This is a genomic window from Campylobacter sp. CNRCH_2013_0898h (assembly GCF_025772965.1).
In the GTDB taxonomy this organism is placed as follows: Bacteria; Campylobacterota; Campylobacteria; order Campylobacterales; family Campylobacteraceae; genus Campylobacter_D; species Campylobacter_D lari_D.
Window position 1 is genome coordinate 1 of record NZ_JAKMTD010000006.1, and the last position, 57,671, is coordinate 57,671.

At 28.7% G+C, this 57,671-nt stretch carries 56 protein-coding genes and 1 pseudogene; 26 read left to right on the forward strand and 31 right to left on the reverse strand.

What is annotated here, in order from left to right; translation table 11 throughout:
- The 8 genes from L8X50_RS04465 to mqnE all read right to left on the reverse strand — a co-directional run.
- A partial coding sequence (locus L8X50_RS04465) for a cache domain-containing protein (RefSeq protein WP_263660493.1) occupies positions 1–1,026 on the reverse strand: 1,026 nt, incomplete at its 3' end.
- Positions 1,027–1,105: 79 nt separating this feature from the next.
- A complete protein-coding gene (locus L8X50_RS04470) occupies positions 1,106–1,846 on the reverse strand; it encodes a Tfp pilus assembly protein FimT/FimU (RefSeq protein ID WP_220566288.1) in 741 nt (246 codons plus the stop codon).
- Complete coding sequence (locus L8X50_RS04475) at positions 1,843–3,000, reverse strand: hypothetical protein (protein WP_263660494.1); 1,158 nt, start codon at positions 2,998–3,000, stop codon at positions 1,843–1,845. Before L8X50_RS04475 ends, L8X50_RS04470 begins: the two co-directional genes overlap by 4 nt.
- Before the next feature lie 6 nt (positions 3,001–3,006).
- Positions 3,007–3,540, reverse strand: coding sequence for a hypothetical protein (locus L8X50_RS04480; protein ID WP_263660495.1), 534 nt, complete (start codon positions 3,538–3,540; stop codon positions 3,007–3,009).
- 1 nt (position 3,541) lies between these two features.
- Positions 3,542–5,935 carry a molybdopterin guanine dinucleotide-containing S/N-oxide reductase gene (locus tag L8X50_RS04485; RefSeq protein WP_133319346.1) on the reverse strand — a complete coding sequence of 798 codons (2,394 nt, stop codon included), beginning with the start codon at positions 5,933–5,935 and terminating at the stop codon, positions 3,542–3,544.
- A 61-nt stretch (positions 5,936–5,996) separates the two neighbouring features.
- Positions 5,997–6,437 carry a phosphoribosyltransferase gene (locus tag L8X50_RS04490; RefSeq protein WP_133319347.1) on the reverse strand — a complete coding sequence of 147 codons (441 nt, stop codon included), beginning with the start codon at positions 6,435–6,437 and terminating at the stop codon, positions 5,997–5,999.
- A 9-nt stretch (positions 6,438–6,446) separates the two neighbouring features.
- A complete protein-coding gene (locus L8X50_RS04495; RefSeq protein WP_263660496.1) occupies positions 6,447–7,763 on the reverse strand; it encodes an NCS2 family permease in 1,317 nt (438 codons plus the stop codon).
- An 8-nt stretch (positions 7,764–7,771) separates the two neighbouring features.
- Positions 7,772–8,836, reverse strand: a complete 1,065-nt coding sequence (gene mqnE / locus L8X50_RS04500; protein WP_133319349.1) for an aminofutalosine synthase MqnE — start codon at positions 8,834–8,836, stop codon at positions 7,772–7,774.
- 120 nt (positions 8,837–8,956) lie between these two features.
- On the opposite strand from mqnE, the gene L8X50_RS04505 reads away from it, so the two are divergent.
- From L8X50_RS04505 to L8X50_RS04525, 5 genes are all read left to right on the forward strand, one after another.
- Positions 8,957–11,311, forward strand: a complete 2,355-nt coding sequence (locus tag L8X50_RS04505; RefSeq protein WP_263660497.1) for a nucleotidyltransferase — start codon at positions 8,957–8,959, stop codon at positions 11,309–11,311.
- A gap of 3 nt (positions 11,312–11,314) precedes the next feature.
- A complete protein-coding gene (gene glmS / locus L8X50_RS04510; RefSeq protein ID WP_263660498.1) occupies positions 11,315–13,114 on the forward strand; it encodes a glutamine--fructose-6-phosphate transaminase (isomerizing) in 1,800 nt (599 codons plus the stop codon).
- Between the two features lie 128 nt (positions 13,115–13,242).
- The gene (gene fumC / locus L8X50_RS04515) at positions 13,243–14,634 is read left to right on the forward strand and encodes a class II fumarate hydratase (protein ID WP_263660499.1); all 1,392 of its coding nucleotides are present in this window, start codon (positions 13,243–13,245) and stop codon (positions 14,632–14,634) included.
- A gap of 41 nt (positions 14,635–14,675) precedes the next feature.
- Complete coding sequence (locus L8X50_RS04520) at positions 14,676–15,050, forward strand: HIT family protein (RefSeq protein ID WP_263660500.1); 375 nt, start codon at positions 14,676–14,678, stop codon at positions 15,048–15,050.
- A gap of 236 nt (positions 15,051–15,286) precedes the next feature.
- Positions 15,287–15,661 carry a DUF1090 domain-containing protein gene (locus L8X50_RS04525; RefSeq protein WP_263660501.1) on the forward strand — a complete coding sequence of 125 codons (375 nt, stop codon included), beginning with the start codon at positions 15,287–15,289 and terminating at the stop codon, positions 15,659–15,661.
- Position 15,662: 1 nt separating this feature from the next.
- On the opposite strand, the gene L8X50_RS04530 is transcribed toward L8X50_RS04525, so the two are convergent.
- The 3 genes from L8X50_RS04530 to nadD are packed head-to-tail and all read right to left on the reverse strand — an operon-like array spanning position 15,663 to position 18,936.
- A complete protein-coding gene (locus L8X50_RS04530) occupies positions 15,663–18,038 on the reverse strand; it encodes a tetratricopeptide repeat protein (RefSeq protein WP_263660502.1) in 2,376 nt (791 codons plus the stop codon).
- Between the two features lie 9 nt (positions 18,039–18,047).
- A complete protein-coding gene (rsfS, locus tag L8X50_RS04535) occupies positions 18,048–18,377 on the reverse strand; it encodes a ribosome silencing factor (RefSeq protein WP_133319354.1) in 330 nt (109 codons plus the stop codon).
- Between the two features lie 13 nt (positions 18,378–18,390).
- Positions 18,391–18,936 (reverse strand): nicotinate (nicotinamide) nucleotide adenylyltransferase, encoded by a 546-nt coding sequence (gene nadD, locus L8X50_RS04540; RefSeq protein ID WP_263660503.1) that lies wholly within the window; start codon positions 18,934–18,936, stop codon positions 18,391–18,393.
- A gap of 59 nt (positions 18,937–18,995) precedes the next feature.
- On the opposite strand from nadD, the gene gap reads away from it, so the two are divergent.
- The 10 genes and pseudogenes from gap (at position 18,996) to L8X50_RS08335 (ending at position 28,121) form a co-directional block, all read left to right on the forward strand.
- Positions 18,996–19,991 carry a type I glyceraldehyde-3-phosphate dehydrogenase gene (gap, locus tag L8X50_RS04545; protein ID WP_220566300.1) on the forward strand — a complete coding sequence of 332 codons (996 nt, stop codon included), beginning with the start codon at positions 18,996–18,998 and terminating at the stop codon, positions 19,989–19,991.
- A 1-nt stretch (position 19,992) separates the two neighbouring features.
- On the forward strand, positions 19,993–21,195 hold the full coding sequence (locus L8X50_RS04550; protein WP_263660504.1) for a phosphoglycerate kinase: 1,203 nt from the start codon (positions 19,993–19,995) through the stop codon (positions 21,193–21,195).
- Positions 21,192–21,872 (forward strand): triose-phosphate isomerase, encoded by a 681-nt coding sequence (locus L8X50_RS04555; RefSeq protein ID WP_263660505.1) that lies wholly within the window; start codon positions 21,192–21,194, stop codon positions 21,870–21,872. Before L8X50_RS04550 ends, L8X50_RS04555 begins: the two co-directional genes overlap by 4 nt.
- Positions 21,873–21,875: 3 nt before the next feature.
- The gene (locus L8X50_RS04560) at positions 21,876–23,510 is read left to right on the forward strand and encodes a hydrogenase small subunit (protein WP_263660506.1); all 1,635 of its coding nucleotides are present in this window, start codon (positions 21,876–21,878) and stop codon (positions 23,508–23,510) included.
- Positions 23,511–23,635: 125 nt separating this feature from the next.
- On the forward strand, positions 23,636–24,184 hold the full coding sequence (locus tag L8X50_RS04565; protein WP_133319360.1) for an ATP-binding protein: 549 nt from the start codon (positions 23,636–23,638) through the stop codon (positions 24,182–24,184).
- Positions 24,185–24,196: 12 nt separating this feature from the next.
- Positions 24,197–24,889, forward strand: a complete 693-nt coding sequence (locus tag L8X50_RS04570; protein WP_133319361.1) for a dUTP diphosphatase — start codon at positions 24,197–24,199, stop codon at positions 24,887–24,889.
- A complete protein-coding gene (locus tag L8X50_RS04575; RefSeq protein ID WP_133319362.1) occupies positions 24,886–25,596 on the forward strand; it encodes an EI24 domain-containing protein in 711 nt (236 codons plus the stop codon). The genes L8X50_RS04570 and L8X50_RS04575 overlap by 4 nt, the downstream gene beginning before the upstream one ends.
- Entirely contained in the window at positions 25,589–25,993 is a 405-nt protein-coding gene (locus tag L8X50_RS04580; protein ID WP_263660507.1) for a hypothetical protein, read from the forward strand. Before L8X50_RS04575 ends, L8X50_RS04580 begins: the two co-directional genes overlap by 8 nt.
- 130 nt (positions 25,994–26,123) lie before the next feature.
- Positions 26,124–26,795: pseudogene (locus tag L8X50_RS08330) on the forward strand (cache domain-containing protein); the annotation flags it as partial.
- 801 nt (positions 26,796–27,596) lie between these two features.
- Positions 27,597–28,121 carry a methyl-accepting chemotaxis protein gene (locus tag L8X50_RS08335; RefSeq protein WP_393921402.1) on the forward strand — a complete coding sequence of 175 codons (525 nt, stop codon included), beginning with the start codon at positions 27,597–27,599 and terminating at the stop codon, positions 28,119–28,121.
- A gap of 23 nt (positions 28,122–28,144) precedes the next feature.
- Here the strand turns inward: L8X50_RS08335 and fldA are convergent, their stop codons facing one another.
- The 5 genes from fldA to L8X50_RS04610 all read right to left on the reverse strand — a co-directional run bounded on the left by fldA (position 28,145) and on the right by L8X50_RS04610 (position 31,658).
- On the reverse strand, positions 28,145–28,636 hold the full coding sequence (gene fldA, locus L8X50_RS04590) for a flavodoxin FldA (RefSeq protein WP_133319365.1): 492 nt from the start codon (positions 28,634–28,636) through the stop codon (positions 28,145–28,147).
- Positions 28,637–29,329, reverse strand: coding sequence for a hypothetical protein (locus L8X50_RS04595; RefSeq protein ID WP_133319366.1), 693 nt, complete (start codon positions 29,327–29,329; stop codon positions 28,637–28,639).
- A 1-nt stretch (position 29,330) separates the two neighbouring features.
- Entirely contained in the window at positions 29,331–29,648 is a 318-nt protein-coding gene (locus L8X50_RS04600; protein WP_039666680.1) for a DUF2325 domain-containing protein, read from the reverse strand.
- Between the two features lie 86 nt (positions 29,649–29,734).
- Complete coding sequence (gene truD, locus L8X50_RS04605; protein ID WP_263660558.1) at positions 29,735–30,868, reverse strand: tRNA pseudouridine(13) synthase TruD; 1,134 nt, start codon at positions 30,866–30,868, stop codon at positions 29,735–29,737.
- The gene (locus L8X50_RS04610) at positions 30,837–31,658 is read right to left on the reverse strand and encodes a thiamine-phosphate kinase (protein ID WP_263660509.1); all 822 of its coding nucleotides are present in this window, start codon (positions 31,656–31,658) and stop codon (positions 30,837–30,839) included. The genes truD and L8X50_RS04610 overlap by 32 nt, the downstream gene beginning before the upstream one ends.
- A 97-nt stretch (positions 31,659–31,755) precedes the next feature.
- Between L8X50_RS04610 and L8X50_RS04615 the strand changes: the two genes are divergently transcribed.
- Genes L8X50_RS04615 through L8X50_RS04665 form a run of 11 tightly spaced genes read left to right on the forward strand, consistent with a single transcriptional unit; the run spans position 31,756 to position 39,676 of the window.
- A complete protein-coding gene (locus L8X50_RS04615) occupies positions 31,756–32,394 on the forward strand; it encodes a DUF5644 domain-containing protein (RefSeq protein ID WP_133319369.1) in 639 nt (212 codons plus the stop codon).
- A 9-nt stretch (positions 32,395–32,403) separates the two neighbouring features.
- Positions 32,404–33,108 carry a hypothetical protein gene (locus L8X50_RS04620; protein WP_220566453.1) on the forward strand — a complete coding sequence of 235 codons (705 nt, stop codon included), beginning with the start codon at positions 32,404–32,406 and terminating at the stop codon, positions 33,106–33,108.
- Positions 33,092–33,487 (forward strand): ornithine carbamoyltransferase, encoded by a 396-nt coding sequence (locus L8X50_RS04625; RefSeq protein ID WP_133319371.1) that lies wholly within the window; start codon positions 33,092–33,094, stop codon positions 33,485–33,487. The genes L8X50_RS04620 and L8X50_RS04625 overlap by 17 nt, the downstream gene beginning before the upstream one ends.
- Entirely contained in the window at positions 33,480–34,136 is a 657-nt protein-coding gene (locus tag L8X50_RS04630) for an RsmD family RNA methyltransferase (RefSeq protein WP_133319372.1), read from the forward strand. The genes L8X50_RS04625 and L8X50_RS04630 overlap by 8 nt, the downstream gene beginning before the upstream one ends.
- A 58-nt stretch (positions 34,137–34,194) precedes the next feature.
- Positions 34,195–35,241: a flagellar basal body P-ring protein FlgI gene (locus L8X50_RS04635; RefSeq protein ID WP_263660510.1), complete on the forward strand. Its 1,047-nt coding sequence runs from the start codon at positions 34,195–34,197 to the stop codon at positions 35,239–35,241.
- Positions 35,241–35,606 (forward strand): rod-binding protein, encoded by a 366-nt coding sequence (locus tag L8X50_RS04640; protein ID WP_207921002.1) that lies wholly within the window; start codon positions 35,241–35,243, stop codon positions 35,604–35,606. The genes L8X50_RS04635 and L8X50_RS04640 overlap by 1 nt, the downstream gene beginning before the upstream one ends.
- A gap of 60 nt (positions 35,607–35,666) precedes the next feature.
- Complete coding sequence (locus tag L8X50_RS04645; RefSeq protein WP_133319374.1) at positions 35,667–35,873, forward strand: flagellar biosynthesis anti-sigma factor FlgM; 207 nt, start codon at positions 35,667–35,669, stop codon at positions 35,871–35,873.
- 42 nt (positions 35,874–35,915) lie between these two features.
- On the forward strand, positions 35,916–36,350 hold the full coding sequence (gene flgN / locus L8X50_RS04650) for a flagellar export chaperone FlgN (RefSeq protein ID WP_133319375.1): 435 nt from the start codon (positions 35,916–35,918) through the stop codon (positions 36,348–36,350).
- 10 nt (positions 36,351–36,360) lie between these two features.
- A complete protein-coding gene (gene flgK / locus L8X50_RS04655) occupies positions 36,361–38,190 on the forward strand; it encodes a flagellar hook-associated protein FlgK (protein ID WP_263660511.1) in 1,830 nt (609 codons plus the stop codon).
- Positions 38,190–38,939: a TIGR02757 family protein gene (locus L8X50_RS04660; RefSeq protein ID WP_263660512.1), complete on the forward strand. Its 750-nt coding sequence runs from the start codon at positions 38,190–38,192 to the stop codon at positions 38,937–38,939. The genes flgK and L8X50_RS04660 overlap by 1 nt, the downstream gene beginning before the upstream one ends.
- Entirely contained in the window at positions 38,924–39,676 is a 753-nt protein-coding gene (locus L8X50_RS04665) for a TSUP family transporter (RefSeq protein ID WP_263660513.1), read from the forward strand. The genes L8X50_RS04660 and L8X50_RS04665 overlap by 16 nt, the downstream gene beginning before the upstream one ends.
- Here the strand turns inward: L8X50_RS04665 and L8X50_RS04670 are convergent.
- From L8X50_RS04670 to L8X50_RS04740, 15 genes are all read right to left on the reverse strand, one after another.
- Positions 39,673–40,833 carry a type II secretion system F family protein gene (locus L8X50_RS04670; RefSeq protein WP_263660514.1) on the reverse strand — a complete coding sequence of 387 codons (1,161 nt, stop codon included), beginning with the start codon at positions 40,831–40,833 and terminating at the stop codon, positions 39,673–39,675. The two genes, L8X50_RS04665 and L8X50_RS04670, sit on opposite strands and share 4 nt — an antisense overlap.
- A complete protein-coding gene (locus L8X50_RS04675) occupies positions 40,830–42,347 on the reverse strand; it encodes a GspE/PulE family protein (RefSeq protein ID WP_263660515.1) in 1,518 nt (505 codons plus the stop codon). The genes L8X50_RS04670 and L8X50_RS04675 overlap by 4 nt, the downstream gene beginning before the upstream one ends.
- Entirely contained in the window at positions 42,340–42,669 is a 330-nt protein-coding gene (locus tag L8X50_RS04680) for a CDC27 family protein (protein ID WP_263660516.1), read from the reverse strand. The genes L8X50_RS04675 and L8X50_RS04680 overlap by 8 nt, the downstream gene beginning before the upstream one ends.
- On the reverse strand, positions 42,650–44,041 hold the full coding sequence (mshL, locus tag L8X50_RS04685) for a pilus (MSHA type) biogenesis protein MshL (RefSeq protein ID WP_263660517.1): 1,392 nt from the start codon (positions 44,039–44,041) through the stop codon (positions 42,650–42,652). The genes L8X50_RS04680 and mshL overlap by 20 nt, the downstream gene beginning before the upstream one ends.
- Positions 44,013–44,336 (reverse strand): hypothetical protein, encoded by a 324-nt coding sequence (locus L8X50_RS04690; RefSeq protein ID WP_263660518.1) that lies wholly within the window; start codon positions 44,334–44,336, stop codon positions 44,013–44,015. Before L8X50_RS04690 ends, mshL begins: the two co-directional genes overlap by 29 nt.
- Positions 44,337–44,338: 2 nt before the next feature.
- Positions 44,339–47,893 carry a pyruvate:ferredoxin (flavodoxin) oxidoreductase gene (gene nifJ / locus L8X50_RS04695; RefSeq protein WP_263660519.1) on the reverse strand — a complete coding sequence of 1,185 codons (3,555 nt, stop codon included), beginning with the start codon at positions 47,891–47,893 and terminating at the stop codon, positions 44,339–44,341.
- Between the two features lie 117 nt (positions 47,894–48,010).
- Positions 48,011–48,655: an HAD family hydrolase gene (locus L8X50_RS04700; protein WP_263660520.1), complete on the reverse strand. Its 645-nt coding sequence runs from the start codon at positions 48,653–48,655 to the stop codon at positions 48,011–48,013.
- A gap of 3 nt (positions 48,656–48,658) precedes the next feature.
- Positions 48,659–49,645, reverse strand: coding sequence for an OmpA family protein (locus tag L8X50_RS04705; protein WP_263660521.1), 987 nt, complete (start codon positions 49,643–49,645; stop codon positions 48,659–48,661).
- Positions 49,646–49,887: 242 nt separating this feature from the next.
- Positions 49,888–50,277 carry a 30S ribosomal protein S9 gene (rpsI, locus tag L8X50_RS04710; protein WP_039617655.1) on the reverse strand — a complete coding sequence of 130 codons (390 nt, stop codon included), beginning with the start codon at positions 50,275–50,277 and terminating at the stop codon, positions 49,888–49,890.
- 2 nt (positions 50,278–50,279) lie between these two features.
- Positions 50,280–50,705, reverse strand: a complete 426-nt coding sequence (gene rplM, locus L8X50_RS04715; protein ID WP_039617653.1) for a 50S ribosomal protein L13 — start codon at positions 50,703–50,705, stop codon at positions 50,280–50,282.
- Positions 50,706–50,791: 86 nt separating this feature from the next.
- Positions 50,792–51,445 carry a hypothetical protein gene (locus L8X50_RS04720; RefSeq protein ID WP_263660522.1) on the reverse strand — a complete coding sequence of 218 codons (654 nt, stop codon included), beginning with the start codon at positions 51,443–51,445 and terminating at the stop codon, positions 50,792–50,794.
- A complete protein-coding gene (locus L8X50_RS04725) occupies positions 51,438–54,182 on the reverse strand; it encodes a RecB-like helicase (protein ID WP_263660523.1) in 2,745 nt (914 codons plus the stop codon). The genes L8X50_RS04720 and L8X50_RS04725 overlap by 8 nt, the downstream gene beginning before the upstream one ends.
- Positions 54,179–56,566: a PD-(D/E)XK nuclease family protein gene (locus L8X50_RS04730; protein WP_263660524.1), complete on the reverse strand. Its 2,388-nt coding sequence runs from the start codon at positions 56,564–56,566 to the stop codon at positions 54,179–54,181. Before L8X50_RS04730 ends, L8X50_RS04725 begins: the two co-directional genes overlap by 4 nt.
- Positions 56,566–57,078 (reverse strand): FixH family protein, encoded by a 513-nt coding sequence (locus L8X50_RS04735; RefSeq protein ID WP_165955270.1) that lies wholly within the window; start codon positions 57,076–57,078, stop codon positions 56,566–56,568. The genes L8X50_RS04730 and L8X50_RS04735 overlap by 1 nt, the downstream gene beginning before the upstream one ends.
- A gap of 2 nt (positions 57,079–57,080) precedes the next feature.
- On the reverse strand, positions 57,081–57,656 hold the full coding sequence (locus tag L8X50_RS04740) for a hypothetical protein (RefSeq protein WP_261529512.1): 576 nt from the start codon (positions 57,654–57,656) through the stop codon (positions 57,081–57,083).
- Positions 57,657–57,671: the final 15 nt, after the last annotated feature.

The following is a 57,671-nucleotide window of genomic DNA, read 5'->3' on the forward strand; positions in this document are numbered from 1 at the left end:
GATACCTTTTTGGATTGCTTGTAAAGGGGATAGTAATTTTGAAGAAAAAAAGTAAATAGCAAAACATGAAATAAACAATATAATAATAGAAAAAATAATTTGCTTATATGCGTCTTTTAAAACCAACATTTCCAACTCATCTTGCTTTTGAGTTGCACAAGCAATATAGCTTACTTTAGCTTTTGAATTATCTATATTAGCGCAAATTCCAAATCTTTCTTCTTGTGTATCAACGCTTATATATTCAAATGTTTTATAATCTCCAAATTGCTGATGATATTTTTTTATCTCTTCCATACTTGGATGTTGAGTTAAGATTAGTGATTTATTATTTGATGCAAAAGGAATAGAGCTTGTTGTATCAAAAACAAAAACATTTCCTGGAAGTTTTTCAAAGGTCTTTTGCAAAGATGTTAGCAGTAAATCAACACCTAAAACACCTATCAACTTACCATTTTTCTTAATCGGGGTAGAATAAGTAAAACTAGGTAATTTTGTAACAGAATCTTCATAAACATCGCTTATAAACACTCCATCATTTGCAATAGCCCCTTTATACCAGTCTCTAGAAGTAGCATCGTAACTTGGATCATCATAAGAAGAAACTCCACCACCTCTTTTTCTAAAATTAGCCCCTTTTTTATCAGAAACAGTATCGCTTACAAGCATAGTTCCATCGGGAAAACCAACATAGACAGCTAAAGTATTTGATCCATCTTTAAAAATTTTTAAATCATCTCCTAGTATTTGCTCCATAGAATCAAAATTTAAAACTTGATTTTTTCCCAAAGAATCAATGTATTTTTTTATGGCAAGTAAAATATCTATATAACCATCAACATATCCTTCCACTTGAGTTTCTGTGATCAATAAATAATCTTCATTCGCTTGTTTACTGTTTGAAATTAAATTATTTCTACTAGAAACAAATGCCATTATAGTGATTATTGATAAAGCTAAAAAGACAATAACGCCAACAACAATGGACAATTTATTTTTCACACTCATTTGTGTATTTACATTCATATATCTCCTTTTTTGTATTTAAATTGAATTATTTTAGTAAATATATTTTATCAAAAAAAATAATAAATTTTAATAAAAATTATATATTATGACAAAATATTTGTTTATTATTTAAAATAATACTCTGCTGGTTTAGTGAAGAAAAATTAGGTATATAAGCATAACCGCTGATAGGATTTATAACTATACATATATGCTGATCTTGTTTATTAGATAATCTTATAATGCAGTTATTATTAAAAGATGAGAGCTTATCATAAGGACGCATAGCATTTTTCAAAGGTGTATATAAGCGACCATAATCATCAAAAATTAAACGCGTACTTCCCTTGCAAGCACCTTCAAACAAAACTTTTGAAATACCATATGTTTTTTCTATATTATATTTTAAATTCGCCTTAGAATCATTTTGATTTATTACTCCGCTTTGTCCTGAGTTCATCAATAAGTTTGGATTAATTAAATCAACAGCTATTTCTCTGTCTTTATTAATCATGTTTTTACCTATATTTGCATTACCATCACCATTTTTATCTAAAAAAATAGTATAAGTTTGTTCATTATTTGTAGCTGACTTTGAGCGTATGAAATATAATTGCCATTTGGCTTTAAACCACTCTCGTTTAGCAATATTAAATTCTTTTACTCTAAAATCATTTTGTATTAATGCTAAATGTCTTGTATATTTAATATCATTTAAAATTTGTTCAGCCCCTAAACGCAAATAGTCAGGTTTGTAATAAAAATACCCCATAGAAAACAATAAAGATAATATAATACAAACAAAAACTAGTTCTATTAAAGTAAAAGCTTGTTTCATTTTATATAATAATAAATTTTATGCTTACCTAAACTAACATATATCTTACTAGCTTTTTTACTAGAATGAAGTTCTAATTTACCTTTGGAAATACCATAAAATTTAAGTCTCAAAGCTAACTCTTTATCTTTAGTGAAAATATGTGTAAAATTTCGTTGTTTTAACTTTAAAGACAATTCTTTAGCAATATGATAATCATAAGCAAAATGTTTTTTTGGATCTTTTAATAAATAATAAAAACTTTGATTAAAAATAATACCAAGATAAAAAAATAGTAAAAAAACTAAAGAGCATTCTATAAAAATTTTATGTTTTAGGCGCAATTGTGGCATTCTTGAGCGATAAGAAGACATTAAATAACGAACTAATAATGGAGTACAAACTACACAAAAAGGTAAAAAGTCTTCTAAAAAAAGTCTTTGTCTTATAGAAAAAATCAAACAAAAAACGAAAGTAGTTGCACTAATAAACCATAAAAGCGGTTTATCATCTTGTAAAAGAATTCTATAAATAACATAAAAAAAATAAAGAAAAATTAAAGGTGAAAAGCAAGCTGCAAAAATACCTAAAGTATCTAAAAAATATCCTTTAGGTTTTCCACTTGCATCAAAACCATAAATACTCATTGCAATAGCAAATAAAATCAAAGAGCATGCAATAAGTAATTTATCTTTTTTATATATAGCAAAAAAGAAAAAAGATAAATATAAAATTACAAAATTTCCATCTACAAAAAGAACTAAAAAAAACAAAATATAAAATAAAAAAAATTTTTTATATTCAAACAACACCAAAATCAAAAGCGTAAAAAATATTACTACGCTAGATTCATTGATAAGCAAAGCACTGGCTACACTACCAGGAAGCAATATAAAAAGTACAACAGAAATAAAAGCATCAAAAGAAGTTTTGGTGTATCTTAAAGCCAAAATATACAACAAAATACAACTTAAAGAATGCAACAAAACAAATGGAAGTCTTAATCCAAAATCATTTTGTCCAAGAAGAGTAGTACCAAATCTAGCAATCATAGCAATTAAGCTATGATCGTAAAAATAAATTTGTGCTTCATTATAGCTGATAGATAAAGTGCTTACACCATATAATAAAGCACAAAAATCAAAAAATAAAACGGCTAATAAATACCTTTTCATTTTTGATTAGTCAAGTTTTACAGGCCCATTACTTGCGTGAGATTGTAAAAATCTTAAAATTCTATCTTTTTCTGCATCAGTGATTTTAGCAAAACCTTGCATAGCAGATAAATATGCATCCCATTCTTCCATTAAATGTTCTTTTGGTTTATGTGCTGCGTGACAACTTGTGCAAGTATCATAATAAGTTAATTCTATCTCATCCCAAGCAAGAATTTCTTGATCGGTCAAATCTTTACTTTTAACTAAAAATTCCATTTCATTGTTTGCATTTTTAGCATTTAAAGTAAGTAAAAGATAAATTCCATCTTTGGTATAAGCAAGGCTTTTTGGATTTGACTCCACAACCTCACCTTTGACTTTAATTAAAGAGTATTCGCCTTCTTCTTTTATAAGCTCCACTTTAGAGCCTTCATAAATTTGTCCTACTACTTTTTTACTAGCACTATCTAAAAGATCTACTTTTTCATTAAAAATAAACATATCTTTAGCAAACAAAGCGCTAGCTAAAAAAGTTAATGTCAATATAATTTTCTTCATTTTAAGCTCCTATGATTTCTGGTGGTGTAGTTGAATTATAAGGTTTTATAACTTCTTTTAGCTTTTTAATGCCCACTAAGCAAGTATTTACACTAGTTGCTTGAGCCATAGTTGAAGTTGGTCTTGAGCTTGTTAAAACATTTACATGGCCTGCATTACATCTTGGCTTGCTATCGCTTACATCTTCAGGGTCATACCAAGCACCCTCTTGGATACTAATAACCCCTTCCATGATATTATCTGTTACAAAAGCACCTGCTAAAAGTGATCCACGATCATTATATACTTCTACAACTTCTCCGTGGGTAATGCCAAGTTTTTTAGCATCATTTGTATTAATCATCACAGGCTCTCTACCTTGAATTTTATACAAATCTCTTACCCAAGTATTATCAAGTTGAGAATGCACTCTATATCTTGGATGTGGACTTACTAAATGGAAAGGATATTTTTTAACTAATTTTTCATTACCCAGCCACTCTGCAGGCTCAAACCATGTTGGATGTGCTTTAAAATCATCTAAATTGTATTTTTCAAATTTTGGAGAATAAATTTGGATTTTTCCACTTTCTGTTGCAAGTTTATTTGCCACAGGATCGGCTCTAAATTCAGAGTGTCTTACAAAATTATAAGCTTCTTTTGGTGGTTCAAAATGGATAAAACCTTGTTTCCAAAAGTCAGCAAATTCCATATAATAAGGACAATCACTTCTTCCATAAAAACCTTCAAGCCATTGTTGTTTTGTTTTATTACCTGTAAATTTTTTATGCTCTCTCTCGCCAATTCTTTTTGCTAATTCTTCGAAAATATCATAGTCATTTCTACTTTCAAAATAAGGCTCAATTACTTTTTTCATAGCATAAACATAATCTTGAGAATAAGAGCCACCAAAGCTAATGTCATCTCTTTCTAAAGTTGTAGTTGAAGGTAATACAATATCTGCCATTTTTGCCATAGGAGTCCACCAAGGCTCATGTACAATTAATGTATCAAGTGTTCTTAAAGCTTTGATAAGTTCATTTGTATTTGGATGATGGCCCAATACAGAAGCGCCCACTACATACATGAGTTTAATTTTAGGATAAGTGATTTCTTTACCTTTAAATTTAACTGTTTTACCTGGATTTAAAATAGCTTCTGAAACTCTACTTGCAGGAATATTAGTATCAAGATTATTTTTACCTTGTGGTAAACCTACTGGTAATCTTACACCTGAAAATGCTTGACCACCACCTGAATAATGCATAGAAAAACCAAATCCACCACCAGGTAAGCCTACTTGACCTATCATTGAAGCTAAAACCATTAAAGTCCAATCAGCTTGCTCACCATGGTGTGCTCTTTGCATAGCCCAGTTACCTGCTAAAAAGGTTCTATTTTTTACAAAAGTATCTGCCAATGCGGTAATAACTTTTTCTTCAACGCCGGTAATATTTGCAGCCCAAGCTGGAGTTTTATCAATACCATCAGTTTTTCCAAGCAGATAAGGTAAGAATTTGTCAAAACCATCAGTATATTTTTCAATGAATTTTTTATCATATTTTCCACTTTTATATAAATAATTCATCATACCAAGCATTAAAGCAACATCAGTATTTGGACGAATCTTAATCCACTGGGCATTTAAAATTTCTGCTGTTTGAGTATATTGAGGATCGATAGTTATAAATTTAATTTTTGATTTACTGTATTTTTTATAATAATCATCATTACCACGATTTGCAACTTTAAAATCAATTTGATTACATTTATAAAGATCAGCTCCCCATAAAACATAAACCTGAGTGTTTTCCAAAATAACTTCATGAGAAGTTTGTAAAGAATAAACTTCCAAATCTCCTACTATGCTAGCATTTACTTTACCAGCAGCACCATTACTATACTCACCATCAGTACCAATATGGCCACCTAAAGCGGTATTAAAAAATCTTCCTGCTACTGAGTTACAATTGTGCAATAAACCTACATGTCCCCATGCACCATAACTTGCATTAAATAAATTTTCAATAGGGGTTTCTTTTAATTTTTCCAATACAAGCTCTAAAGCTTTCTCCCAACTTACTCTTACAAAAGGTTCTTTACCTCTTAATTTAGGTCTTTTTTTACCTTCTAAAAAGCTTTTTCTAACACAAGGATACTTTACCCTAGTGTCTGAATAAGTTCTATCGATAATAGCATCAGTTATTACTGAAGGATGTTTATCAGATTTTTGTGGAGTAACTTTTACTATTTTTCCTTCTGAATTTACTTCAGCCCAAAAAGCACCAAAGTGAGTTGCATGAGGAATTTTTTTAGTATCGTAAAATTTTGTTTGTGCTGCCATTAAAGGATTAACGGAAGCAACTGCTGAAGTTGCAGCAAGACCTTTTAAGAATTTTCTTCTTGTTAAACTCATGTTTGTCCTTCCTTTTAGTTTAGTATTTAATTATATTGTATTATTTATAGCTAATAATAAACTAAATTTTAATACTCCAGAAAAAATCAATCCATTCCTTAGCTTCTTTAATATAAAATTCAGGGATTAATAATGCTGAAGTTTTGTAAAAAACACTTGCTACTTTAAGCTCTAAATGAGGAAACTTTTGACTTAAGACTCTCTTAATTTCTATCATAGTTTCACCACTATCTATGATATCATCTACCAAAAGAACTTTTTTATATGAGCTAAGATCAGGAATATTAAAAATTTTAATCGTATCTAATTTTTGAGTATCTTCATAATGGATAGAATTTAAAGAAAATAAATTTCTATTACCCATACCTTCTGCTAAAAAATGACCTAAAGTCATACCACCTCTTGCTATAGCAAGTAAAACATCGGGATTAAATTCCTCTTTTATTTTGCGTGTAAAAGGGATAATTTCTTTTTGAAATTCTTCATAAGCATAATAATACATAATCACTTCCTATAAAAATTGTAACAAAAATACCAATAATGAAATTGCACTTAAAATGACAATTCCAAGATTAATTTTATCAAATTCTTTTTGCATAATACGCATAAATAAATACGCAATAAAACCAAAAGCAAAACCTGTTGTAATAGAATAAGTCAGCGGCATCATAATAATAATAAAAAACGCACTCACAGCTATTGCTTTATCTTTAAAATTAATATTTGCAACTTCCATAAACATTAAAACTCCAACAAGAACCAATACAGGATAAATAGAATTTGCAGGAATAGCTTTAAATACCGGTAGTAAAAATAAAGTGAAAACAAAACATATAGCAGTAACTAAAGCTGTAAGACCTGTTCTACCGCCTACTTCAACTCCTGCTGAACTCTCCACAAATGCCGTTACAGTAGAGGTACCAACAACTGCTCCCATAGCTGAACTAACAGCATCTACTCCTAAAGTTTTTCCTAGTTTTTTATCACCTTGTTTTGGATCATCAAATATTTTTCCTCTTGAGCCTACGCCTGTGATTGTCCCTACGCTATCAAAAAGCTGAGTAACAAAAAAAGTAAGCACTATAGGAATCATACTAAGCTCTAAAGCTCCTTTAATATCAAGCTTACCAAATATTGCACTTAAGCCATTATCTCCGTTTATAACTGGCATCGACAAAAGTTGTTCTGGAAACCTAGCTCCATCAATACCAAAAATCCAAGCACACAAAGCACTTACAAAAACAGCTAAGATAAAAGCAGCTTTAATCCTCCAAGCCCAAAAAACAAAAACTAAAAACAAACCAAATAATCCAAAAAGTACTTTAGTGCTTGAAAAATCTCCCAAGCCTACTAAAGTTGCTTCGCTTTTGGTGATAATTCCCATTTGCACAAGTCCCATAAAAGCTATAAAAGTTCCAATACCCGCTGATATAGCTTTTCTTAGATCATTTGGTATGCTTTTTATAACCCAAATTCTAAAATTAGTAAAAGATAATAAAGTAAAAACAATACCTGATAAAAAAACAGCCCCCAAAGCACTTTGCCAAGGAATTTGATAAGTATTACACACGCTAAAAGTAAAATACGCATTTAATCCCATGCCTACACTCATAGCCACAGGAGTATTAGAAAAAAAAGCACTTAAAGTAGTAGCTATAATAGTTACCAAAGCGGTTGCTACGATTAAAGCTTCTAGTGGCATACCTGAATTGCTCATTATATTAGCATTAACCGGTATAATATAAATCATTGCTAAAAAGGTAGCAATACCTGCATAAATTTCAGTTTTTACATCGCTATTATGCTCTTTAAGTTTAAAAAAATCCATTTTAATCCTTAATAAATTTTTAGTTCATTATATAAACTATCTCGCTCTATTGCTATATAACCTGAACTTTGAATCATCTCTATGAAGGTTTTTAAACTTAAGCCATTTGAGCTTTTTGCTCCGCCTGCACTTTGTATGCTTTCTTTTTCTATGGTACCATCTAAATCATTTGCGCCAAAATCTTGAGCCACCATAGCTAAATTTATACCCATAGTTGCCCAATAAGCTTTGATATTTTTAATATTATCAAGCACTATTCTTGCTATAGCTAAAGTTTTTAAAATTTCCACCGAGCCAAGTGGCTTTTTACCTGTAATAAAACTATTATCTTGTTGCCAAACTAAAGGAATAAAAGCATTAAACCCGCTTGTTTGATCTTGGAGATTTCTTAATCTTATCATGTGATTAATTCTATTTTCTCTACTTTCTATATGCCCAAATAACATAGTAGCATTACTTTGTTTACCTTTTTCATGCCAAAGTTTGTGAATTTTTAGCCAATTTTCACTACTTACCTTACCATGACAAATTCTTTTTCTAACTTCTTCATCAAAAATTTCAGCTCCACCACCTGGCATAGAATCAACACCATACTCAAGCATTTTTTCTATTACTTCTTCATAACTCATATCAAAAGCTCTACTTAAAAAATCAACCTCAGCAGCAGTTAGAGCTTTAATGTGTAAAAATGGATATTTTTCTTTAATCATTTTAAAAATTTCTAAATACCACTGCCATGATGTATTTTTATTGTGCGCTGAAACAATATGAATTTCTTTCGTATCTCTTAAAACTGTCTCATCAACTATTTTCATTATCTCTTCATGTGTCATAGTGTAAGGATTAGGATTTTTCCTATGTGCTGAAAAAGCACAAAATTTACAAGTATCTGCACATATATTTGTAGGATTAATATGTCGATTGATATTAAAATAAACCTTTTTGCCATGCAAATTAGTACGAATTTTTTGTGCATATTTAGCTAGAGTAAAAAGCTCTAAATCCCAAAGTTTATTAGCCTCTTCTTCGTTTAATCTTTCTTGATTTTCTAATTTTTCTATAATTGTTTGCATATTCTTACCATATTTTTAATTTTAAACTACAATTATAATTTTAACTTACTTAAAATTTAATACAAAGTATTTTTTGGTATGATTTTAACAAAAATTTAAAGCAAGGAATAATTTTCAAAAATGGATATGCAAAAAATTCAAAAATTAAAAAATTCTTTAAAAGACTATGAAGCATATTGTTCTAGACTTTTTTTAAAGCAAGGTTCTTTTAGCTTTTACCATTCTAAAGAGATTGATCGTTTTATAGAAGATATTTATGAACTTGTTTTAAATGATTTTTTTGATGATTTTTTTCCACATAATGACAAAATTCCTTTTTGTATTATCGCCATTAAACAATATGCTAAAATGAATTTAAGCATAAAAGAAAATATTGATTTATTGCTTATTTATAAAGATATAAAAGCTTATAATATTAAGCCTTTAATGAAAGCATTTATTACTTTTTTAAACGATATTGGTTTAAGCATTAACTATCAAATTTGTGAAATAAATGGACTTTATAATATAGCTAAAAATGAGCTTAAACAAAATATTTTACAATATCGCTATATTAGTGGTTCTAAGATTTTATTTAAACAAATCAAAGAAAAAATTTCCCAAGCTCAAGATGAATTAAAAGAAGAATTTGCTCTAAAAATCTTGCAAGAATTTAACCCTTATTATCAACCTTTAATCAAGCAAGAATTTGATATTAATAAAAATTTTGGCGGTTTAGATGAGCAACTTAATATAGAAAATTTAAATATTTTATTTAAAGATTCTCCCAAAAATTACATGCTTAATTTTATCAATGAAAAAGAATTTAGCGAATTTAAGCTTGCGAGTGATTTTTTATTTTCACTTAAATGTGCAATGAATCTTTTAGAAGGTAAAAACACAAATTTATTTTTAATACAAAATTCACAAGAACTTGCTAACTTAATGCATAAAAAAGAAAAGAAAAATTTAGATCTTAAATCCATACTCATTCAAAAAGCAATGCAAAGTATGCAAATTTGTGGAATTTATACACATTTTTTAGCAAGATGCATCCAGGAAAAACATTATAAAGAAAATAAACTTTATGAAATACAAGATAACTTTTTTACTCATTCAGATGAAAATGAAAATTTAAATTCAATACTCAATCGACTTTTAAAACTAGAAGATGAGGATTTTATTTTTGATATTAAACTAATTTTTGCATTAAAAAGAGCAAAAAATAATGATGAAAATTTGGAGTTATTTAAAGGTATATTAGAAAAAAAACATTCTTTTAGTATTTTAAAACTACTAAACAATGCAAACATTTTAAAAGATTTTTGCAAACCATTAATTCAAAGTAAATTTTTACTCGAAGAAGAAGGTGTTTATAGCGCATTAGATAGAGCATTACTTTGCTTAAAATACTTTGAAGAAAAAGATTGCAAATTTGATAAAAAAACACTTCTAATAATAAAGCTTACCATACTTTTAAGTGCTATTCATGAAGAAAATGAAATTTCTTTAGCTAATATTTACAGAGCTTATGTTGGAAAATTCCAAGTTGATAATGAACTTTTAGATTTTGGCTTAAGATTATTTAAAAATTTCAATGCTTTTAAAGATATTATAGAAAAAGAAGATATTTATAATTCTACTATTGTATTAAATTTTATTTCCAAATTAAATGATACTCATACCCTAAAAACCTTACATCTTTTATCTTTTTGCAATGCTAAAGCTTTGAGTATAGAAAATCATTTTTATTATAAAAGTTTAGAAAGATTGTTTCAAAATGCACTAGAAGGTTTTGAGGATGAAAATTTAATTGATGAGAGTCAAAGAAGGGTAAAAAAAGAACAAACCCTAAAAAGAAGCAAGGCTTTTTTAGATCTTGATGAGCAAACTCAAAACAATATCACTCATATTAAATCTAATCTCTTTTTTATAAAAAATAGCTTTGAAAAAATTATTAAAATAACACAGATTGCGCAAAAAGAAAATTTTACTTTTTGGCTTGACAATCAAGATAATTTTACTCTAGAGCTTATAATGAATAGAAAAAATAATCTTGAAAATATACTCAACACTTTAAGTTCTTTAAATTTAGTCTTTATGAGTTTTTTTGAATTATTTGATGAAAAAGTTTATCTGAAATTTGAATATTCAGATATAGTAAGTGATAATCAAAAACAAAGTTTAGAAAATTTACTTAATTCTAAATTACATTTAAAAGTACAAAAAAAAGCAAAAAAACCAAACATTAAAAAAGATGAATTAAAATTAGACATGAATTATTCCAAAAGCTATGCCAAAATAACCTTAAACACAAAAGATCAAAAAGGTTTAATGGCTTATGTGATGGATGTACTTGCAAGATATGATATTATCTTAAGTGCAGCAAAAATTCAAACCATAAAAGAAAGAACGCGAAATGTTTTGATTTTGCATAAAAATGAAAGCTTGCAAGATCATAAAGATCAAATTCTTAAATCACTAATAAGCGAGTAAAAGATGTGTGGAATAGTAGGTTATATAGGAACTAAAGAAAAGAAAAAAATCATATTAGAAGGTTTAAAAGAGCTTGAATACAGAGGCTACGATAGCGCCGGTATAGCAGTAATGAAAGATGGAGAATTAGACTTTTTTAAAGCAGTTGGAAAATTAGAAAATTTAGCTAACAAAACTGCTAATTTTAATAGTGATGGATTTGGGCTTGCTATAGGCCATACGCGTTGGGCAACTCATGGAAAACCAACCGAAATAAATGCGCATCCACATTTAGGACAATACTCTTGTGTAATACATAATGGAATCATAGAAAATTACCAAGAATTAAAAACAAAACTCACACAAGAAGGTATTAATTTTCTAAGTCAAACTGACACTGAAGTTATTGTACATTTATTTGAATATCATGCGAGTAATTTAGAACCATTTGAAGCTTTTAAAAAGACCATAGCTGAACTAAAAGGTGCTTTTGCAATCTTGCTTGTGAGTAAAAAAGATCCTAATACAATTTATTTTGCTAAAAATGCTGTGCCACTCATCATCGGAAAAAATGGCGATGAAAATGAATATTATTTTGCATCAAGTGATGCACCTTTAGTTTCTTTAGTGGATAAAGTAGCTTATCTTGAAGATGGAGATTATGGATATGTTAATTTAAATGAATGCAAAATTTGTCATGATCAAGCTTGTATACAACCTACTTTTGTGGCTTTAAGTCAAGATAAAAGTTATGCTCAAAAAGATGGTTATAGGTTTTTCATGGAAAAAGAAATTTATGAGCAAAGTAGAGTTTTAGGCGAAGTTTTAATGGGACGATTACAAGGTGAGCAGATTGTTTTTGAAGATATAGATGAAACTCTTTTACAAAACATAGATGAAATCACACTTTGTGCTTGTGGTACAAGCTATCATGCAGCATTAAGTGGGGCTTATTTACTTGAAAGACTTGCAAAAATTAAAACTAAAGTTGAAGTAGCAAGTGAATTTAGATACAGAGAAGCTATTATAGGTAAAAATACTCTTTTTATAGTAATCTCTCAAAGCGGCGAAACAGCTGATACACTAGAAGCTTTAAAAATAGCAAAAACACAAGGAGTTAAAACTTTAGCAATATGTAATGTGGATAATTCTAACATCGTGCGTTTGGCTGATATATCTTTACTTACTAGAGCGGGCATTGAAAAAGGTGTAGCTTCAACTAAAGCATTTGCCACTCAAGTAGCAACTTTATGGATGCTTGCAATCTATCTTGCACAAAAAGCAAATTTAGATATGAGTAAAGAAATCAAAGCTCTAAGAAGCTTGCCAAGTATAGTTAAAGTTGAACAAAACTTACATGAAAAAGTACATAGAATTTCAAAAAGATACCTACATGGCCATGGCTTTTTCTTTATAGGAAGAGATGTATTTTATCCATTAGCACTAGAAGGAGCTTTAAAACTTAAAGAAATTTCATACTTACATGCTGAAGGCTATCCAGCAGGTGAAATGAAACATGGACCTATTGCTCTAGCAGATAGTGAGCTTTTTACCGTTGCATTAATGCCGCAAAATTGTCTTTATGAAAAAACAAAATCAAATGTAGAAGAATTAGCTGCAAGGGATTCTACTTTACTTGCTATCTCTCCACTTGATTTTGATTTAAGTGATGATTTTATAAAAACTTCAAAACAAGAGCACTATATGTGCGAATTTTTCGAAATGATGGTAATCTTACAACTTCTAGCTTTAGAAGTTTCTATAAGACTTGGCAATGATGTGGATATGCCAAGAAATCTAGCAAAAAGTGTTACAGTAGAATAATATTTGTGTAGTTTTGAAAAAAACTACACCTTTCTTCAAAAATTTTATAAATACTTCTTAAATTATAAGCAAACTTTAGGGTTTATTTAGTTTAAATATCACAACTTATTTTATTACAAGGAAAGGCCATGGAATACAGAATCGAACACGATACTATGGGAGAGATAAAAGTTCCTAATGATAAATATTGGGGAGCACAAACTGAAAGAAGTTTTGAAAATTTTAAAATTGGTTGTGAGAAAATGCCAAAAGTTTTAATTTATGCTTTTGCAAATCTTAAAAAATCTTTGGCTTTAGTAAATAATAAACTTGGCAAATTAGATGATGTTAAAAAAAATGCTATCGTGCAAGCTTGTGATGAAATTGTAGCAGGAAAATTTGACGATAATTTCCCACTAGCAATATGGCAAACAGGTTCAGGCACTCAAAGCAATATGAATATGAATGAAGTTATAGCAAACCGTGCAACTGAAATTATGGGTGGAGATTTTAGAAAGGAAAAGCTTGTTCATCCAAATGATCATGTAAATATGAGTCAAAGTTCAAATGATACTTTTCCAACTGCTATGAGTATAGTTTCGGTAGAGCAAGTAGAGAAAAAACTTATCCCTGCTTTAGATGAGCTTATTGCAACTTTTGAAAAAAAAGTAAAAGAATTTGAAGGAATTATTAAAATAGGAAGAACTCACCTTCAAGATGCTACACCACTTACCCTAGCTCAAGAATTTAGCGGATATCTTTCTATGTTACTTCACTCAAAAGAGCAAATCATCGCTTCTTTACCTACATTAAGAGAACTTGCAATAGGTGGGACAGCTGTTGGTACAGGATTGAATGCGCATCCAGAACTTAGTGAAAAAGTAAGCGAAGAATTAAGCAAGCTTTTAGGTACTAAATTTGTTTCAAGTCCAAATAAATTCCATGCACTAACAAGCCATGATGCAATTAATTTTACCCATGGAGCTATGAAAGGCTTAGCTGCAAATTTAATGAAAATAGCAAATGATATTAGATGGCTAGCAAGTGGCCCTAGATGTGGTCTTGGAGAGTTAAACATACCTGAGAACGAACCAGGAAGTTCTATCATGCCAGGCAAGGTTAATCCTACTCAATGCGAAGCTTTAACTATGGTTGCAGTGCAAGTTATGGGAAATGATGCAGCTATTGGTTTTGCAGCAAGCCAAGGAAATTTCGAGCTTAATGTTTTTAAACCTGTGATTATTTATAACTTCTTGCAAAGCCTTGATTTATTAGCTGATGCTATGCATTCATTTAATATCCATTGTGCTGTTGGTATAGAGCCAAATAAAGAAAAAATTGATTTTAACTTACATAATTCTTTAATGCTAGTAACTGCATTAAACCCACATATTGGCTATGAAAATGCAGCTAAAGTAGCAAAAAATGCTCATAAAAAAGGTATTTCTTTAAAAGAAAGTGCTATGGAACTTGGCTTAGTAAGCGAAGAAGACTTTGCTAAATTTGTAGATCCTACAAAAATGATAGGAGTAAAAAAATAATCAAAAGACTAGGAATAACCCTAGTCTTTTTAAGGATTTAAATGATTTATGAAAATGATTTTTTATTTATAGAAAAAGAAGATTCTCAAATTCCTTGGGTGAAAATTTTTACTAAAGAAAACTACAAAGAATTAAGTGATTGTCCAACCTTTTTGCAAAATATGCTTTTTCAGTATGTTTTAGCTTGTGAGTTAAGCCTTAGAGAATACTACAACCCAGAAAAAATCAACATAGCTTCCTTCGCAAACTATGTACCAAGAGTGCATTTTCATGTTATGGCACGTTTTAAAGAAGATGGGTTTTTTCCTGAAAGTATGTGGGGAAAACAGCAAAGAGAAATTAAGGATTTAAATTTACCTGATTTTGAAGGATTTACATCAATATTACTTAAAAAAATAAAAAATATTTATGTTTAAAAAATTTATTAATTCTAGTTATCAAGTCCTATCACATCATCTACTTAGGATTATTTTAGTACAAAAATCATATAAGTTTAAAATATGAGAAAATCAAACTATAAGCTTGATAATAATTCATCTTTGTTTTTATAAAAGGTCAAATAACTTTTTTTAAAACTCATGTTTTTATTAAAAACAGCAAATAAATTATTTAATATAATAAACTAAAATTTCAAAAAAGAAAGGTTTAAATTATGAAGCAATTGTTATTTTTACTTACACTTTGCTCATTTGCATTTTCCACGCAATGTGAGGTTAAAATAAAGCAAATTCAAAAAGAAATAGCTTATGCTAAAAATTACAATCATCAAGAAAAAGCTTTAAGTTTAGAATTAGCCTTAAAAGAAGTTCAGGCAGATTGCGCAAAAGATCCTCTTTTTTATGATAAAAAATTAGAGGCCAAAAAACTTAAAGAGCAAGAGATAGAAAAAATCGAACAAGAGTTGAAAGAATTAAAAAAACAAAAAGATTATATGAGTAAAACAGAGTATAAAAATAAAAAACAAGCTTTAAAAGACAAAAAAGACAAAATCAAAAAAGAGATTAAAGAATACATCAACAAACTCTAATTTAATTCCAAATTTGCCACCATTTTTTATTTTGTTGTTTTAATTTTTGCATTAAAATATTTTGATTTTTTAATGCAAACTTATTTTCTTCATCAAGTTTTAATAATTCTTTAGTGCACTCCAAAGCTTGCTCATATTCTTTTAACTCTTCTAAACACTGAATTTTTCCCACCAAAGCATCGGTATTTTCATTTACTATCTTTAAACAATCTTCATAACATTGTAATGCATCATGAAAATCACCTAAATTTCTTAAACACTCTGCCTTATAATAATGTGTCCAATTTTGACTATCATCTAAATTTAAAGCCATATTAAGATATTTTATAGCTTCTTTAAAATCTTGCAAATATACTTTAACTGCACCCATAAAATGATAACACTCATATGATTTTGGCTCAAGCTCACTTGCTTTTTTTGCCGCTTCAAAGCTTTCATCGTATTTTCCTAAAAAGCTTAAAATTTGTGCTTTTTCTATCCAATACTCCCCAATATCATCAATTATTTTTAAGCATTCATTAATATCTTTTAAAGCTTCGTTGTATTTTTCAAGATTTCTTTTGCATTTTGCTCTATGAAAATACGATTCATCATCTTCTTCGTTGCTTAAAATCACACTATCATAACATTTTATCGCTTCTTCAAACATATAAAGATCTTCATAACAAAGTCCCTTATAATACTTTGCTCCATTATGGTTTTTATCAATTTTTAAAGCCTTGTTTAAATCTTCTATAGCTTCTTCTTCTAAGCTTAAATTATATTTAGCAATTCCACGCCAAAAATAAAGTTTAAAATTATTTTTATCCACCTTGTGTGCTGCATTACAATAAGCTATTAATTCTTCATAAGATTCAAGCTCTTTTGCACAATATGCCCTTTCAAATAATACATCTTTTAAATCAACATAATCTTTATATGTTTTTATAAGTTCATTGTATTCATCCATAGCTTCTTGAAATCTTTCAAGTCTACTTTTAATCCAAGCTCTTTGAGAAAGGGAATTAGCAAAATCTTGGGTATTATTTTGCTTTTTATAATATTTAACAGCTAGTTCACTATCTTCTAAAGCTTCCTCATATTTTTCAAGATCAGATTTTAAATAAGCCCTATTAAAAAATACATCGGGATATTCTTTTTGATATTTTAAAGCTTTTTCATAACTTATCAAAGCTTCATCATATTTGTCTATTTCATATAAACTATTGCCCAAATGATAAAAACCATAAGGAACTGCGTGTTCAAGTTCTGCTAATTCTGATGGAGTAAAATCATGCTTTCTTGCTCTTTCTTGATAATATTTAGCTGCTAAGTCAAAATCCTCTATAGCTTCTTCAATCATTTTTAGATTAATTTTAGTATTGCCTCTATTAATATATGCTTGAGCATATTCTTCATAAAGCTCAATTGTTTTATCATAATATTTCAAAGCTTGCTCATAATCTTCTAAATCATACAAAACCCTAGCCAATGCAAAACATGGATATTGCAAATTTTCATCTAATTCGATTGATTTTTTAAAAGCATCTATTGATAATTCTATCTTTTCTAAGTCTTTATAAATATGTCCCAAAATCAAATATGCCATTGCATTTTCATTATCTAATTCAATGGATTTTAAGCAATCTTGCAAAGCCCCCTCTAAATCATCGACTTTACGTTTATTATTAGCCCTTTTATAATACGCATCAGAAAAACTCTCATCTTGCTCAATCATCTTAGTAAAAAATTCTATAGCTTTTTGATAATCTTCTAAATTCTCATAAGCTACCCCTTGATAATAAAAAATCTGCGAAGATTCAAAACCCAAATCTTGAGACTTCTTAAAATCAAGCAAAGCTTGTTTTGGATCAACACTAAGCAGGGCAATGGCTCTAGTATAATAAGCTATATAATATTCTGGAGCTAAATCGATACAAGTTTGTAAATCTTTTAAAGCTTTTGTTTGCTCATCTAAAAGTATATAAACCCTAGCTCTGTTAAAATATGCTAAATAATATGCATTATCTAACGCTATAGTTTTATTAAAAGCTAAAAGCGCTTCTTGTAATAAATCTAACTTAAAATTACACAAGCCCAAAAGATTAAACAAAAATACATTACTAGGATCAAATTCTACAGCTATAGTTGCATCTTCAAGCGCTTCTTGAAATTTCAAGCAATTAAATCTACAAAACGCTCTATTATGGTAAGTCTCTAAAAGCAAACGCTCTTTATCCTCATCATCTATAAAAATCACTTTACCATCTTGCGCTAGTGTAACTTCACCTTTACAAAAAGCTATAAGCTCGCTTAAAACTTCATCGCATTTTTCAAATTCTGAATTTTCAAAATATTCTTTAGCTAAATCTGATAACTCAGTAATTAAATTATCCAAATCTTAACCCTAGTTTTGATTTTCTTTATTTAAACTTTTCAAAAATTCTTCTATATTATATTTTGTTCTATAAGTTTCACTCATTAAGTGAATCAAAATATCTCCTAAATCAAGCACAGTCCATTCTTCACTACTTTCTATATTTAAAAACTCCTCACCCTTGCTTTTAAGATTAGTTTTTAAATCATCAATCAAAGAAAGCGCGTGTCTTTCCCCCATAGTAGTAGCAATCACTACAAATTTAACAAAATAATCCTTATCTTGCATATCAAAGCTTTCTATTAAATCTGCCTTTTTATCATCTAAAATCTGCACTATATTATTAATTCTTTCTTGCATTGTTTTCCTTTTGTTAAATATTTTTAAATTTAGAATAATAAAGCTTAACTTCTTCTTTGATTTGCTCACAAACTTGCGTTGTTTGTAAAGTTTGTCTTATAAAAGATGAAGAGATATTTACTTTAGTATCTAAAGTTTTAAAATGTTTTGGTATAAAAATATGATCTCTTTTAGCTATAACAAATTCTACCAAATTTTGCAATCTTTCAAATTCATGCCATTTTTCAAGACTTTGCAAATGATCAGCTCCTAAAATAAGATAAAATTTTGAAATTTCATATTGCTTATATAAAAATTCAACACTTTCTATACTAGGCACAGGTCTTTGCTTTTTTATTTCAAAATCACAAATTTCAACTTTTATTAAGCTTTCCCAAATTTCCTTGCACCATTTTAAGCGTCTTTGTTCATCTGCAGTAAATTCTTGTTTAAAAAGACTAATAAAAGTAGGCATAATAATGAGCTTATCAAGCTCTAAATTTTCTAATGCATTTAAGACTATAGCATTATGACCTAAATGAGGCGGATCAAAACTACCGCCAAAAAGTGCGATTTTCATTAAAATTTAACCTTTTTTTAGTAGAATTTTATCTACTTAATCATAAAAAGGAAATGAAAATGGCTGTAAAAGTTGCAATAAATGGCTTTGGACGCATTGGAAGATGTGTTGCAAGAATTATCATGAAACGCGATGATATAGAACTTGTAGCGATTAATGATACTACTGATATTGAACTCACAAAATATCTTTTTAAATACGACACCGTTCATGGGGTATATGATGGTAGTGTTGAAAATGAAAATGATGATTTAATAATTGATAATAAAAAAATAAAAGTTTTAAAAAGTAGAAATGTAGCAGATTTGGACTTTGCAAAATATGGCGCACAAATTGTTTTAGAGTGTACCGGTGCACACTTAACTATGGAAAAATGTCAAGGATTTTTAGATCATGGGGTGCAAAAAGTCATCATGAGTGCACCTGCAAAAGATAAAACTCCAACCTATGTTTTAGGAGTAAATGCACATGAATACAAAGGCGAAAATATCATCTCAAATGCAAGTTGTACCACCAACTGCCTAGGACCAATTTGTAGAGTTTTGCAAGATAATTTTGGCATAGAAAAAGGTTTAATGACTACTATACATGCTTACACCAATGGTCAAAGTATTATTGATGCAAAAGCAAGAGATAAAAGAAGATCACGCGCTGCTGCACAAAATATCATCCCTACTTCTACCGGTGCAGCAAAAGCTATGAAGCTTGTTATGCCTGAACTTGATGGAAAATTACATGGTCAAAGCATGCGTGTGCCTGTAGCTGATGTATCAACTGTAGATTTAACTGCAACTTTAAAGAAAAAAGTAAGTAAAGAAGAAATCAATGAAGCCTTTAGAAAAGCAGCTGCTAGTAATTTAAAAGGCATATTATTAGTTGATGATGAAGAAAGAGTTTCAAGTGATTTTATAACTTGTTCTTATGGTGCAATTGTAGCAAGTGATTTAACTCAAGTAATTTGTGATGATTTTGTTAAAGTGGTTGCTTGGTATGATAATGAATGGGGTTATTCTTCTCGTTTAGTAGATATGGCAGTATTTATAGCAAAGGCTTAAGATGAGTAGTATTTTATCGATTAAAGATATTGATCTTGCAAAGAAAAAAGTATTTATAAGATGTGATTTTAATGTTCCTCAAGATGAGTTTTTAAATATCACCGACGATCGTCGTATTCGCTCGGCCATCCCTACTATAAGGTATTGTTTAGATAATGGCTGTGCAGTTATTTTAGCTTCACATTTAGGGCGTCCAAAAGAAATAGCTTCAAAATACTCTTTAGAACCAGTTGCAAAAAGACTTGCACGCTTAATGGCTAAAGAAGTCATCATGGCTAAAGATGTTATAGGTGAAGATGCAAAGAAAAAAGCTAGCGAATTAAAATCAAGTGAAATTTTGCTTTTAGAAAATTTACGCTTTGAAAAGGGTGAAACTAAGAATGATGAAAATTTAGCCAAAGAACTTGCTTCTATGGCTGATGTTTATATTAATGATGCTTTTGGGGTTTGTCATAGAGCCCATGCTAGCGTTGAAGCTATTACAAAATACTTTGATAATACAAACAAGGGTGCGGGATTTTTACTCCAAAAAGAAATTGAGTTTGCAAGCAATCTTATCAAACACCCTGCGCGTCCTTTTGTGGCCGTAGTAGGTGGTTCTAAAGTAAGTGGGAAATTACAAGCTTTGACTAACTTACTTCCAAAAGTAGATAAATTAATCATAGGTGGAGGTATGGCCTTTACTTTCTTAAAAGCTCAAGGTTATGATATAGGAAATTCTCTTTTAGAAGAAGATTTAATTGAAGAAGCAAATAAAATCTTACTCAAAGGTAAAAATCTAGGTGTAAAAATTTATCTTCCTGTGGATATTACAGCAGCGCAAACTTGCTCTCAAGAGGCAGTGATGAAATACACCCCTGTGCAAGAAATTCCTGCAGGTTGGATGGGACTTGATATAGGTCCTGCTAGCGTAAGATTATTTAAAGAGGCACTTTCTGATGCTCAAACTATATGGTGGAATGGGCCTATGGGGGTTTTTGAAATCGATAAATTCTCAAAAGGTAGCATTAAAATGAGCCATTATATTAGTGAATCTCACGCAACAACTGTAATAGGTGGTGGTGATACTGCTGATGTTGTAGCAAGAGCAGGTGATGCTGATGAGATGACTTTCATTTCAACCGGTGGTGGAGCATCATTAGAGCTTATAGAAGGAAAAGAACTTCCTGGTGTAAAACCTTTGACCATAAAGGATAATGAATGATTTTTGCAGCAAATTTAAAGTGTAATCATACAAGATCAAGCTTTGAACTTTATGCTCAAGAATTAAATCAAAATTTAAACAAAGAAGATGAAATTTTCATCTTCCCTCCTAGCATAGCTTTCTTAAAAGACAATTTTTCATTTCAGCAAGGCGCGCAGAATTTCTACCCTTGTGAAAATGGAGCATATACCGGAGAAATAGGTAAAATTCACTTAGAAGAATTTAATATCAAAAGCGTTTTAATAGGCCACTCTGAAAGGAGAGCTTTAAGTGAAAATGAAAGCTTTTTAAGGGCTAAATTTGACTTTGCAAAAAATCTTGATTTTAATATCATTTATTGCATAGGCGAAAGTTTAGAAACCAAAAATACTAATAAAAGCTTGGATTTTTTAAAAAAACAAATTGAAAATATTGATTTATCTTATAAAAAACTTATCATAGCTTATGAGCCTATTTATTCTATAGGCACAGGAGTTAGTGCTAATCTTGATGATATTAACACTATACTTAATTTTTTAAGAGAATTTAGCGAAGCTAAGCTTTTATATGGCGGAAGTGTTAATCAAAACAATATTAAAGAAATTTGTGCTTTAAAAAATTGCGATGGAGTGTTAATAGGTTCAGCTGCATTAAATGCAAGTGATTTTTTAAATATGATACAAACAACCAAAGGTTAAAAAATGTCTTTAAGCAATGAAGAATTAAAAAGCATATTAGAGCATAAAATCGCTCTATTAGAAAACTCGCACAAAGAAGAGAAAAATATCTCATTAGAAGCTGTAAATTCCATCATTAAAATTTTAGGTTTGCCAAATGATTTTGGCCCTTTAGCACATAGATATTTTCAACTTCACACCCCACCTAGTCTCATATGGCTTCATTTAAGTGAATGCACAGGGTGTAGTGAGAGTTTGCTTAGAACTTCATTGCCTGACTTTTTAGATCTGATTTTTGATTTCATTTCTTTAGAATATCATGAAACCTTTATGAGTGCAAGCGGACACCAAGCAGAATCGCATTTAGAGGAAGTTTTAGAAAAAAAAGATTTTCTTTTGGCCGTTGAAGGCGGGGTTTGTCCTATAGATCCTTTTTATCTAACTATAGGAGCACATGGTGAAAATGGATATGAAATTTTACAAAAATGTGCCAAAAATGCTAAAACAATCTTTGCTATGGGAACTTGCTCAAGCTATGGAGGAATTCAAGCTGCACATCCAAACCCTACCAAAAGCATAGGAATTTCCAAAGTCTTGAAAAAAAAAGTAATCAATATACCAGGTTGTCCTCCAAGTGATGTAAATATCATCGCAGCGCTTTGCTTTTATATATTATTTGAACAAGACATGGCTTTAGATGAACAAAATAGACCTTTGGCTTTTTATGGTAAATGTTTGCATGATTTATGTGAAAGAAAAGCTAAATTTGAAGCAGGTAATTTTGCTCAAAGTTTTAACGATGAAAATATAAAACAAGGTTATTGTCTTTTTAAAGTAGGTTGTAAAGGACCTTATGCTTATAATAATTGCCCTAAGGTTAAATTTAACTCCAAAACCTCTTGGCCAGTAGCTGCAGGACATGGCTGTATTGCCTGTAGTGAAGAGAATTTTTGGGATGATTTTGGTTTTTATGAAAAACCTATGAGCAATAAATTTGCTTATAATAATTTTTCTATTATATTGGATAATAAAATAGTCCATAATAGCTCTAACAATGAGCTTAATTCAGATAATATTTTGTTAGATTTAGAAAACAATATTAGTGGAATTTTTTATCAAAATGACACAAAGATTAATTTTTTAGACTTTAGTTTTGAAACTAATCCTAAAGTTTTTTTAAATAATTTTGCAAAAACTAAAATGGCTATGACTTTAGTGCAAAATTACCAAGAGCAATTTAAAACATATTATAATTTTATACAAGAAAATTATAATAATGAAAGCAAAATTAGCAATAATATCTTAGATTTATTTTATTTTATATATCCTTTTATTAGCGGAAAAGAATTAAGCCATTTAGATGAGTTTTTAGATCTTGCTTTAGCTTATAAGTTCAAACATCCTAGCAAATTTGATTTTAAAACTACCATTAATGAACAAGCAAAGCTTGATATTTCTAAATCAATGCGTATGCCTTTGATTTATATTTTAGGTGGTTTAGATAAAGAAGCTATTGCTTTTGGATTGATTTTTTCTTTAAAAGAAAATTTAAAACAGGCTTTAAAAGCATGTAAAAATATACATAACAAAAAACAAATTTTAATACACTCAAATAATGAAAAAATACTAAAATTATTTTGGGATTTAACGAGTGTTTAAAGACTTAATGATAAAATATTTATCTCCCTAGTATTTGAAATTTGCAAAGCTTAAAAACTTTGCAAATTTATTTAAGATTTAGTTATTTTGACGATATAACTTTATCTTGATTTGAAAGGAACATTATGCAAATTTCTAGCTACAACTCTCAAAATTTTTCTATGGATATAAAAACAAAAAACGGCAATCATCTTTCTTTTTCTATGTACGATAAAAAAGAAGCAAAATTAGATAAAGATGGAAATTCAGCATCTTTGAGTTTAAGAAATCAATTTGGTTTTTCGTTTTCATATAGTGGCACAAAACTTTCGCAAGAAGAAATTGAAGAAATTAAAGAAGCAGTAGCCAAAGTACAGCCTCAAATTGATGAATTTATGAAAAACTCAAGAGTAGGAACCTTAAAGCCAAAAGAGCTTATCACCACTGCGATGAAAATTGGCGATGCTCTGCCTATACCAAAAAATGAAGAGCATAAAAAAGCAACCTTGCATGAGTTATTTAATATTATGGATAAAAGTTTAAATAAAGAAATGACAAAAACTGATCTTGAAGATATTAAAAAACAGATTTTCCAAGATAGTGCTAAATTATTAGAAGAAATTTGGAAGCAATATAATAATCAAGAAAAGAAAAAAGAAGAAGAAAATAATAAAGAATTTGGATTTTACGCTTAAGAAGGAAAATAAATGCAAGTAAAAGATATTTTAAAAAGCATGCTAGAACTCCAGCAAAAATTAAATGATGATACTAATGGTATAGGATGGGAAAATGGCTATACCAAAGAAGGTAAATTAATTAGCTTTAGAAGATGCATTTATATGGAGTGTGCTGAACTTATTGATTCTTTTGCTTGGAAGCATTGGAAAAGTATACACACTCCTGCAAACTGGGATAATGTATGTATTGAAATAGTAGATATATGGCATTTTATCTTGAGTTTAATTTTAGAAGAATACAAAGAAAAACAAATTAATGATAAAAATTTCATAGCAGAAGAAGTTTCTTCTGTAAGTTTTTTTGATGATTTTTGCAAAGAAACTTCTAATCCAAATGAAGCAGATATTTATGGAATTTTAAATGATATTGAGCTTATTATCCATAAATGCAGTGGATTTGATTATGATTTAGGTGAGCTTTTAAGTGTCTATTTTATTCTAGCTAGAAAATGTGGCTTAAATTTCTTTAAACTTTACAAAACATATATTGGAAAAAATATTTTAAATCAATTCAGACAAGAAAATGGCTATAAAGAAGGCACATATAAAAAAACATGGAATGGTGTAGAAGATAATGAAGTTTTAAATCAAATTTTAAAAGAAACCTTAGATTATAAAGAAATTTACAAAAAACTTCAAAATTATTACGATGAATTAAAATGAATATTTTATATCTAAGCTTGCAAAATTTTTTTAGTAAACCTTTTTTAAAATTTTCTTTTTTGCCTTTTTTTGTTAGTTTAATTATTTTAGCCTTGCTTGTATTCTACACCTATGATATCTTTTTTTCTTATATTGAAGATGTCATTAGCGGAACTTTCATGGCTTGGTTTTTTAGCTTTTCCATAGTACAATTTTCACTTACATTTTTGAGTGCCATAGGTGGATTTTTCATAGTAGTTTTTGCCTCAGTATTTTTATCCATGCTAATTATTTCTTTTTTAACGCCTTATATAGTAAAAAAAATAAATCAAAAATACTACAACTATTTCATACAAAAAGAAGTAAATTCTTTAGAAGTTTTACTCAAAACATTTAAATTTATATTGACTTTTTGCGTATTATTTATAATCGCTACTTTTTTACTAATCATACCTTTTATAAGTATTGTGATTTATTATGGAGTTTTTTATTATTTATTTCATAAACTTTTACTCTTAGATGTATTAAGCAATGTCTTGGATAAAAATTCTTTTAATAATTTTTATAAGAACTCTTCACCTTTGAACTTTAAAATAAGTACTTTAATATTTTTTATTTTATCAAGCATTCCTTTACTTGGACTATTTTTACAAGTATTTTATGTAATTTTTTTAACTCATTTAAGTTACCAAAAGATCTTAAATTTAGAAGCTAAAAATAATGGATGAGAGAATTAAAAAATTCATTCATTCTCAAAAACTCTTAACCTTGAGCGTGCAAGATAATGATGAAATATATTGCGCAAGTTGCTATTATGCTTTTGATGATAAAAATCTTGCATTGATTTTTGCTAGCGAAGAACATACTAGACACATTCAGCTTTCTTATAAAAATCCAAAAGTAGGAGTTAATATAGCACTAGATACAAATATTATCAATCTTATTAAAGGAGTACAAATTAAAGCTATTTTTAGAAAAGCTACCGCAGAACAAGAAAAAATATATTATGAAAAATTTCCCTTTGCAAAACTTGCAAAAGCTTGTATTTTTGCTCTAAATATACAATGGGCAAAATATACTGATAATAAAATTCTACTTTCTAAAAAATTAGAATTTTTTATTTAAAAATATCCTAAAAATATAATATTTTTTAATAAAAATTAATTTTTTTATAATTTTTTAAATATTTTTTTAATAAAATAATACAAACTATCATAATCATAAAGTCAAATATTGACTTTATCAAGGAGAAAAAATGCTCTCTTCTATTAAGAAATACCTACTAGGTAATTTTTCCAACAAAATAGCTTTCTTAGTTTGTATTTTTGTTGTAGTTTTGCTATGTGTTTTGGGTTTTTTTAATTATGTTAAATCTAAATCCAATAGCCATACACTGTTAGTTCAGTTTCAACAAAAGGTTGCTTTTGATGTGAGTAAAAGATTTGATTTATACGCAAGCGATAGACGCAATGTGATCAATTCTTTAACAAAATACATCAAAGAAAATAAAAATAATCTAAATTCAACACAATATACTAGTTTATTAAATTCTATAGGAAATTCTTTGGGTTTTGATTTAACCTATGTGGGTTTTGAAGATGGAACTATATTTAGATCAAATGGCAATAATCAAACTCCAGAAAGTGGTTATGATCCTAGATCTAGAGGATGGTATAAAGAAGCTAAGGAAAAAAGAGAATTAATTGTCACAGATCCTTACATATCATCTAGTATGCAAAAACCAACCATTTCTTATGCTAGTCCTATTATAGACAATGGAGAAGTTATAGGTGTAGTTGCTGCTGATTATGATTTGAAAAAATTCTCAGAAGAAGTTTTGGCTATAGGTAAAACACCTTATTCACATGCTGCTGTTTTAGCTGATGATGGAACTTATCTTTTTCATACCGATTCTTCCAAAATCTTAACCTCAACTAATATTAGTAAAGATATTATTTCAAATTATTTCAAAACAACTGAAGGTGCAAACAAAAGTCTTTCTAGGGATATTTTCAAAATTCAAACTAAAGAAGAAGGGATCAAAGCTTTAATTTGTAATGGTAGTATCAATCCAAAATATACTATTTGCTCTATAGCTGATTATGATTTTTACAGCGATACAGCCAAACAAACATTGATGGAACAAATTATTATTTCCTTAATTGCTATTTTTATTACTTTGATTTTTATTAGAATAATCATTTCTTATAATCTTAAGCCAATTGCTATTATATCTTCGGGCTTGCATAATTTCTTTAACTACTTAAATCATAAAGACATTCATTCACACCCTATTAAACTAAAAACTCAAGATGAATTTGGGAAAATGGCTGATGAGATTAATGAAAATATTAATATTATCAAAGAGGCTTTAAGTAAAGATGCAAAAGCTATTGAAGAATCTGTAAATGTTGCTAGAAAAATAGAAACAGGTGAGCTTAATTTACACATTAGCTCTCATGCTAACAATCCACAAATTCAAGAACTCATAGATGTTTTAAATAAAATGCTTGATACTTTACAACAAAAAATTGGTAATAATTTAAACGAAATTCAAGCGGTATTTGATAGTTATAAACAATTAGATTTTACTGCAGCTATTAATACCCCAAAAGGCGATGTTGAAAAAGCAATCAATGCCCTTGGGAATGAAATTAAAAACATGCTTTCAAAATCACTAAACCAAGGTGAGTTATTAAATCAAAAAGCCGAAGCACTCAAACAAAGTATGCATGAACTTACAAATGATGCCACACATCAAACCTCATCATTACAAGAAAGTGCAAGAGCTTTAGAGCAAATGAATTCAACTATGAGTGAAATTTCTATCAAAGCACAAGATGTAGTTAAACAAAGTAATGATATTAAAAGTGTTACCACTATGATTTCAGATATTGCTGATCAAATTAATCTACTTGCATTAAATGCAGCTATTGAAGCAGCTCGTGCAGGAGAACATGGTAGAGGCTTTGCTGTTGTTGCTGATGAAGTTAGAAACTTAGCAGAAAGAACTCAAAAGTCTTTAGGTGAGATTGAAGCTAATACTAATATCTTAGCCCAGTCTATAAATGATATGGGCGAAGCTATAAAGGAAGAAGCTAATGATATTAGCCAAATTAATGAGTCAGTGGCTACTATAGAAAAACTTACACAACAAAATTCTCAAACAGCAATACATACAAATGCTATTGCAAATGAAGTAGATTCTTTAGCACAAGATATATTAAGTGAAACAAAAAAAAGAAAATTTTAAAGATGCCTTTTTGGCATCTAGATTTAAGAAAAAGAAGGTTTAATTTGTTCTAACCAAGCATCAATTCTACTTTCGGTTAAATCCTCATGGTTATCATTATCTAATGCAAGCCCTACAAATTTATCTCCTTCTACCGCATCACTTGATTCAAAAGTATAACCACCTGTAGAAACTGAACCTACTAAATTTGCACCTGCTGCTTTTAAAGCCTGAGCAAGTTTTCCCATAGCACTACAATATGTATCTGAGTAGCTTTCACTATCTCCCATACCAAAAACTGCAACGGTTTTTCCACTAAGATTTAAAGCTGAAAAATCAAAACTATCCCAATCATCTTGAAAATCTCCACTTCCCCAAGTAGAAGTTCCGCAGATTAATTTATCATAAGAATTGATTTTTTCTGCATTAATATCTGCAATATTTAACACATCTGAAATTCCTAATTTTTGAGCGATCATATTTGCCGCACCTTCAGTATTTCCCATAGAGCTACCATAAATTACTGCTACTGACATTTAACATCTCCTTAAAATTTGATTATTAATAGTATAGGGAACTAATTTTAGCAAAGTTTTGTTATTTTCACATAAATTATGTCTTATTTCTTTATGTTGAGTAAAATTTTTATTTCTTGGATACACAATATAAAATATTTCAAAAACATTTTTTTTGATAATTTGCAAAGCTAAATTTATATCCTTTTTATTATCTTCAAAAAAAGAAGGCATAATAGCCATTTTATCATTGATAATAATGATATTTTCTTGAATATCTACCCTAGCCTTTACATTGCTTTTACAAATTTTATCATACACAAAAGACTCAAAAGCCACCTGTGGATCTAAGATAAAATTTGATGACATAAACACATTTTGTATTAATCTAGCTAAAGCATATTTTGGCATCTTTGCTTCAAGCTGTAATTTATTTAAATTTCCTTCTTTATATGCTTTGATGATTTTATGAGAATATGGACAAAATTGTTTTATTTTACTAAATTTCAAAACCCTTTCTGTGATCATATTTTGGATTTTTAACTCAAAAATATTTCTTAAACTAGTAGCTTTTTTTGCATAAATATAAGGTATTTTTAGATCATTTTCCACCAAAGAATTATACAAATTCAAAAAAATAAAATTAATATTTTCTTGTTCTAAATCTCTAAATATTTTAGGTACCAAATCCTCTTTGTTATTAAAACCAAACATGTTATGCCTTCTTTGTACATTCATAAGTTTGATCAAGACCAAAAACCTTACAATATTCACAATATACACAACTCACACTGCGTTTAGCGCAAACCAAAGGTATATTGCGTTTTTTTGCCTCTGTTTTAATTTTTTTCATGGTGTTGTGATTTAAAAAACTAGTAAGCATAACTATGCATTCAGTATTTTGTGGAATGGGTTTTCTATTTACCCTATTTTCATTTCTAGCATCCCAATGCTCTATACTTTTTGCGCCTAAATTTGTCAAAACTGCCTTAATTGGAGTAATTTCATCTGCACCTATAACCAAAACTGACATTGAGCTTTCCTTTTATAAAAATGATAATTGTTATTATAATTTATAAAAGATAAATTTTAACTGATACTCAATATCAATTTTTAAAATTATGTATTATAGGTTTGATCAAAAATATCTGCATGTAAAATCTCTTCTAAAATCACTGTAGCATATGAACCTTTTTGCAAGAAAAATTCTAAAGTAAAATGAGCTTTTTCTTCATCATAATGACTTTTACAATCTTGCAAATAAGACCACATAAAGCGTCTTGAACCTTGCATTTTATCTTTAAACTCATATGCAAAAGAAAAAATCTCATCTTCTAATTTTTTAGCTAGACCTTCATTTGTTTCATAAGCTTTAGAGCCTATTAAAAGCCCCATAGAACTAATATCTTTTTGATTAAATCTTTCTACTTCACTTGGCAAATCTTCACATACAAAGCATTTACCAAAAGGATAATGCCCTAAAACTTCACCTTTTAAAAGCTTAAAAAACTGCTTTTGATTTTTTAAACTTTTGATTTCATCTTTATCTAAATCATAAATTTGTTTTATTTCTTTTTCACTAAAATCATTGATAAAATGTGATAATTCCACCCTTTTACTCAAATATCTGTTAAAAAGTTCGCTTTGAAAGGCAGAAATTAAAAATTCTTGCATTTTTTTATTTTTGATTTTTTTACCTTTTAAAATTTCTAGTCCTTGTAAAAAATTATCTTGAAATTTACCAAAACGCTGATATCCAAAATAATTAGCAAAACCTTGTTCTTGGATATTTTTGAAAGCTTGTTCTATTTTTAAAGCATCTACTTTTGAAACTTTTTTTAATCTTATAAAAAATGAATTTCCTTTTAAATGCCCTATTCTAAGTTTATTATCATGATAAAAACTTTCTAAAATTTTCATCTTATCATGTTTAAAATTTTTTAAGCCCTCTTCAAATTTTTTAGGCATAGAAATATATTGAAAAGTTAAGCCTTGTTTATCTTTTAAACCACTATAACCAAAATCTCTCATTTTAACACCGCTTTGCTCACTTAAAATTCTCAAAGCTTCACTGGTGCTTAGATCTTTTTTTTGTATATGTAAAATAAGATGTTCACCTTTACCACTAAATTCATACAAAGGCTTTTCTCTTACTACAAAATCATTACTATTTTTTGAAAAATACACATTTATCGGGCTGTGTTTTAAAGTATATAAGGGCTTAAAAATGATGTTCTCTTCCATAAAATTTATACCTTCCTGTTGTTGTTTTTGCAAAAATATTTAGTTTAATTCTATGTTTTTTAGCCATATTTTGTATAAATACTTTATGTTTTTTATCAAAAGCAAATAAAATTTCATACTCTTCTGCACTATTTAAGCTAAATTTATCTAATTTTTTAAGAAATTTTATACCAAGTTGATTTATAAAGAGCATTCTCGATAGATCCTTATTTAAACCATCTGAAATATCCATACTTACTCTGACTTTTTTTGCTATATCATAAAAAAATTTCTGCCTTAAATTTGGTTTTATAAAACGATGTTTAGAATGTAATTTTCCACCGCGAAATAGTATATTTAAACCTTTTAAACTCTCACCTAATTTCCCACTAAAAGCAAGCAAATCTCCCTTTTTTAAACCTTTTCTAAAAATAGCCCTTTTATTCACTTTAGAAATAATAGTTATACTAATATTAATTTTCCTATCTGCTATAGTATCTCCGCCTATAATTTGCACCCCAAATTCTTTTGCGCTATCTAGCAAGCCTTTTTGCAAAGCTTTAACTTGTTTCATTTCTAAACATTTTGGTAAAGAAAGCCCCAAAAGAGCGTATTTTGGTGTAGCATTCATAGCAATTGCATCAGAAATATTAACGAGCATAGCTTTTGCGCCAATTTGCTCTAAACTCATCCAAGATCGTTTAAAATGCACATCCTCACAAAATAAATCTTTAGAATAACAATATCCATCGATGATTGCTCCATCATCTCCGTTGATAGAATTTGCAAAAGCATTTATAATAAATTTTTCTTTATCCATGTGAATATTTTATACAAAAAGCTTTTAATTTTATATAATAATCAAATTTTTATAAGTTTAAAATGTATATAATCAAAAATAATACCAAGGATAAAAAATGCAAATAACTTTAAGAATTTTTCGTTTTGATAAAGATAGTGATTATTTAGCTTATTATAAACCATATGTTTATGATAGTAAAAATTTTAAAAGTGTTTATGATATTTTAAGTCAGATTAAAAAAGATGATATATATTTTGATTTTGAAGAAAATCCAGAAAGTTGTATTAAAGTTAATCAAGTTACCATTAGACAAAGAAGAGATTTAAGTAATATTATTGAAAGATTTGGAAAAGAACTCATCATAGAACCACTCGATACTAAAAGAGCTATTAAAGACTTAATCATGGATAAGAGTGATTTTTTAGAAAAACTTGAGCTTTTTAAAGGACTTATTGACATACATGATATAGAGCTTTACAAGCAATATGACTTTTTATATTATACAAGCGAAGTAAGAGAATTTCTACCTGAATATCTAGGAGATAGTTTCTTTATATTTGCCTATAAAATGCTACTTAAATATCCAGAAAAAACTCCACAATTTTTAAAATTGATAGCAGATGAAGAAAAAGGAATTTATTATCATACTAAATTCAAAAATTTTATTTCATCTAATGAGCTTGACTATGAATCTTACATCAAAGAATTAAAAGTTATGCTTGTAAAATCAGGTCTTGCAAGAAGTATTTTTTAAGGAATTAAAATGTATAAAATTTATACCAATAGCAATAATGATTTATTTTGTTATTTTGATATTATCAAAAATGTCTTAGATACAGTCGGTGTTGAAAGCACATTATGCGAAAAACCTTTGGGTAAAAATTATTTTATTATTGACTATGATCCTAAAGATATTTTAGATGAATATTCTAGAATGATGGATGAGAATAATATCTTAGCTTGCGAATATAGCTCTTATGAAATTATGAGTAAAATCGATAAGATTAAATACGCTCCAGAGTTTTTTTTAAAATACTTAAAAACAGAACACATTAAATATTTTTTTGATAAATTTAACATAGGTGTATATCAAGGATTTTCCCATGCTAATTGCTCTTTAGAACTTGCTAAGATTCTTAAAGCAAATATAATTGATTTTGAAAGAAAATATAAGAGTTGTGGCTATGGATTCTTAAGTTTAAATGCGCAATTAGCTTATAAAAGTGCAGCAGCAATCATTTTAGATGCTTATGATAGTGGTTGTGATTTTTTAGTTGTAGAAGATTTTTATTCTTTTTATATGTTTGATAAGTGTTCTAAAGAATTACAAGCAATTTCAAATAGAAATTTTGAAGATTTTTATATTTTAAGTTTCGCAGAGCTTGCAAATTTAGCTCTAGGTATAGTACCATACACTTTAAAAAAACACAAATTAAAAGTGAGTTTAGTCAATGAAAATCGCTCTTGAATGTAAGGATTTAATTTTAGAAAAAACTTTAGAAATTGCTTTAAAAGATTTTTTAGTTTTAAAAAAAGATTGTGATTTTTTAGTCTGTGATGAAAAAATCAACACACAAAAGCCACAATTTATCATCAACAAAAAATCAAATTTCTTAACTCACCCTTTTAACATAGAAGAGTTGCTATGTGCTTTAAATGATTTCAATGCAAGCTTGCAAAATATTGCCTATAAAATAGCAATGCGTGAGAAAAAAATTATGAATCAAAAATGTGAAGCCATTTTAGAACAACTACGCCAAGAAAGTCATGAAAAAATCGATGCAATATTTGATCTTTATAAAACAGAGTTAAAAAATCTTATCAAAGAAGAAAGCAATAATGCATAAAACACAAGAATATCAAAGCGTAAGAGATTTTTTAAAAAATTACAAAGAGGATAAAAAAACAAGCTCAAAAAAACAAGCTCAAAAAATTTACACCACCATAGAAAGTGGAATTTATAAGGGTAAAAAAATTTTACTTCCTAGCCTAGATACCACAAGAAGCACTAAAAGCATAGTAAAATCATGTGTTTTTAATGTTTTGCGTTTTTCTTTGCAAGATAAGGTTTTTATAGAGGCCTTTGGAGGAAGTGCTTTAATGGCATTAGAAGCAAGAAGCAATGGTTGTTTAAAAAGTTATGCCATAGAAAAAGATAAAAAGGCTTATGAAATAGCTTTAAAAAACGCTTCTGGTGTTGATCAAAATACTCTTTGTTTTAATGATGATACTTTTAAAAAAACTCCTCAAATTATTCAAAATTCCAAAGAAGATATTATTTTATATCTTGATCCTCCATTTGATATTAGAGAAGGTTTTTTTGATATTTATGAAAAAACTTTAAAATTGATAGAAAATATACAAAATTCAAATGTAAAAATCATTATCATTGAACACCACAGCACTTTTAAAACTCCAACTAAAATACAAGATTATGAGAAAACTAAAGAAAAAAAATTTGGCTCAACTACTCTAAGTTTTTACTCCTTTATATAAATTTGGAACTTTTTTTGCTTTAATTTTATGAAAATAGCATAGATTAAAGGAAGAATCGATGAGAATATTACTATTTTGCTTGGTATTAAATCTAAGCGTTTTTGCAGCTACTATTAAAGAACTTACTAATGTAGTAGGTGTTAGAGATAACCAACTTATAGGATATGGTTTGGTTGTTGGCTTAAACGGAAGTGGAGATGGTACAAGTAGTGAATTTACTCTACAATCTATTTCAAATATGCTTCAGGGTATGAATGTAAAAGTTAGCCCAGGCGATATAAAATCAAAAAATACAGCAGCAGTAATGGTAACAGCAAAGCTTCCTGCTTTTGCAAGAAGTGGGGATAAGCTTGATGTAAGTGTGGCTTCTTTAGGTGATGCAAAATCTTTACAAGGTGGAACCTTACTTATGACAGCTCTAAAAGGAGTTGATGGAGAGATTTATGCAGTAGCTCAAGGTTCATTAGCTATAGGTGGACTTAGCCCAAGACCGGGTGCAGCAGGAACACACTCAACCTCAGCAAATGTTATTAATGGCGCTGTAGTAGAAAGAGAAATTCCACAAAACTTTAGCCAAAGTGAAGATTTGATTTTAAGCTTAAAAGAAGCAGATTTTAAAACAGCTAATAATATAGAAAGAGTTTTAAATACTATTTTTGACACAGATATAGCAAAAGCTTTAGATTCTAGAACTATAAAATTAACAAAACCTGAAGAATTTTCTCATGTTGAATTTATGGCAAGAGTATTAGAACAAGATATAGCTTATACCCCAGAAAGCAAAGTGATTATTGATGAAAGAACAGGAACTATCGTAGCGGGAGTAAATATAGAAGTTGAACCTATATTAATTACTCATAAAGATATTACTATAAAAATTGATCCAAACAATACCGTAGCTTTAGGACAAAATGAAATTGATATGAAAGATGGTGGTATTTTAGACCCTGTATCTAATACTTTAAAAATCACAAACAATAAAACAACAGTGGCAAACATAGCTAGAATGTTAAATAAACTTGGAGCAGCACCAAATGATATCATAGCTATTATGCAAAATCTAAAAAGAGCTGGTGCAATCAGTGCTGAATTAGAGGTGATATGATGAGAGTTGATAATTATTTAGCGAGCAAAAATTACAGCAGTGAGCTTTATGAAAACATTACCAAGCATAATAATAGCTATAAGGCTGCTAAAAACTATGCAGATAGTGCTTTTAAAAATGATTTAACTCATATACAAGCATTAAATGATGAAGATAAAGCTTTAAAAGAACAAACCGATGCTTTTGAAGCTTTCTTAATCAAAAGTGTTTTGGATATTTCTTTAAAACAAGAAAATTCTTTATTTGGAAAAGATGCAAGTGATGAAATTTATTCATCTATGTATAATGATACTATGAGTAAAGCATTAAGTGGTGGTTTAGGTTTTTCAAAATTATTATTTGATTATTTAAAAGAAAGGCGTTAAGTTATTTTTTTAAGTGTCGATATGGTTCTTAGAGTTTTTCAATAGAACTGGAGGCTTAAAATGATAAACCCTATACATCAAAGCTATGTGGCTCAAGTTGCTACTAGCGATATAAATAAAACAGAAAACAAAGAAAATAACAAGGCAAAAGAAACTCAAAAGGTAGAAGAAAATAAGGCATCTTTTATTGCTTCACAAATAAAGAATGGCGAGTATAAAATAGACTTGCAAGCCACTTCAAAAGCAATAGTAGATTCTTTATTATAATTTTTATCCTTTTTTGGGTTAGTGCCTAAGAAAGGATAAAAAATGGTTAAACAACACTTAGACAAAACAAATTCTATTTTAGAAAAACTCATCAATCTTACTTTAGAAGATATAGCTCAAATTCAAGCTGCTAATCACCAACATGTTAGCAAAAGCGTAGAAGAAAAAACTAAACTTGTAAATGATTTTCAAATTGCTAAAAAAAATCTTGATAAGGCTTTAGTAGAGCTTAGCAATCAAGGAAACAATAAGGGTTTAGACGAACTTTTAGATGATGAAGATAAAGAAAAACTTGCTCTTTTAAAGCAAAATTTAAACACCTTACATCAAAAAAATAAAGAATATGCTAAATTGGCTCTTATTATTAAAAATTTTTACGACAATCTTTTAAATACAATGTTTGAACAAAATGGAACAAATAATGCTTATGGGGATAATAAGACAATTCCAGATTCATTATTTAAGATCAATGTTTAAAGGCTAAGTCATGGGAATTTTTGATAGTTTATATACAGGGGTTAGTGGTATAAGAGCTGCTGAACTTCAAATCAATACTACAGGTAACAATATCTCTAATGCAAATGCAGTATTTTATACTAGACAAAGAGCGGTGCAAAGTTCAGGTATGTCTCTTGATAGAGGTGGCTTACACCTAGGAACAGGTACGCAAATTGATACTATTAAAAGATTACATGATGAGCATTCTTATTATGAGCTAAAAAACGCCACTACTCAACAAAACTATACAAATTATTTAGGACAAATTTTACAAGAAGCAAGTCAAAGATTTCCTGATATGCAAGGAACTGGTATTTTACAAGATTATAAAAATTACTATGATGCGTGGAATAACTTTGCTTCCAACCCAAGCGATGGGGCAAGTAAAATAGATCTTGTTAATAGTGCAAACACATTAGCTCAGAACATACAAAAAACATTACAAGATCTTAGCAAAATGCAACAAACCGTTAATGAGCAAATTCAACAAACCGTAGATGAGATTAATAACATTGGTCAAGAAATTGCAAATATTAATAAACAACTTGAAAATGAAGAAGTTTTACCTACCGATAATGCAAATCAACTAAGAGACAAAAGAGATGAGCTCGAACTTAGACTTTCAAAGTTAGTTAATGCCGTTGCTTGGAAAGGAACAAGCTCTCAAGATAGTACTTTAGAATCTACCATGACTGATTCTGGAAGATATTATGATTTAAGTATTCAAGGTTTTAGTATAGTAAATGGCTCTAGCTTTCACCCTTTAAAATTAGATAATAACAACCCTAATGGTTTTTATCAAATTTATTATGAAGTAAATGATGAAAACCGCTATGATTTAACAAGCAAAATTTCAGGTGGGCAGCTTGGTGCTCAACTTGATCTTAGAGGTAGAAATTATGATGGCAATCATGATACTTACAGCGATGGAAAATTACAAGAGTATAAAGATATGCTCAATACCTTTACAAAAACACTCATAACTCAAACTAATAACGTCTATGCTCAAGCAGCAACCGATAAAGTAAATTCAGATGATTTAAAAGGTTTAAAATCTGATACTTCTTTAATGAGTTATGATAAAAACATCCAAGCAGGAAGCTTTGACATCACAGTTTATGATGAAAAAGGTAATGCAGTAGCTACTAGAACTATAAAAATAGATGTCAATACCACTATAGAAGATGTTATTAAACAAATCAATGCAGATATTGATGATAATAAAAATGGTCAAGGTGGTGATGATTTAAATGATTATTTTCAAGCCTTTTATCATTATGATGGAAAAAGTGATAGTGGAAATTTCCAAATCAATGGCTTAAAAAAAGGTTATAAAATAGCTTTTAAAGACAATGGCACAAATTTCCCAGGTGCTTTAAATGTATCTTCATTTTTTAATGGTCAAGATGCAAGTAGCATTAATGTAAATTCAAGCATTAGAAATGATCCAAATAGCTTAAAAGCAAGTTCAAACGGAGTTGATGGAAATAACGATGTAGCTAATGCTATGTTGCAACTTCAAAATCAAAAAGTAAATTTTTATAATAAAGATGGTACAGTAGATACTATGACTTTAGATGGATATTATAGAAAATTTACAGGCCAAATTGCTTCAGATGCTGAAAGCAATGGCTTTGCGCATGCGACTAATATGACGGTATTTAATACAGCTTATGCAGAATACCAATCAAAAAGTGGCGTAAATACCAATGAAGAATTAGCAGCACTCATACAATATCAAGCAAGTTATGGCGCTGCAGCTAAAATCGTAACTACCGTTGACCAAATGCTTGAAACCTTGCTTGGTTTAAAATCTTAATGCAAATTAAAGCTCTTTTAGATGAAGCAATTTTAAGCAAAAACACTCAAAAAGAGCTTTTTTCTCATCCTGATCCTTTGCAAATTGCAAGTGTTTATAAAGATGAAAATATAGCCTTGCTTTGTGCTTTATTTGCCTATGGGAATGCTAAAAATATTGTAAATTTTTTAAATAAACTTGATTTTTCCTTGCTTGAGAAAAGCGATGAGATTATTAAAAAAGAATGTAAAAATCTAAAATACCGCTTTCAAAACTCTCAAGATATAGCTCAAATTTTTATCACACTCAAGCGCTTAAAAAATGAAGATAGTATAGAAAATATTTTTACCAAAACTTATCAAAAAGAGCAAAACATAACACAAGCAATAAAAGCTTTCATAGAAACAATTTACAAGCTTAATCCTTACAAAAGTTATGGTTATGAATTTTTCTTTTCAAAAGAATTTAACCTTCCAAAAGGTCCTTTAAAAAGATATAATATGTATCTTAGGTGGATGGTAAGAAAAGATGAATTAGATTTAGGTTTGTTTAAAAATATCGATAAAAAAGACTTACTCATACCCTTAGATACTCATACTCATAAAGTTTCATTAAAACTTAAGCTTTTAAAGCGTAAGATTTATGATTTTAAAAGTGTTTTAGAACTTACGCAAAGTCTTAAAAAATTCGATCCTACTGATCCTATAAAATATGATTTTGCTCTATATAGAATCGGACAAAACAAGGAAAGCTTATGGAGCTTGAATTAACTTATTATGTGATTTTATTCTTTGTTGCTGCTTTTGCAGGCTGTGTTGATGCGATTGTAGGTGGTGGTGGGCTTATTACCATACCTGCTTTATTTGCTTGTGGTATTCCTCCTCATTTAGCCCTAGCTACTAATAAACTTCAAAGTACCTTTGGATCACTCACTGCGGTTTTAGCTTATAGAAAATCTATGCATATAGAAAAGATAGCCTTGGGAATTTTATTTACTGCTATTGGTGCAGCCATTGGAACTTATGCAGTCTTACTAATAGATCAAAATGCTGTTAAAATCATTGTATTAATTTGCCTTGTTTTAATCTTTTTTTACACTATTTTCAAGCCTGATTTAGGCCATGTACATAATAAAGCTAAAATGAGCACTACAAGCTTTCAAATCATCTTTGGCTTGCTACTTGGTTTTTATGATGGTTTTTTAGGACCTGGTACTGGATCTTTTTGGATTTTTGCTTGCGTGATATTTCTTGGTTTTAGCATGAAAAGTGCAAGCATTAATACTAAAATCTTAAATTTTACTAGTAATATAGTAGCTTTAGGGGTATTTTTATACTCTTATGAGGTGCTTTGGAAAGTTGGTATTTTAATGGGTATAGGCCAAATTTTAGGTGCTTTTATAGGATCAAAACTAGTCTTAAAAACGCAAGGAACTTTTATCAAAAAACTCTTTTTGATTATGGTTGCTTTAACTATAGCTAAGGTTGCTTATGATTATCTTGCTTAAATTTCTTGACTAATTTGCCACATAGGTAAAAATACACCCAAGGCTAAAACTAAAATCAAACTCGCCATAAAAATTGTCATCAAAGGCTCCAAAACACTCAAAAGCTTTTGAGTATAATTTTCTTTTTTATACTCATAAAACAAAGCAAGCTCATAAGTACTTTCATCTAATTTAGAACTTTTTAAAGCTAAATTTAACATTCTTATCACAAAAGGCTCAAAAAGCTTTGTGTTAGAAAAAGCTTGAGCTAAATCAAGTCCTGATTCAAATGAAGTCTTTATAATAAACATTTTGTTTTTAAAGAATTGATTTTCTATACCTTCACAAGCAAGTTCAAAAGCTCTTTTTATATCCACCCCTGCTTTTAATAAATATGAAAAAATTAAGAAAAAACAAAATTTATCTTGATAAAATATTATTTTTCCAAAAATGGGAGAATAAAAAAGAATTCTATGAAAAAACAAAGACTTCCTAAAAGAATAAGTAAGTATTATAAAAAATCCTATATTTAATAAAATAATCATATAAAAATGACTAAAAAAATCAGCTATAATAAAAAGAATTTGAGTGATTTTTGGCAAATCCAATTCAAGTTGTAAAAATAAAGTTTTAAATTCAGGCAAAACTAAAGTTATAAGAATAAAAAAAGCAAAAATAATACACATAAAAACGAAAAGTGGATAAGCTATAGCCTTTTTTAACTGCTTAAAACTATGAAGATTTTTTTCTTTTAAACTAATAATAATATCAAGAGCCTTATGTAAATCTTCTCTGCCATCACAAATTTTTAAAATAGCACATTCTCTAGAATTTAAAATATCTTTAAAGGCTTCATTATAAGAACTTCCATTATTGAGTTTATTATAAATTGTATTAAAAATTTTAATATTTTGTTTTTCATAGCTTGATTTTAAAAATTCTAAAATTGCTTCCTGTAAGCTTAATCCTGCCTTTAAGATCATATTTAAATCCTTAAGAATGAAAATAAGCTCTTCTTCTTTGATTTTATGTTTTATCGGTTTGAAATATTCTTCAACACTAATAATATTTACAAATGACTTTAACGCAAAATTTCTAGCTTCATATAAATTTCTAGCCCTTATTATATATTGTTTTTGCTCTTTATTTAATACATAAAAAATAACAAATTTTTTCAAAAACTAATCTTTCTTAACTCATCTATACTTGTTAAGCCAAGTTTCGCCTTTTCTAAAGCATCCATACCTAAAGTCAAAAAACCTTTTTTTAAAGCGTATGCTGAAATATTTTCATAATTTTCATTATTTTCTATCATATTTTTTAAATTATGATCTAAAAATAAAAATTCAGCTACCATCAAACGCCCTTTATATCCACTATACATACACTCAACACAACCTTTTGCTTTGTAAAATTTTCCTTCAAAAACTTGATTTTGAAAGTAAAATTTTTCCTTGTTAGGTTCTTTACATTCACATAGTTTTCTTACTAATCGTTGAGCTATAATTAAATTAAGAGAATGAGCTATTAAGTATTCTCTTGCACCCATATGCTTCATTCTAAAAATAGCTTCTATAGCGCCATTAGTGTGTAGGGTACTTAAAACTAAATGTCCACTTAAAGAAGCTTTTAAAACTATATCCAAACTCTCCTCATCTCTAATTTCACCTATCATAATCACATCAGGATCGTGTCTTAAAACTGCTCTTAAAGCTTTATGAAAATCAAATCCAGCTTTAGAATTTAAAAGAATTTGTTGAGCATATTTAAGTTTATATTCTATAGGATCTTCTAGAGTGATGATTTTTTTACTTTGTTCAATTTCATTTAAAATAGCATGCATAAAAGTACTTTTACCACTCCCTGTTGGCCCACAAAACAAAATCAGACCATAAGGTGCATTCGTGTGTATTTTCAGCTGAATTAAATTTTCTTCTTTGATAAAAAGTTTATCAAGTTTTAAAACATATCCATCTTGTTTTAAAATTCTAAACACTATGCTTTGTCCAAATAATAAAGGCATAATTGAAACTCTAAAATCATATTTTTGCTCTAAAATGATTTTAGAAAAACTCCCATCTTGAGCTTGTCTTTGTTCAGCTACATTAAGCAAAGCAATAATTTTTACATGCATCAATAAGGCTTGGTATGATTTTGCATCAAAACTATGTATATATTTTAACTTTCCATCTATTCTAAATCTTACATATACTTCATTTTCTAAAGGCTCTAAATGGATATCACTTGCTCTTAAAAAACAAGCATAAGTTAAAATTAAATTCAAAAACTGCTCTAATAAAAATTCATCTTTATTTTCATCACTTTTCAAACTAAGCTCTAATCTATTAAGATGATTTTGAAATTTAATTAAAAATTTAACCCTTTCTAGCAAAAATTCAAATTGTGTAAAAACACAAAGAAAAATCTTGATAGTTTTAAAACGATATAAATTTTGTATTTTTTCCAAAACATTCTCTTCCAATGGTTTAAAGGAAGCTATATGGATTTTTTCATCATCTTCATAAAAACAAAAAATATCATGTTGTTCTATTAAAGAAAAAGGCAAGATGTGAAGATATTTTTCAAAATCAAAAGTTTGATTTAAATTTAAAAATTCCATTTTATATTGAGAAGCAATTTCTTTTAAAGAATACTCACTTAAGTTTTTTAATTTTTGATGTGTATCACTCAAAATAAATCTCCAAAAGCTTTTCGTATTCTTTTTTAGCTATTAAAGCATCTTCATATCTTCCGAGTTTTATTTTAGCATTAATAAAAACAAGCCAAGCTTCTTTTTGCAATAAATCAAAATCATTGGCTTCCATAGCCCAAAAAACTGCTTGTTTGTATTCTTTATTTTGATAAAAATATTTTGCTAAATTTAAAGCATTTTCATAGTTTGGTTGATTAATGAATTTTTCATAAAATATGTTTTGATCAAAACTATTGTTTTGAATTTCTATAGCATTTAAAAAAGAAAAACATATTAAGATTTTAAAACATATCATCTTCATACTGAAAACCTAGGTCTTTTAAACTTAAAATTTTATTATTAGTTTTTACTAAACTTGGTTTGATAATAAAAACTATTTCGCTAATATCTTCATAATTTTGTTTTCCTTGAAATAAAGCTCCAAAAAGTGGAATTTTAGATAAAATGCTTATTTCATTATGATTATTAATGGTATTTTTACTAATCAATCCGCCTAAAATTAAAGTTTGCCCATCATCAACTTCAACTACAGTAGAAAGCTTTTTTTGTATAGTATCTGGCGCTATATTTCTTGGTTTGCTTTGTCTATGATTATCAAAACTATATTTAAAATCACTCAAGCTTGGATTAATCCTAAGCATAATTTTATGATCATCTGAAATCTCAGGCAATATATTAAGTAAAATTCCTACAAAAATAGAATAATTATTATATATTTCACTAACTATTGTACCATTTTCTGTTCCTTTAGAACTTTCTTTTACTTGATAATTTATTGTATCGCCTATAGAAATAATAGCTTGCTGATTGTTTAAAGCCATAAGTTTTGGGTTAGAAAGTATAGTTGTTTTACCATTTTCTTGTAATAAATTTAAAATAGCTTTGGTTTCAATATTTGCTTTTAAGTTAATATTTCTAACACCATCTTTATTAATTATAAAATCATTATCATCACCATTAAGTTTAAAAGCAAGTTCTTGCCAATTAATTCCACTTGAATGATTTTTGTTTAAATGCACAGCAACAATACTTACATCAATTAAAACTTGTTTTTTAAGTCTTTTATTTAAGTCATCTAAATATTTTCCAACTCTTGCAAGTTCATATGGAGTTGCATTTAAAGTAATAATTCCTGCATTAGTATTGACAATAGGTTTAGTTGTATTTTCATCCAACAAAGCTTGAATTTCTTCTGAAATTTTCTCCCAAAAATCAAATTTATCAGTACTAATAACTAAATTATCTACTTCCTTATAATTATCATAATCTCCTTGTTTTGGTCTAGAATCCACTGAAGCTTTAGTAATACTTTGTCCTTCTCTAATAGAACTTATATAATGCACTTTAAAAGTTTTAACTTGTTTTCCATAAATTTTTAAAGCATTTTTATCGTATTCATAAGCAAGATTGTTTTCCACCAATAAAAGCTTAAAAATCTCTCTTAAAGACATTTTCTTTATATGTAAATAATTTTGAGCATGCATTAATTTTTCTTGAGCAAAAATATCTTTAATAATAATACTAAAATCACACTCTCTTCCGAGTTCATTTAAAATTTCAAGCAAAGAAGTTTTGTTTTCTACTCTTATATTAAAAAAATGCTGATTACACTGCATGGCAAATACATTTGTAAAAAACAAAAAATTAATACATAAAAATACTATTTTTTTCATACAAATTTAAAACCATTATTTTTTCTTCCTTTTTTAATACAACTTGAGAATTTCTAATTTCAACTATTTTAAAACCATCAATATAATCATTTAAAGCATACCACTTATCATTAATCTTAATCTTATTTGAAACAATAGCTTGCAAAGAAAAATTAGATTTTATATTTGTAGTCTTTTTAAAAAAAGGATCTTGAATTGAAATTAAATTATCAACATAACAATTTTGATTTAAAAATGGATAATTAACACCAAAAGCATTAATTACCCATAAAACAAGAATAAAAATTCGAAACAAAATTAATTTTCATTGCTAAAATCAGCACTTGCTAAACGCTTAAGCTGTCTGTAACGACGTTGTGCCTCTGCTTTATTTTTTTCAAATAATTCTTTTGCTTGCTCAGGATTTGATTTTTTCAAAGAATTATAACGAACTTCATTCATTAAAAAGCTTTCATATAAATCCCAATCAGGTTCTTTTGAAGAAATTGTTAAAGGATTTTTACCTTCAGCTTCTAAACGCGGATCATAAATATAAGTTGGCCAATATCCACATTTTGTAGCTAACTCTGCTTGATTTCCTGAATTTCCAAGTCCACCTTTAATACCATGAGCTATACAAGGAGAATAAGCAATAATCAAAGAAGGTCCATCATAAGCTTCTGCCGCCATTACAGCTTTTAACAATTGTGCATAATTTGCATTAGAATTTACTTGAGCCACAAAAATATAACCATAAGTCATAGCAATTTGACCAAGATCTTTTTTCTGTACTGGCTTACCTGCTGCAGCAAACTGTGCTACTGAACCCGTTCTTGAAGATTTTGAGCTCTGACCGCCTGTGTTAGAATACACTTCAGTATCAAGCACTAAAATATTTACATTCTCACCGCTTGCCAAAACATGATCAAGTCCACCATAACCTATATCATAAGCCCAGCCATCACCACCAAAAATCCAATGTGATTTTTTACTTAAATAGCTTTTAAGTTCTAAAATATCATTAACTGCTTTGATTTGCTTATTTTCTTCTAACAATGGAACTAATTTATCTCTTAATTCCAAAGAAACTTTAGAATCTTCTTTATTTGCAATCCACTCTTTATATAATGCAGAAAGTGCGTTAGGTACTTCTTGCATACTTTCATTCATTATGTGTTCTATTTTATGTCTTGTAGTTTCAGTTGCTATTTTCATACCAAGACCAAATTCAGCATTATCTTCAAATAAAGAATTGCCCCAAGCAGGTCCATGACCATTTTTATTGCTTTTTCTATATGGAGTTGAAGGAGCTGAGCCACCATAAATAGAACTACAACCCGTTGCATTAGCAACAATCATTTTTTCACCAAATAATCTAGTAATTAAAGTAATATAAGGAGTTTCTCCACACCCTGGACATGCTCCATGAAATTCAAATAAAGGTTGAGCAAATTGGATGCCTTTGGTATTTTCTCTATTTAAAATATTATCTTTATAACTTACTTTTTTGAATAAATAATCTGCATTTTCTTGCTCACCATGATCAAGCTCTTCACCTAGTGGTACCATCACTAAAGATTTTTCTTTGGTAGGACACTCATGCACACAAAGCTCACAACCTGTACAATCAAGCGGCGAAACTTGAATTTTGAAATTTAATTTTTGTTCTTTCACGCCTTTTGCATTTAAGCTGTGCTCTTTTACACCTGATGGAGCATTGTTTAATTCTTCTTCATCAATCAAGAAAGGTCTGATAACTGCATGAGGGCATACTGAAGCACATTGATTACACTGAATACAATTAGTTTCTATCCATCTTGGCACCATAACACCAACGCCTCTTTTTTCATACTCAGTAGTACCATGCTCAAAACTACCATCTTCATAGCCCAAAAATGCCGAAACTGGTAAATCATCACCCTTAGCTGCATTCATAGGTTTTGCGATTTTTTCAACAAACTCAGTACCTTTATAAGCTATAGTTTCTTCTTTTGCTTCATTAGCTAAATTTACCCAAGAAGGATCAATATCAACTTTTACAAGTCCATCTGCACCTACATCAATAGCTTTATAATTCATTTCAACTATAGCATCACCTTTTTTACTATATGATTTATAAGCTAATTCTTTCATATATTTTTGCGCATCTTCAAAAGGAATGATATTAGCAAGTTTGAAAAATGCTGATTGCATAATCGTGTTTGTTCTACTACCTAGTCCTATCTCTCTAGCAAGTTTTGTAGCATTAATGATATAAAAATTAATTTCCTTTTGTGCTAAAACTCTTTTTACTGCATTTGGAATTTTTTCAATAGTTTCTTGCGCACTCCAAATACTATTTAAAAGGAAAGTTCCTCCTTTTCTAATACCTGCTAAAACATCATAAATTTCTAAATACGCAGCCACTGAGCATGCTACGAAATGTGGCGTAGAAACTAAATAAGTTGAAGTAATAGGTTTTTTAGAAAATCTTAAATGGCTTCTTGTATAACCACCTGATTTTTTAGAATCATAAGCAAAATAAGCTTGCGCGTAAAAATCTGTTTTATCTCCTATAATTTTAATAGAGTTTTTATTTGCACCTACAGTGCCATCGGCACCAAGTCCATAAAATAAACACTCTATAGTACTTTCATCACCCAAAGAAATTTTCTCTCCCACAGGCAATGAGGTAAAGGTTACATCATCATTAATTCCTATGGTAAAACCATCTTTTGGATTTGCTTGATTTAGATTTTCAAATACAGCTAAAAGTTGGGCAGGATCAACATCTTTTGAAGAAAGTCCATATCTACCACCAACGATTAAAGGTGCTTTTTCCTTTCCATAGTATGCGCTTTTTAAATCTAAATAAAGTGGCTCTCCTAAACTTCCTGGCTCTTTAGTTCTATCTAAAACAGCTATTTTTTCAACACTTTGAGGCATTACATCAAATAAATATTTTAAACTAAATGGTCTATATAAATGAACTTTTAAAACCCCTACTTTTTCACCTTTGCTATTCAAATAATCTACAACTTCTTTTAAAGCTTCAGTCACTGAACCCATTGCTACAACAACACGCGTTGCATTTTTATCCCCATAATACACAAAAGGTCTGTATTCTCTTCCTGTAATTTTTGAAATTTCTTGCATATATTCATTAACAATATCAGGAACAGCTTCGTAATATTTATTTGCCAACTCTCTTGTTTGAAAATAAATATCATCATTTTGAGCCGTACCTCTTGTTTTTGGATTTTCTGGATTTAGACAGGAATTTCTAAATTCCAATAAAGCCTTACGATCCAGTAAGCGATCAAAATGTGCATAATCCATTACTTCAATTTTTTGGATTTCATGAGAGGTTCTAAAACCATCAAAAAAATGCATAAAAGGCACTCTACCTTTGATAGCTGCTAGGTGTGCAACACCTGCTAAATCCATACTTTCTTGCACAGAATGCGAACAAAGCATAGCAAAACCTGTTTGTCTTGCAGCATAAATATCTTGATGATCTCCAAAAATAGATAGCGCTTGAGATGCTAAAGCTCTAGCTGCCACATGAATTACTCCAGGTAAAAGTTGACCTGCAATTTTATACATATTTGGTATTTTTAACAAAAGTCCTTGAGAAGCGGTATAAGTCGTGGTTAAAGAACCTGCTTGCAAAGACCCATGAACTGTCCCTGCTGCACCTGCTTCACTTTGCATTTCTACAACTTTAACTGGCACTCCAAAAAGATTTTTTTTGCCTTGAGAAGCCCATATGTCAGTATAATCAGCCATAGGAGAGCTTGGAGTGATAGGATAAATTCCAGCAACCTCTGTAAATGCATAAGCAGCGTAAGCTGCTGCTTCATTACCATCCATCGTTTTCATTATTTTACTCATTTAATCTATCCTTATAATTAAATAATTACTTAAAGTCAATAACTACTTTATCTTTAATTGTCTTAAACAATAATAAAAATTTTTTATTATTTATAGGTATAGAGTTTAAATGGGAAATTATCGGATATTTCTTATATATTTTATGGCTTCATAGGTATTTTTAAAAAGCGGAATTTCAAATTTAGCTAAACTTTCTTTACTTTCATAACCACTACTTACAGCCACAGGAATAATATTGGCATTTTGAGCAGCTTTTATATCTAAATGAGTATCACCTACCATAAAAGCATTTTCTTTGTTTTTAGAAAGTTTCTTCAAAGCTAATAAAATAGGCTCAGCATCTGGCTTTGGACAAGTTACATCGTCTCTACCTATAATAACTTTAAAATGCTCTCCTATACCTAAATGATCAAGTAAAGGTTTAGAAAATTTAGAACTTTTAGTCGTAACAACAGCTAAATCAGCAAATAAACTAGCCTCATATACACTTTCTTTTGCAAAAGGAAGTAAAGAAGTTTGTTCTATATAGATTTTTTGATATACATTTCTATAAGCATTAATATATTCACTTGTTTTCTCTTTTGTCACACCAAGCTTTTCAAAAGCTACATCCAAAGGAAAACCTATCAAAGCCTTAATAGCTTCATGATCTCTTAAAGGCTCATTAAAAGCTTTAAAAGCAGCATCAAATCCATCTAAAATGGCACTTGTAGAATCTATCAAAGTGCCATCTAAATCAAATAAAATTGTCTTTTTTAGCAAAGTTTATTCTTTAATAAAAAATTTTGCTTCAACGCGTCTATTTTGCGCACGACCTTCTTTGGTATCATTGCTTGCTTTTGGCTTTTCAAAACCATAGCCTTTAGTTACAATTTTTTCTTTAGCAACACCTGTTTTTTCAAGTTCCTTCGCTACGGCATTAGCACGCTCTAATGATAATTTTTGATTATAAGCCTTAGGACCTATACTATCTGTATGGCCTTCTAAAATAGTATAGTATTGAGGATTTTCTTCTAAGATCTTACCCACTTCTTGAATTTTTTGAGCAAATTCTGGATTTATATTAGTCTGATCAAAACCAAAATGTCCCTCAAGGGCTATTGTTTTTTCACAACCTATATGATCAAGCAAAGCACCTTTTCTTGGTTCTGAACATGTTTTATCGATTTGTTTTACTTGTGGCTTTTCTTCAATTTGTTTTGTTTCAACATTAGGAGTTTTTGGAGCTTTATTGCCAAAATAAAAACTTAAACCAACACTAGAAATTAAATTATGTTCGCCATTGTTGAATTTAATTTGATCTCTTGCTTCAAGTCTTAAAGCTAAATCTTCTCCAAGTGCGAATTTAAAACCCGCACCATATTGAGCAAACATACCACTTTTATTTTCATAAGCCCCATGACTTAAATACTCATAACCTGTTCCTAATAATCCATATAAATACACATGATTAGCTAAATCAATTCCTTTAATAGCATTCACATAAAATCTCGAAACACTAGTATTTGTATGTGTATTATCATTTGGATTATTATATTTTGCATTATCATAATACTCTAAACCAAGTTCAGCTTGATCTATCCATAAATCATCATAGTGATAGCCAAATCTTAAGCCAACTCCACCATAATTTTTAAGATCTAAATTTCCTTCTGGTGTTGTATAGTTAAAGGTCGGGGTTATTTCTATTTTGCTAGCATCAAAAGCAAATAAAAAACTAGCTAAACTAACTAAGCTTATAATTTTTTTCATAACAATCCTTATAAAATAAATTGAGCGATTATATAAAAAAGAAGATTAAAATAAAATAAGCCCCTTTGGGTAAGGGGCTTAAATTTACTACAAAAAGGAGGTTTCCCTGATCGGACCTTGGAATTATAAATATTTATTCTAAACAAAAAATCCTTTGATTTTAAATAAAATAAAAATATATGAAAAAAATATGATTTTTTAAAAAAATAGAGAAAATGGATCCAAAATGGATCCAAAAAATATTAGCGTTTAGAGAATTGTGGGCTTCTTCTTGCTTTTCTGCGACCGTATTTTTTACGCTCAACAGTTCTACTATCTCTAGTAAGAAGTCCTTTTGGTTTTAATAATGCTCTAAAATCTGCATCCATAGCAGCTAAAGCTCTTGAAATACCATGTCTTAAAGCTTCAGCTTGAGCACTGTAACCACCGCCTAAAGTTGTTGCTTTAATGTCCATAGAAGTTTCTTGTTTAGTTACTAATAAAGGCTGAACTACTTTTAATTTTATAGCTTCATGTCCGCCAAGCCAAGTATTTAAATCCATACCATTAACGATGATTTTACCACTACCAGCTTTTACCCAAACTTTAGCTACAGCGGTTTTTCTTTTACCTGTTGCGTATGTTGTTGCCATGATTATTTTCCTTTATTAGCAATTTGAGCAGTATGAGGATGTTCGCTACCTGCATAAATTTTTAATTTTTTAAGCATAGCTCTACCTAGGTTTGTTTTAGGTAGCATACCACGAACTGCTAATTTATATAATTTAACTGGATTTTTTTCTAATAAATCACCAAATTTTTCACTTTTTACGCTTCCAAAATACCCTGAATGTCTGTGATATAGTTTATCTTCTGCTTTATTTGCACCTGTGAAAACTGCTTTAGAAGCATTGATAATGATTACATAATCTCCACAGTCAACATTTGGAGTATAGCAAGGTTTATTTTTACCTCTTAAAATAGTCGCTACTTCTGTTAAAAGACGACCAAAACGCTTTCCTTCAGCGTCTAAAACGATCCATTCGCGTTTTACTTCGTTTGGCTTTGTTATCTTTGTCATCATCTTACCTTTGCCAAAAAATTTTTTAAAAATGAGATTATAATTATTTTAGCTTAATTAATACTTAATTTAAGAATATTTAAAGCTTATTCTTTTCCTAAAACCCAAAAATACATATCCATAATTTTCATATCCGGATAGTATATATTTTCATTGAATTTTAATTTTATTTTTGGAAATTCAAAACTACTTTTACATCTATCTATCAAGTCCATAATCCCCATATAACTATCTTTACAATATTGTATCGGTATCTTATTGTTGTTTATATTATACTTTTTTAACCCATTTACAAAAAATCTATCATAAGCAGGGGTGCAGCCAAAAATTCCTAACAAAATTTTTGTGATCAGTGTATTACTAATTTTGTTTTTATTATTTTTATCTTCTTTATTATTTTTATAGGGTGATAATTTTCTTTCTATAATTTCATTTGCTTTAATTATTTGACTCCAATCATGCTTATCCCATAAATCAATAGTCAACAACTCTTCTAACATTGTTTTATATATTTTATAATCATGGCGCAATAAAAAAGAAGAACCCCTATACATACCCCAACTAGCTAAATAAAAAGATAACATCAAAGAAGCATAATCATAATCAATATCTTTCCTATAGATATAAAAATATTCATAGCAATGCTCCCAAGATAAATATCGATGATTGTTTCCATTTTTTATTTCACCATAAAAAAGAGAAATATTACCATCAAATTGTTCTTTATCTATACTACACATATATTACCTCCACTTTATTTTTTAAAATATACACCAAAAAAGCCTTAGTGGAAGTCTTGGCTAAGATTTTTTCTATGGCTTCTTTGTAAAGCAAAACTTGCTTTTTATGCTCGTTTAAATTTAAACCCGTTTTATAGTCTATAATGATAGCTTCATTATCATCAAATGCAAGCATATCAAGTTGTTTTTGCTCACCTTTATAAGTGATGATTTGCTCTTTTAGTAGCTTTTTACCCGCTAAAAGCGCGTTAAAGCTCTCATCTTTTAAAAGCATAGTAAGTCTTTTAAAAAGCTCATTAAAACTTTCATCATCTAAGTAAAAACGATATTTTTTATACACCATTTGCTTGCAAAATTCAAAATTGCTTTTAGTGTTAAAATCAAAATATTGCAAAAACTCATGCAAAGCCAAACCAAAGTGTATTTGCGTGCTTGAAAGATAACTTTTTACTTTGACTTCTTGCAAATTTACCTTTTGAAATTCTTCAAAGTTTTCTATTTGTTCTAAATTTTCTAAAGGCTCATTTGTTTTAACAAGCTGTTCTTCTATAATGCCTATTTGTTTTTCTTCATAGTCTTGAAAATAGCTCTTAAAGGTTTTAAAACTCTCATCATTTTTTATAATAAAAAGAGAGTTTTTAGCTCTAGTAAGGGCTACATATAGACAATTTATCTCATCTTCTGCTTGAAGTTTTTCTCTTTTAGCTAAAAAGGCATTGTAATTTTGATCTTCAAGATATTTTCTAGCACTGTGTCGGTATTTTACTTCCCAACCTTGCTCTAAATCATACTCAAACATTAAAGTTTCATTATCCGGAGCTTTTTTACTAAGTCTATCAAGTACGATTAAATTTTCAAATTCAAGCCCCTTAGATTTATGCACGGTCATAATACTTACTCCATCATCTTGAGCTTGTAAAGACTTTAACTCACATGGAGCAAACAAAAAATCAAAAAAATTATCAAAAGTACTTGCATACTCTAAATACGCAATGAGATTCACATCACTTAAGTCAAGTTTTAAAACATGTACTAGGTATTTTAAAATCTCACCTACACTGTGGTTTAAATCAAGCGTTATAAACTCAAGTTCTTTTTCTAAAATACTACTTGCAAAGTACAAGCCAAACTCATCTTTAAGTACACAAGCCTTTGCATACTCAAAAAGCACTCTTGCACTAATACAATCTATCAAAGCTACATTGCTTTGCGTATAAGCTTTAATGTTATTTTCTTCAAGAAATTCTTTCATTAAAGTAGCGTCTTTGTTAATCCATACCAAAATGCAAATTTCACTAAGCTTTACGCCTTTTTCTAAAAGCTTTTGGATGATCTTTAAAACTTCTTTTCCGCTTGCTTCATGCAAAGAACTTTTTGGCGGGATATGATTTTGCAAAACTTCCACATATCCACCTTCTTTAATGCTTTTTTGCCAAGTAAAGCTAGGATTTAAAAAGCTATCAAAAAATTTATTTTTAAAGACTTCATTTACATAATCAACAATAATCTTTTTACTACGATAATTAGTATCTAAATGCTCTAATTTAATTTGTGGAAAATCTTTTAAAAGCTTATCAAAAAGCTCTTTTTTACCCCCTCTAAAACCATATATGCTTTGCTTTTTATCCCCCACATAAAAAAAGCTTCTATTTTTTTTCACTCCCTCGCCTGAAACAAGCTCAGCAATGATGGGTTTTAAAATTTGATACTGCAAAACATTAGTATCTTGAAATTCATCGATTAATAAATGCGAAATATAACCATCAAGTCTAAAATAAATCAAATCTTTATTAGTTTCATCACTAATTAACTCATAAGTTTTTAAAGCTATATCTGAAAAAGTCAATGCATTTTGCTTAGCATTGTTTTCATTTCTTGCTTCTTTAAAATGCTTCAAAAGCTTTGCAAGCATACTAATGCGATAATTTTCCATTTGAGTAAAATACTCTTTTGCGCTTTGTAAAAACTCTGCTCTTTTTTGTAAAAATTCACTATCGATGACTTTTACAAAATACTTTTTATCTAAATCACAAATAATAGGTTTAGTAAAGAAATCTTCTATGTTTTCAAATTCAAAATTTTTTTGATAGTTTTTATCTGTACTTAAATTTCTTGCATAAGTTATAAACTCACTCAAGCTTTTTTCCAAAAAAGTTTTATTTGGAAAATGTGCATTTTGTATAGAATTTATCTCACAAGATCTTTCATACAAGCTTTCAAGATTTTGCAAAAAATCACTTTTACTTTTTGTTTGGACAATATAATAAGCTAAAGCTCTTAATTCTTCTTCGTCTAATTTAGAAATGAAATTTTTATAACTATCTTGATTTTCTATAATATCAAAATCACTCATAAGACCTAAATTTAAAGCAAAAGAGCGCATGATTTGCGAAAAAAAGCTGTCAAAAGTGTAGATATTAAGCTTAGATCTTAAAAACTCATCTTTGTATTTTTCTCTTAAAGCTATAAGCTCATTTTTGCTTTTGCCTAGCATTTTCATAAGCTCATTACATTCTGCTTTATTCTCTCCATTTTCAAGCACATCAAATTCTAAAAAGGTTTTAAAAACTCTTTCTTTCATTTCACTTGTAGCTTTATTAGTAAAAGTAAGGGCTAAAATTTCATTAATCTTAGCTCCCATTAAAACCAAAGCTACAAAACGCACACTTAATGCAAAAGTTTTTCCACTTCCTGCGCTAGCTTCCAAAGCTAAAAAAGGCTCAAAATGATAACTCAAAGCTTAAACTCCTTTTTATAAAGCATGGTATAAGGGCTGTAAGTATTGTCGTTTTTTTGATTAAAAAATTCTTTTTCCAAAGGCTCTTTAGCAAGCTCATTAAGTAAATCTTTCAGTTCTTGTACGCTCTTACTTTTAGCATTTTCATGTATGATTTTGATATTTTTTAGATCATAAAAACAAGCTTTTGTATTTAATAAGGCATTTTGATTTTCTAATAAAAACTTATAAAAAGCAAGTTGATAAGACTTTTCATCTGCTTTGCCACTTTTATAATCTATAATCAATCTTTCATTGCCATTATTATCTACTCTATCTAAAAAGCCTATGGCGTGAATTTTCACTCCATTTTCTGTGATAAATTCTTTTCTTGGTGGATTAAATTCGCATTTTTCTACCACATAACCTTGCTTAAAATGCTCATTTTCAAGTGTTTGGAATTCTTTAAATATAGTTTGTATTAAAGCTAAATTTAGCGCATCAACTCGGTATTGTTTAATGCTTTTTACCACTTGCATAAAAACTTCATAATCAAAATGATTTTTAGATTTTTGTGTATAATAAAGCTCTAAAGCCTTATGGATAAAACTCCCCAACTCATTTGCTCTAAGTGTATCATCTAAAGTCTTTGGCTCTTTTAATCTTAAAACATATTTATAATAATAATCCAAACCATAATGCACAAGAAGATGAAATCTTGAAAAAGAAAGATCACTTTGAAAATAATCGTGCTTTGCTTTAATACTTACAATAGGCTCAAGATTAAAAGTACATGGATAAGTTTGGAAATATTTCACATAAGCATTATTACTATAAGTCTTGTCTTCATAAAGTGGAAATTCAAGTTCATTTAAAAATCTTGATTTGATTTTTTCTTCATTTTCCACATAAGAAATTCCAACTAATTTTGCCTTGGCTATTAAAGTATAATAATAATGTCTTTGTAAATTTTCTCTTTGAGCATGAGTGATAAGTCCTGCTTTTTTGCGAATTTCATTGTTTAAAAATAACTCGCTTGAAACTCTTTTTGGGATAAATTCATCATTAAAATCGACTATAATCACCCCGTCATATCTAAGTCCCCTACTTTCTAAAAGTCCCATTACAGTAACTTCACCACCACCAACACTGCTTAATTTTATACCATCAATTTGCATGAAAAATAATTCTAAAATTTGCACAAAGCTTAACTCGTGTGTTTTTACAAGCTCTTTGATAAAAATAAGCTCTTGATGTATATAATTTTTTAATTCCTCATCACTATCTTCTAGCAAATTAAAAATAAAATTCTCAAAAAAATCAAAAGAAATATTTTCATCAAAAAACTTTTTAAACTCTGTAAAATCAACACTAGAAGAAAAAAAGTGTAAATTACACAAATGTTTGTTTAAATTACACCTTTCATAAAATTCTTCATTTTCTTCATACTCGAACTCATCATCTTTAGCACTTTCATACAAAGACTTTAATCTATGATAAAAAAGTGTATTTTTAATACTTTCTCCACTTGCATAATTTAAAACATTGTTTTTATCATAAAGTCTTAAAATATCTACAAAATTCTCATCAGGTGTAATCACTACAATATCTTTTGCGCTTATACCGGATTTTAAAAAAGAATTAATTTTTTCAAAAACAAAAGCAGCTTGCAAAGATCTTAAATGAAAACTTTTATAACTAATTTTACTTTCTTTAAAAAAGCACTCTTCTTTTAAAATTGTTTTTTGATTTAAATCAAACAAATAAGCATAATTTGCCTTAAGAGAAAGTCCTTGTAAAAAGCTAAGAGTATTTAAAAAATCTTTATTAAATTTAGTGCAATTAAACTGCACTTTAAGAGGAATTGTTTCCTTAACTTTTAACAAAAGCTCTACTTCAAAGGCATTTAAAAAACCTTGAAAATCAAAAATAATCTCATCATAATTTTTTAAAAAATCACTATTAATTTCATAATCTAGCGGCAAAGAAATATCATCATATAGATTTTGCTCTTTTAACAAGGTAAGATAATTTTTAAAAAGTTCTTCTAAAATTTGCAAATGTTCATCATACTGAGCGTAAGCATCATGAAATTTTAATGAGTTGATATCTTTTTTTTCTAAACTAAGCTCTTTAAAGAAACTAAATAAATAAGCATTATTTTTTAAGAAAGCAAAAAAATTACTCGGTATTTTTAAGCTTTGCTCTAAATTTTTAGTTTGCTCACAAGCCTTTTTCATCAAAAGTAAACACTCATAGTGTGTTGCTTGAAAATGTGGAGAAAAAACTAACTTTTGTATAAATTCGGCTATACTCATAGCCGGTTCTACTAAACTATCAACCTGTAGTTTTTTCTCATAATACTTTCTTAAAGCTCTTAGTGAGCTAAATACAAAAAGTTTCATTATTTAGTCTGCAAAAAGAATTTAAAAAATCCTACACTATTTTCATCTTGAGTGATTTTTAAAAGTATTTGCCAAACACCTTTTTCTTTGATATTAAAATCAAACACCAAATCACTTCCTTCTAATCTTACTTGCAAATTCTCATCATTTACATTTGTATGTGGACGCGAAAGTAAAGTTTGGATTTGAAGCTTACTTAAATCATAATCTTTTAAATTTTCAATTGCAATCCTAAGCTCATTTTGCCCTTCATTGATATAATAAACTTGATTTTTCTTATGCATAAAGCTTTCTTTGTCTTTAATGCTTAGCTTAAAATTTTCATCAAAAGTCTTTTGTCTGTTTTGAATTTCATTATAATTTAACTCTACATTTTGATAAGAATCAAAATAAAAATTATCTTCATACACAGGAGCCTTACTTGCAATAAAAATCGTAACAATACAAGCTATAACAATAAGCCCCAAAGAAATCAAAATACCATAAGGCCAAAATGTTTTCTTATTTTCCATTTTTATTTTCTCCTTTTGATTTTTCTTTGAACTAGCATTAAAATTGCAACACATAAAAATCCATAGATTAAAATTCTCATGATATTTAAAGTATCACGATTTGAATTTCCATAAAAAGGTTTTATATTAAAATAATTTGCTACTTGATCGGCTATATCTGCATAACCATTTAAAATAGCTGCATTATAAATATCTTTTTGTTTAGGATTTGCAAGTATAGGTAAAATTGTTCCTTTTTCAGGATAAGGACTCAAAACACCTTCTTTATCAAAAAAAGCCAAAGCATCATCGCTTGCAAGTATATCTACCTTATGTGAAGCTTTAGAAAATACAAGTAAAATATATGGCTTACTTAAATTAGCTTCATAATTTTTTAAACTTTCAAAATCTTTTTTATCACTTAATGCTAAAGCGATATTTACTCCAGTTAATTCATAAATTTGTCTAGAACTTGTAGTGATATTTTGTTCTATCGCAGTGTTTAAGATATTATCATTTAACAATATTTCAGCATGTAAAAAATTAGCAAAACAAATAAAAATGGCGGCTAAAAAACCGCCTTTAAATATATTTTTCATCCTATAAAAAGATGA

Excerpts from the sequence above, each read along its gene's own strand:
- L8X50_RS04630 (WP_133319372.1), top strand. The coding sequence starts at position 33,480 with ATGCATAAAACACAAGAATATCAAAGCGTAAGAGATTTTTTAAAAAAT.
- flgN (WP_133319375.1), top strand. The coding sequence starts at position 35,916 with ATGGTTAAACAACACTTAGACAAAACAAATTCTATTTTAGAAAAACTC.
- L8X50_RS04505 (WP_263660497.1), top strand. The coding sequence starts at position 8,957 with ATGGATATGCAAAAAATTCAAAAATTAAAAAATTCTTTAAAAGACTAT.
- L8X50_RS04570 (WP_133319361.1), top strand. The coding sequence starts at position 24,197 with ATGCAAGTAAAAGATATTTTAAAAAGCATGCTAGAACTCCAGCAAAAA.
- L8X50_RS04560 (WP_263660506.1), top strand. The coding sequence starts at position 21,876 with ATGTCTTTAAGCAATGAAGAATTAAAAAGCATATTAGAGCATAAAATC.
- L8X50_RS04520 (WP_263660500.1), top strand. The coding sequence starts at position 14,676 with ATGATTTATGAAAATGATTTTTTATTTATAGAAAAAGAAGATTCTCAA.
- L8X50_RS04600 (WP_039666680.1), bottom strand. The coding sequence starts at position 29,648 with ATGTCAGTTTTGGTTATAGGTGCAGATGAAATTACTCCAATTAAGGCA.
- L8X50_RS04615 (WP_133319369.1), top strand. The coding sequence starts at position 31,756 with ATGCAAATAACTTTAAGAATTTTTCGTTTTGATAAAGATAGTGATTAT.
- L8X50_RS04595 (WP_133319366.1), bottom strand. The coding sequence starts at position 29,329 with ATGTTTGGTTTTAATAACAAAGAGGATTTGGTACCTAAAATATTTAGA.
- L8X50_RS04565 (WP_133319360.1), top strand. The coding sequence starts at position 23,636 with ATGCAAATTTCTAGCTACAACTCTCAAAATTTTTCTATGGATATAAAA.
- glmS (WP_263660498.1), top strand. The coding sequence starts at position 11,315 with ATGTGTGGAATAGTAGGTTATATAGGAACTAAAGAAAAGAAAAAAATC.
- flgK (WP_263660511.1), top strand. The coding sequence starts at position 36,361 with ATGGGAATTTTTGATAGTTTATATACAGGGGTTAGTGGTATAAGAGCT.
- L8X50_RS08335 (WP_393921402.1), top strand. The coding sequence starts at position 27,597 with ATGCATGAACTTACAAATGATGCCACACATCAAACCTCATCATTACAA.
- L8X50_RS04610 (WP_263660509.1), bottom strand. The coding sequence starts at position 31,658 with ATGGATAAAGAAAAATTTATTATAAATGCTTTTGCAAATTCTATCAAC.
- L8X50_RS04735 (WP_165955270.1), bottom strand. The coding sequence starts at position 57,078 with ATGGAAAATAAGAAAACATTTTGGCCTTATGGTATTTTGATTTCTTTG.
- rsfS (WP_133319354.1), bottom strand. The coding sequence starts at position 18,377 with ATGCAAGAAAGAATTAATAATATAGTGCAGATTTTAGATGATAAAAAG.
- L8X50_RS04660 (WP_263660512.1), top strand. The coding sequence starts at position 38,190 with ATGCAAATTAAAGCTCTTTTAGATGAAGCAATTTTAAGCAAAAACACT.
- L8X50_RS04645 (WP_133319374.1), top strand. The coding sequence starts at position 35,667 with ATGATAAACCCTATACATCAAAGCTATGTGGCTCAAGTTGCTACTAGC.
- L8X50_RS04485 (WP_133319346.1), bottom strand. The coding sequence starts at position 5,935 with ATGAGTTTAACAAGAAGAAAATTCTTAAAAGGTCTTGCTGCAACTTCA.
- L8X50_RS04680 (WP_263660516.1), bottom strand. The coding sequence starts at position 42,669 with ATGAAGATGATATGTTTTAAAATCTTAATATGTTTTTCTTTTTTAAAT.
- L8X50_RS04495 (WP_263660496.1), bottom strand. The coding sequence starts at position 7,763 with ATGGATTTTTTTAAACTTAAAGAGCATAATAGCGATGTAAAAACTGAA.
- L8X50_RS04480 (WP_263660495.1), bottom strand. The coding sequence starts at position 3,540 with ATGAAGAAAATTATATTGACATTAACTTTTTTAGCTAGCGCTTTGTTT.
- L8X50_RS04635 (WP_263660510.1), top strand. The coding sequence starts at position 34,195 with ATGAGAATATTACTATTTTGCTTGGTATTAAATCTAAGCGTTTTTGCA.
- fldA (WP_133319365.1), bottom strand. The coding sequence starts at position 28,636 with ATGTCAGTAGCAGTAATTTATGGTAGCTCTATGGGAAATACTGAAGGT.
- L8X50_RS04640 (WP_207921002.1), top strand. The coding sequence starts at position 35,241 with ATGAGAGTTGATAATTATTTAGCGAGCAAAAATTACAGCAGTGAGCTT.
- L8X50_RS04470 (WP_220566288.1), bottom strand. The coding sequence starts at position 1,846 with ATGAAACAAGCTTTTACTTTAATAGAACTAGTTTTTGTTTGTATTATA.
- L8X50_RS04490 (WP_133319347.1), bottom strand. The coding sequence starts at position 6,437 with ATGTATTATTATGCTTATGAAGAATTTCAAAAAGAAATTATCCCTTTT.
- L8X50_RS04475 (WP_263660494.1), bottom strand. The coding sequence starts at position 3,000 with ATGAAAAGGTATTTATTAGCCGTTTTATTTTTTGATTTTTGTGCTTTA.
- nifJ (WP_263660519.1), bottom strand. The coding sequence starts at position 47,893 with ATGAGTAAAATAATGAAAACGATGGATGGTAATGAAGCAGCAGCTTAC.
- L8X50_RS04740 (WP_261529512.1), bottom strand. The coding sequence starts at position 57,656 with ATGAAAAATATATTTAAAGGCGGTTTTTTAGCCGCCATTTTTATTTGT.
- rplM (WP_039617653.1), bottom strand. The coding sequence starts at position 50,705 with ATGACAAAGATAACAAAGCCAAACGAAGTAAAACGCGAATGGATCGTT.
- gap (WP_220566300.1), top strand. The coding sequence starts at position 18,996 with ATGGCTGTAAAAGTTGCAATAAATGGCTTTGGACGCATTGGAAGATGT.
- nadD (WP_263660503.1), bottom strand. The coding sequence starts at position 18,936 with ATGAAAATCGCACTTTTTGGCGGTAGTTTTGATCCGCCTCATTTAGGT.
- L8X50_RS04525 (WP_263660501.1), top strand. The coding sequence starts at position 15,287 with ATGAAGCAATTGTTATTTTTACTTACACTTTGCTCATTTGCATTTTCC.
- L8X50_RS04575 (WP_133319362.1), top strand. The coding sequence starts at position 24,886 with ATGAATATTTTATATCTAAGCTTGCAAAATTTTTTTAGTAAACCTTTT.
- L8X50_RS04550 (WP_263660504.1), top strand. The coding sequence starts at position 19,993 with ATGAGTAGTATTTTATCGATTAAAGATATTGATCTTGCAAAGAAAAAA.
- mshL (WP_263660517.1), bottom strand. The coding sequence starts at position 44,041 with ATGAAAAAAATAGTATTTTTATGTATTAATTTTTTGTTTTTTACAAAT.
- rpsI (WP_039617655.1), bottom strand. The coding sequence starts at position 50,277 with ATGGCAACAACATACGCAACAGGTAAAAGAAAAACCGCTGTAGCTAAA.
- L8X50_RS04705 (WP_263660521.1), bottom strand. The coding sequence starts at position 49,645 with ATGAAAAAAATTATAAGCTTAGTTAGTTTAGCTAGTTTTTTATTTGCT.
- L8X50_RS04730 (WP_263660524.1), bottom strand. The coding sequence starts at position 56,566 with ATGAAACTTTTTGTATTTAGCTCACTAAGAGCTTTAAGAAAGTATTAT.
- mqnE (WP_133319349.1), bottom strand. The coding sequence starts at position 8,836 with ATGCAAACAATTATAGAAAAATTAGAAAATCAAGAAAGATTAAACGAA.
- L8X50_RS04625 (WP_133319371.1), top strand. The coding sequence starts at position 33,092 with ATGAAAATCGCTCTTGAATGTAAGGATTTAATTTTAGAAAAAACTTTA.
- L8X50_RS04555 (WP_263660505.1), top strand. The coding sequence starts at position 21,192 with ATGATTTTTGCAGCAAATTTAAAGTGTAATCATACAAGATCAAGCTTT.
- L8X50_RS04720 (WP_263660522.1), bottom strand. The coding sequence starts at position 51,445 with ATGTGTAGTATAGATAAAGAACAATTTGATGGTAATATTTCTCTTTTT.
- fumC (WP_263660499.1), top strand. The coding sequence starts at position 13,243 with ATGGAATACAGAATCGAACACGATACTATGGGAGAGATAAAAGTTCCT.
- L8X50_RS04620 (WP_220566453.1), top strand. The coding sequence starts at position 32,404 with ATGTATAAAATTTATACCAATAGCAATAATGATTTATTTTGTTATTTT.
- L8X50_RS04580 (WP_263660507.1), top strand. The coding sequence starts at position 25,589 with ATGGATGAGAGAATTAAAAAATTCATTCATTCTCAAAAACTCTTAACC.
- L8X50_RS04665 (WP_263660513.1), top strand. The coding sequence starts at position 38,924 with ATGGAGCTTGAATTAACTTATTATGTGATTTTATTCTTTGTTGCTGCT.